This is a genomic window from Vibrio sp. 1078-1, assembly GCF_033340475.1.
Map to the genome: position 1 here is coordinate 1 of NZ_JAWOWM010000020.1, position 54,111 is coordinate 54,111.

At 45.3% G+C, this 54,111-nt stretch carries 53 protein-coding genes and 1 riboswitch; of the genes, 17 read left to right on the forward strand and 36 right to left on the reverse strand.

The window, feature by feature from the left end:
* The first annotated feature begins 513 nt into the window (after positions 1-513).
* The gene (locus R7190_RS22765; protein WP_017636066.1) at positions 514-969 is read left to right on the forward strand and encodes an RNA-binding protein; all 456 of its coding nucleotides are present in this window, start codon (positions 514-516) and stop codon (positions 967-969) included.
* On the opposite strand, the gene murI is transcribed toward R7190_RS22765, so the two are convergent.
* From murI to btuB, 3 genes are read right to left on the reverse strand one after another with little or no spacing between them, the layout of a single operon-like run.
* Positions 932-1,735, reverse strand: a complete 804-nt coding sequence (gene murI / locus R7190_RS22770) for a glutamate racemase (RefSeq protein ID WP_132937310.1) — start codon at positions 1,733-1,735, stop codon at positions 932-934. The genes R7190_RS22765 and murI overlap by 38 nt on opposite strands.
* Positions 1,736-1,766: 31 nt before the next feature.
* Positions 1,767-2,459, reverse strand: coding sequence for an adenine nucleotide alpha hydrolase (locus R7190_RS22775; RefSeq protein WP_132937311.1), 693 nt, complete (start codon positions 2,457-2,459; stop codon positions 1,767-1,769).
* Between the two features lie 59 nt (positions 2,460-2,518).
* The gene (gene btuB / locus R7190_RS22780; protein ID WP_025768175.1) at positions 2,519-4,354 is read right to left on the reverse strand and encodes a TonB-dependent vitamin B12 receptor; all 1,836 of its coding nucleotides are present in this window, start codon (positions 4,352-4,354) and stop codon (positions 2,519-2,521) included.
* A gap of 55 nt (positions 4,355-4,409) precedes the next feature.
* A riboswitch (cobalamin riboswitch) is annotated at positions 4,410-4,610 on the reverse strand.
* A gap of 184 nt (positions 4,611-4,794) precedes the next feature.
* Here btuB and trmA point away from each other — a divergent pair.
* A complete protein-coding gene (gene trmA / locus R7190_RS22785; protein ID WP_186584598.1) occupies positions 4,795-5,904 on the forward strand; it encodes a tRNA (uridine(54)-C5)-methyltransferase TrmA in 1,110 nt (369 codons plus the stop codon).
* Between the two features lie 65 nt (positions 5,905-5,969).
* Here the strand turns inward: trmA and R7190_RS22790 are convergent, their stop codons facing one another.
* Positions 5,970-6,335: a YijD family membrane protein gene (locus R7190_RS22790; protein WP_186584597.1), complete on the reverse strand. Its 366-nt coding sequence runs from the start codon at positions 6,333-6,335 to the stop codon at positions 5,970-5,972.
* Positions 6,335-6,976 (reverse strand): HTH-type transcriptional repressor FabR, encoded by a 642-nt coding sequence (gene fabR, locus R7190_RS22795; protein WP_005378632.1) that lies wholly within the window; start codon positions 6,974-6,976, stop codon positions 6,335-6,337. Before fabR ends, R7190_RS22790 begins: the two co-directional genes overlap by 1 nt.
* Positions 6,977-7,239: 263 nt before the next feature.
* On the opposite strand from fabR, the gene sthA reads away from it, so the two are divergent.
* Positions 7,240-8,670 carry a Si-specific NAD(P)(+) transhydrogenase gene (sthA, locus tag R7190_RS22800; protein WP_186584596.1) on the forward strand — a complete coding sequence of 477 codons (1,431 nt, stop codon included), beginning with the start codon at positions 7,240-7,242 and terminating at the stop codon, positions 8,668-8,670.
* Between the two features lie 57 nt (positions 8,671-8,727).
* On the opposite strand, the gene dinF is transcribed toward sthA, so the two are convergent.
* From dinF to lexA, 3 genes are all read right to left on the reverse strand, one after another.
* Positions 8,728-10,077, reverse strand: coding sequence for an MATE family efflux transporter DinF (gene dinF, locus R7190_RS22805; RefSeq protein WP_186584595.1), 1,350 nt, complete (start codon positions 10,075-10,077; stop codon positions 8,728-8,730).
* Between the two features lie 55 nt (positions 10,078-10,132).
* Positions 10,133-10,927: a class I SAM-dependent methyltransferase gene (locus R7190_RS22810; RefSeq protein WP_025768172.1), complete on the reverse strand. Its 795-nt coding sequence runs from the start codon at positions 10,925-10,927 to the stop codon at positions 10,133-10,135.
* 184 nt (positions 10,928-11,111) lie between these two features.
* A complete protein-coding gene (gene lexA / locus R7190_RS22815) occupies positions 11,112-11,732 on the reverse strand; it encodes a transcriptional repressor LexA (RefSeq protein ID WP_005378682.1) in 621 nt (206 codons plus the stop codon).
* Positions 11,733-12,100: 368 nt separating this feature from the next.
* On the opposite strand from lexA, the gene plsB reads away from it, so the two are divergent.
* On the forward strand, positions 12,101-14,527 hold the full coding sequence (plsB, locus tag R7190_RS22820; protein ID WP_104979835.1) for a glycerol-3-phosphate 1-O-acyltransferase PlsB: 2,427 nt from the start codon (positions 12,101-12,103) through the stop codon (positions 14,525-14,527).
* Positions 14,528-14,591: 64 nt separating this feature from the next.
* Here plsB and ubiA read toward each other — a convergent pair whose 3' ends face one another.
* Positions 14,592-15,446: a 4-hydroxybenzoate octaprenyltransferase gene (gene ubiA / locus R7190_RS22825; RefSeq protein ID WP_005378684.1), complete on the reverse strand. Its 855-nt coding sequence runs from the start codon at positions 15,444-15,446 to the stop codon at positions 14,592-14,594.
* Positions 15,447-15,986, reverse strand: coding sequence for a chorismate lyase (locus tag R7190_RS22830; RefSeq protein WP_005378686.1), 540 nt, complete (start codon positions 15,984-15,986; stop codon positions 15,447-15,449).
* Between the two features lie 161 nt (positions 15,987-16,147).
* Between R7190_RS22830 and R7190_RS22835 the strand changes: the two genes are divergently transcribed.
* The gene (locus tag R7190_RS22835; RefSeq protein ID WP_005378687.1) at positions 16,148-16,558 is read left to right on the forward strand and encodes a flagellar basal body-associated protein FliL; all 411 of its coding nucleotides are present in this window, start codon (positions 16,148-16,150) and stop codon (positions 16,556-16,558) included.
* A gap of 62 nt (positions 16,559-16,620) precedes the next feature.
* On the opposite strand, the gene glpG is transcribed toward R7190_RS22835, so the two are convergent.
* The 6 genes from glpG to ftsY form a co-directional block, all read right to left on the reverse strand.
* A complete protein-coding gene (gene glpG, locus R7190_RS22840; RefSeq protein ID WP_017636076.1) occupies positions 16,621-17,463 on the reverse strand; it encodes a rhomboid family intramembrane serine protease GlpG in 843 nt (280 codons plus the stop codon).
* Positions 17,463-17,783: a thiosulfate sulfurtransferase GlpE gene (glpE, locus tag R7190_RS22845; RefSeq protein WP_005378691.1), complete on the reverse strand. Its 321-nt coding sequence runs from the start codon at positions 17,781-17,783 to the stop codon at positions 17,463-17,465. Before glpE ends, glpG begins: the two co-directional genes overlap by 1 nt.
* A 493-nt stretch (positions 17,784-18,276) precedes the next feature.
* On the reverse strand, positions 18,277-19,134 hold the full coding sequence (gene rpoH / locus R7190_RS22850) for an RNA polymerase sigma factor RpoH (protein WP_005378693.1): 858 nt from the start codon (positions 19,132-19,134) through the stop codon (positions 18,277-18,279).
* Positions 19,135-19,310: 176 nt separating this feature from the next.
* Complete coding sequence (ftsX, locus tag R7190_RS22855; protein ID WP_005378695.1) at positions 19,311-20,279, reverse strand: permease-like cell division protein FtsX; 969 nt, start codon at positions 20,277-20,279, stop codon at positions 19,311-19,313.
* Complete coding sequence (gene ftsE / locus R7190_RS22860; RefSeq protein WP_005378697.1) at positions 20,269-20,943, reverse strand: cell division ATP-binding protein FtsE; 675 nt, start codon at positions 20,941-20,943, stop codon at positions 20,269-20,271. Before ftsE ends, ftsX begins: the two co-directional genes overlap by 11 nt.
* Positions 20,944-20,965: 22 nt before the next feature.
* Complete coding sequence (gene ftsY, locus R7190_RS22865) at positions 20,966-22,192, reverse strand: signal recognition particle-docking protein FtsY (protein WP_005389672.1); 1,227 nt, start codon at positions 22,190-22,192, stop codon at positions 20,966-20,968.
* 230 nt (positions 22,193-22,422) lie between these two features.
* Here ftsY and rsmD point away from each other — a divergent pair, with 230 nt between their 5' ends.
* On the forward strand, positions 22,423-23,022 hold the full coding sequence (gene rsmD / locus R7190_RS22870; protein WP_005378702.1) for a 16S rRNA (guanine(966)-N(2))-methyltransferase RsmD: 600 nt from the start codon (positions 22,423-22,425) through the stop codon (positions 23,020-23,022).
* Between the two features lie 25 nt (positions 23,023-23,047).
* A complete protein-coding gene (locus R7190_RS22875) occupies positions 23,048-23,314 on the forward strand; it encodes a DUF1145 domain-containing protein (RefSeq protein ID WP_005378704.1) in 267 nt (88 codons plus the stop codon).
* 57 nt (positions 23,315-23,371) lie between these two features.
* Here R7190_RS22875 and R7190_RS22880 read toward each other — a convergent pair whose 3' ends face one another.
* From R7190_RS22880 to R7190_RS22895, 4 genes are all read right to left on the reverse strand, one after another.
* Positions 23,372-23,956: a YhgN family NAAT transporter gene (locus R7190_RS22880; protein WP_005389671.1), complete on the reverse strand. Its 585-nt coding sequence runs from the start codon at positions 23,954-23,956 to the stop codon at positions 23,372-23,374.
* A gap of 106 nt (positions 23,957-24,062) precedes the next feature.
* A complete protein-coding gene (locus R7190_RS22885) occupies positions 24,063-24,284 on the reverse strand; it encodes a YecH family metal-binding protein (protein WP_005378711.1) in 222 nt (73 codons plus the stop codon).
* Between the two features lie 69 nt (positions 24,285-24,353).
* On the reverse strand, positions 24,354-24,974 hold the full coding sequence (locus tag R7190_RS22890; RefSeq protein ID WP_005389670.1) for a lysoplasmalogenase: 621 nt from the start codon (positions 24,972-24,974) through the stop codon (positions 24,354-24,356).
* A 1,081-nt stretch (positions 24,975-26,055) separates the two neighbouring features.
* On the reverse strand, positions 26,056-26,424 hold the full coding sequence (locus tag R7190_RS22895) for a hypothetical protein (protein WP_005378717.1): 369 nt from the start codon (positions 26,422-26,424) through the stop codon (positions 26,056-26,058).
* A 328-nt stretch (positions 26,425-26,752) separates the two neighbouring features.
* On the opposite strand from R7190_RS22895, the gene R7190_RS22900 reads away from it, so the two are divergent.
* Positions 26,753-27,082 (forward strand): DUF2500 domain-containing protein, encoded by a 330-nt coding sequence (locus R7190_RS22900; RefSeq protein WP_005378719.1) that lies wholly within the window; start codon positions 26,753-26,755, stop codon positions 27,080-27,082.
* Here R7190_RS22900 and R7190_RS22905 read toward each other — a convergent pair.
* The 7 genes from R7190_RS22905 to rhtB form a co-directional block, all read right to left on the reverse strand.
* Positions 27,079-28,092 (reverse strand): acyltransferase, encoded by a 1,014-nt coding sequence (locus R7190_RS22905; RefSeq protein ID WP_132937315.1) that lies wholly within the window; start codon positions 28,090-28,092, stop codon positions 27,079-27,081. The genes R7190_RS22900 and R7190_RS22905 overlap by 4 nt on opposite strands.
* A gap of 283 nt (positions 28,093-28,375) precedes the next feature.
* Positions 28,376-29,593, reverse strand: coding sequence for an organoarsenical effux MFS transporter ArsJ (arsJ, locus tag R7190_RS22910; RefSeq protein ID WP_054575539.1), 1,218 nt, complete (start codon positions 29,591-29,593; stop codon positions 28,376-28,378).
* Positions 29,594-29,847: 254 nt separating this feature from the next.
* The gene (locus R7190_RS22915) at positions 29,848-30,342 is read right to left on the reverse strand and encodes a cyclin-dependent kinase inhibitor 3 family protein (protein ID WP_186584594.1); all 495 of its coding nucleotides are present in this window, start codon (positions 30,340-30,342) and stop codon (positions 29,848-29,850) included.
* A 12-nt stretch (positions 30,343-30,354) separates the two neighbouring features.
* Positions 30,355-31,356 (reverse strand): ArsJ-associated glyceraldehyde-3-phosphate dehydrogenase, encoded by a 1,002-nt coding sequence (locus R7190_RS22920; RefSeq protein WP_005383630.1) that lies wholly within the window; start codon positions 31,354-31,356, stop codon positions 30,355-30,357.
* 42 nt (positions 31,357-31,398) lie between these two features.
* The gene (locus R7190_RS22925; protein ID WP_005378730.1) at positions 31,399-31,734 is read right to left on the reverse strand and encodes a metalloregulator ArsR/SmtB family transcription factor; all 336 of its coding nucleotides are present in this window, start codon (positions 31,732-31,734) and stop codon (positions 31,399-31,401) included.
* A gap of 154 nt (positions 31,735-31,888) precedes the next feature.
* The gene (locus R7190_RS22930; RefSeq protein WP_017636082.1) at positions 31,889-33,112 is read right to left on the reverse strand and encodes an EAL and HDOD domain-containing protein; all 1,224 of its coding nucleotides are present in this window, start codon (positions 33,110-33,112) and stop codon (positions 31,889-31,891) included.
* 24 nt (positions 33,113-33,136) lie between these two features.
* Positions 33,137-33,754, reverse strand: coding sequence for a homoserine/homoserine lactone efflux protein (gene rhtB, locus R7190_RS22935; protein ID WP_005378732.1), 618 nt, complete (start codon positions 33,752-33,754; stop codon positions 33,137-33,139).
* 65 nt (positions 33,755-33,819) lie between these two features.
* On the opposite strand from rhtB, the gene R7190_RS22940 reads away from it, so the two are divergent.
* Entirely contained in the window at positions 33,820-34,830 is a 1,011-nt protein-coding gene (locus tag R7190_RS22940) for an alpha/beta fold hydrolase (protein ID WP_005378733.1), read from the forward strand.
* Between the two features lie 244 nt (positions 34,831-35,074).
* Positions 35,075-35,899 carry a Cof-type HAD-IIB family hydrolase gene (locus R7190_RS22945; protein ID WP_318137614.1) on the forward strand — a complete coding sequence of 275 codons (825 nt, stop codon included), beginning with the start codon at positions 35,075-35,077 and terminating at the stop codon, positions 35,897-35,899.
* A 50-nt stretch (positions 35,900-35,949) separates the two neighbouring features.
* On the opposite strand, the gene R7190_RS22950 is transcribed toward R7190_RS22945, so the two are convergent.
* A complete protein-coding gene (locus R7190_RS22950; RefSeq protein WP_132937317.1) occupies positions 35,950-36,420 on the reverse strand; it encodes an EVE domain-containing protein in 471 nt (156 codons plus the stop codon).
* 47 nt (positions 36,421-36,467) lie between these two features.
* On the opposite strand from R7190_RS22950, the gene R7190_RS22955 reads away from it, so the two are divergent.
* Complete coding sequence (locus R7190_RS22955; RefSeq protein WP_132937318.1) at positions 36,468-38,018, forward strand: COG3650 family protein; 1,551 nt, start codon at positions 36,468-36,470, stop codon at positions 38,016-38,018.
* Positions 38,018-38,614: a tRNA-uridine aminocarboxypropyltransferase gene (locus R7190_RS22960; protein ID WP_033907272.1), complete on the forward strand. Its 597-nt coding sequence runs from the start codon at positions 38,018-38,020 to the stop codon at positions 38,612-38,614. The genes R7190_RS22955 and R7190_RS22960 overlap by 1 nt, the downstream gene beginning before the upstream one ends.
* 82 nt (positions 38,615-38,696) lie before the next feature.
* Here the strand turns inward: R7190_RS22960 and R7190_RS22965 are convergent, their stop codons facing one another.
* The 7 genes from R7190_RS22965 to lptM all read right to left on the reverse strand — a co-directional run bounded on the left by R7190_RS22965 (position 38,697) and on the right by lptM (position 45,942).
* Positions 38,697-41,183 carry an EAL domain-containing protein gene (locus R7190_RS22965; RefSeq protein ID WP_186584593.1) on the reverse strand — a complete coding sequence of 829 codons (2,487 nt, stop codon included), beginning with the start codon at positions 41,181-41,183 and terminating at the stop codon, positions 38,697-38,699.
* A gap of 138 nt (positions 41,184-41,321) precedes the next feature.
* Entirely contained in the window at positions 41,322-42,038 is a 717-nt protein-coding gene (yigB, locus tag R7190_RS22970; protein ID WP_053350826.1) for a 5-amino-6-(5-phospho-D-ribitylamino)uracil phosphatase YigB, read from the reverse strand.
* Positions 42,039-42,046: 8 nt separating this feature from the next.
* Positions 42,047-42,979 (reverse strand): tyrosine recombinase XerC, encoded by a 933-nt coding sequence (gene xerC, locus R7190_RS22975; protein ID WP_132937319.1) that lies wholly within the window; start codon positions 42,977-42,979, stop codon positions 42,047-42,049.
* Positions 42,945-43,676, reverse strand: a complete 732-nt coding sequence (locus R7190_RS22980) for a DUF484 family protein (protein ID WP_186584592.1) — start codon at positions 43,674-43,676, stop codon at positions 42,945-42,947. The genes xerC and R7190_RS22980 overlap by 35 nt, the downstream gene beginning before the upstream one ends.
* Positions 43,670-44,500: a diaminopimelate epimerase gene (gene dapF / locus R7190_RS22985; protein WP_005378744.1), complete on the reverse strand. Its 831-nt coding sequence runs from the start codon at positions 44,498-44,500 to the stop codon at positions 43,670-43,672. The genes R7190_RS22980 and dapF overlap by 7 nt, the downstream gene beginning before the upstream one ends.
* A 10-nt stretch (positions 44,501-44,510) precedes the next feature.
* Positions 44,511-45,764, reverse strand: a complete 1,254-nt coding sequence (gene lysA / locus R7190_RS22990; RefSeq protein ID WP_005378745.1) for a diaminopimelate decarboxylase — start codon at positions 45,762-45,764, stop codon at positions 44,511-44,513.
* A gap of 61 nt (positions 45,765-45,825) precedes the next feature.
* The gene (lptM, locus tag R7190_RS31375; protein ID WP_005378746.1) at positions 45,826-45,942 is read right to left on the reverse strand and encodes an LPS translocon maturation chaperone LptM; all 117 of its coding nucleotides are present in this window, start codon (positions 45,940-45,942) and stop codon (positions 45,826-45,828) included.
* Between the two features lie 74 nt (positions 45,943-46,016).
* On the opposite strand from lptM, the gene cyaY reads away from it, so the two are divergent.
* Positions 46,017-46,331 carry an iron donor protein CyaY gene (gene cyaY, locus R7190_RS23000; RefSeq protein WP_005378747.1) on the forward strand — a complete coding sequence of 105 codons (315 nt, stop codon included), beginning with the start codon at positions 46,017-46,019 and terminating at the stop codon, positions 46,329-46,331.
* A 69-nt stretch (positions 46,332-46,400) separates the two neighbouring features.
* On the opposite strand, the gene R7190_RS23005 is transcribed toward cyaY, so the two are convergent.
* Entirely contained in the window at positions 46,401-48,929 is a 2,529-nt protein-coding gene (locus tag R7190_RS23005) for a class I adenylate cyclase (RefSeq protein ID WP_053350817.1), read from the reverse strand.
* Positions 48,930-49,275: 346 nt separating this feature from the next.
* Here R7190_RS23005 and hemC point away from each other — a divergent pair, with 346 nt between their 5' ends.
* The 4 genes from hemC to R7190_RS23025 are packed head-to-tail and all read left to right on the forward strand — an operon-like array spanning position 49,276 to position 53,355.
* Complete coding sequence (gene hemC, locus R7190_RS23010; RefSeq protein ID WP_186584591.1) at positions 49,276-50,214, forward strand: hydroxymethylbilane synthase; 939 nt, start codon at positions 49,276-49,278, stop codon at positions 50,212-50,214.
* Between the two features lie 2 nt (positions 50,215-50,216).
* Positions 50,217-50,945 (forward strand): uroporphyrinogen-III synthase, encoded by a 729-nt coding sequence (locus tag R7190_RS23015; RefSeq protein ID WP_186584590.1) that lies wholly within the window; start codon positions 50,217-50,219, stop codon positions 50,943-50,945.
* Between the two features lie 17 nt (positions 50,946-50,962).
* A complete protein-coding gene (locus R7190_RS23020; RefSeq protein ID WP_005378751.1) occupies positions 50,963-52,174 on the forward strand; it encodes a uroporphyrinogen-III C-methyltransferase in 1,212 nt (403 codons plus the stop codon).
* Positions 52,174-53,355 carry a heme biosynthesis protein HemY gene (locus R7190_RS23025; protein WP_053350814.1) on the forward strand — a complete coding sequence of 394 codons (1,182 nt, stop codon included), beginning with the start codon at positions 52,174-52,176 and terminating at the stop codon, positions 53,353-53,355. Before R7190_RS23020 ends, R7190_RS23025 begins: the two co-directional genes overlap by 1 nt.
* Positions 53,356-54,111 lie beyond the last annotated feature (756 nt).

Consider the following 54,111-nt stretch of genomic DNA (forward strand, 5'->3'; position numbering starts at 1 on the left):
GTAATGCTTGAATTGACTGTGCTGAATCCGAAGATTCAATGGTCACTTCGTTTCATTGAAACCTAATTTGATACCGAAGTATCGAATTGGATTATCATCAACGAGTGCCCACACAGATTGATAGGTTCTTATTTTTAAAGAGCTTTTCTAACATTTTCAGCAACTTAGTTGCTCGTCGTTAGGGGTGCGTATCTTACTTCACACCGTGAGAGAGTCAAGCATTTTTTTCAAATTCTTTTTTCTCTCTTCCCGACTCGCTGTGTGACTTTCGTCTCACTCCGTGTCGGTGGATGCGCAGTATAGGGAGTTGAGAAATTAGTACAAGCGTTTTTTGCAAACAAAAAACCAATCGGTCACAAATTAGCCAAAAGTGCGATATTTGCATATTTCTTCGTCACATTTGAGACATATCACAGCAATTGGTTGGAAAAACACCAACCATATACGTAAGATTCATGTGTCTATTCTGTTAATGGACAATCGATCTCTTTATCACTATGTGTAGTAATTAAAATGACGTCTAAAAAAAATCTGATTTTATGTGTTGGGCTGGCCATCGTTGGGGGAATCATCTTCTCTCAATTCATCATCCCACCAGCCTTGAGCTTCCTCATTGGTGTTATCGCTACTGCTTTTCTTTTTTCATTTTCTAGCAAAACACCTGTTCTTCAATCTTCGGATCCTGATCCTTCAACTAAAACGCTGTATGTCGGCAACCTTCCTTATAAGGCCAATGAGAGTCATGTTCGCGATTTGTTTGCTGAATATGGACAGGTCTATGCAGTACGCTTAATGAAAGATAAGCGCACTGGAAAAAGAAGAGGGTTTGGTTTTGTAGTGATGGCTGCGGCAGATGCCAAGCCAGCTATCGCTAAACTTAATGAAAAGGAATATATGGAGAGAACGCTAAAAGTGAGAATTGCGAACGATCCTAAACATCCGGATGGCGGTAAACCTGAACAGGATTAAAACCTAGCTTCTTTAAACAAATGTTCAGTGCATCTTCCTGCCAAGGAGTTGCACTGGCATAAATCGACTTACTTCCCTCTTCTGTATCCTCAATTTCATCACTTAATAGCAATGCTTTTACTCGACGTGCAATCGCTGCGCCTGAATCAATTAAAGTAACGTCCCCACCCAAAGCTTGATGAATCTCCTCTTTGATTAAAGGGAAGTGAGTACAACCGAGCACCGCAACATCGACTTTATCGCGAAGGGGAAGCAGGATATTTGTCAGTTCGTCGAGAGAAACGCTGTTGCCTCGCAACTTCTCTTCGGCCATATCTACCAAGCGAGTTGATCCCACCAGCTCAACTGGTTTGCCTTGCGCAAAGTCCCGTATTAACTCGTGAGTATATTGGCGTGTTACTGTCGCCGGAGTGGCGATCAGCCCTACCCCTTTTGATGCTAAAAGCGATGCGGGTTTAATCGCAGGGACAACACCAACAACGGGAATCGATAAATTTTCGCGTAAGGAAGGAAGCACTATGGTGCTCGCCGTGTTGCAAGCAATGACGACAATGTCGACTTGGTGTTCTTCGACTAAAGAAGATACCAGTTGGTTAACTCGTGAAACGAGTACAGCCTGATCGAGTTCACCATAAGGGTAAGCCTGATTATCGAATAAGTATAAGTAGTCTATCTGGGGCAATAGGCGATGTATCTCTTGGAATACAGAAAGACCACCAACACCAGAGTCAAAAACTAGGACTTTTTTCTTACTTGCTACTCGCACGAGTCTTACCTAAAGAACAGAAACGTTGCGATCATACTGCGTAGATTTGTTTTGGCAATGCTTTAGCATGGTATCTTTGATGGCTGAATCTATCTCCAGATTCTACATTTCGCTTCGTCAACTCGATATGTCCTTGAAAAGATGGCGAAGACGTGACCAATGTGTGAAATTCACCATTTTCCCCACAGGGATCAATTTGACTTGGTAATGACTCTATTAGGGCTTTGTCATACCAGCGACCACACCATTCTGGAGGGAGAACTCTTCCGTCGATGGTGATTAACATCGTTTGAATACCACGCTCTATGATTTCCATCGCTAGTTTCTCGCTGCTCTCCCCTAATAGAGGAAAGACGCATTCCCAGCCAACAGGTTCAATATAGCTGCGTCGGTAATCGGCAATGCCATTACAAAACATATCACCAAATGCGACAGCTTCTATGTTCAGACCACTACTTTGTAATCCATTAACGATGGTCGATTGATAAATGTCGTTACTTGGAAAGATTTCATGTAGCTCGATAGTAATGAGCGGAAGCGCAAGTAAGTCTGCTTGCATTTGTACGACTTCAAGCGGAGTTGCTTGGAAAGGGACTTCTTTCCCTACGTAAGTCGTGTACAAACCGACAACTTGATAATTTGGATTCTCGTTAAGGCGCTCAAGCGTTAATGTCGAATCTTTACCACTGGACCAGCTGATCACAACTCGCTTGGGTTTCTTCATTCGATTTTCCACCACAAAATATTAAAAACCGCCCGAAGGCGGTTTGTGCTCATTCACGATTAGAATTCGTAGCCAACGTTGAGATAGTACGCTCGCTCTGCAGCAGGGTAACCTTTTGCCATCTCATACTCTTCATCAAGTAGATTATCGATACGAGCGCTAATAGAGGTCGACTCATTCGGATAGTAAGTCACCGCCGTATCAACCAACGAGTAAGAAGAAAGCGTAATATCTTGTGAAGGCCAAGTGCTGTAATCCACATCTGGACGCTTACCGACGTACTGATAGCTAACCGACCAATCCACTTTATCGAAGCTCACTAAAGCATTCCACTTATACATTTCTTTAGCGCGGCGCTGCAACTGATGCCCTTTATCGTCTTCAGCATCTTTGTAATCTGCACTCAACTGGTGCTGCACAATCCCTGTATCAAACTCAGCAACAAGCTCCACACCTTGGATATGTGTTTCACCATCGACATTCAAATATTTGTATGTGGTTGGATGGTAATCGATAAGATTCGTGATTATATAGTCATAACCCGTTACGGACCAAAAAACGCCTTGGACATCACCGCTGAATGCTAGCTCCCAAGCATCTGACTCTTCCGGTTTCAGATCTTTCTCACCGTATGTTGGGTCATACTGTTGATATAGGTTTGGAGCCTTAAACGCAGTACCAAAAGAGGCTTTAACCCCAAACTCTGGTACAAACTGGTAACCAGCCGCTAAACTGTAAGTGAACTCACTACCGTATTCTTCGTTATCATCAAGGCGAGCACTGCCCTCGAGCATTGCTTTATCAATACTAGTGGTTGCCATACCAAACAGAGCGCCATTGGTCCGATCAAACGTTTTATTCGCACTCTTGTCTTTATAAGACTCGTTGCGCCAATCAATACCACCAGCAAACGTCGTATTGTTGTTTAGCAAGTAACTGTTGGTCCACTGGACATTTTGCTGCTCAAGTTCATCTTCAGTACCTGAGTGTTTGCCTTTTGCTTGCTCATAGTTCCAAGACTTCTGTTTCTGTGCCGTTACTTGTAGTTCTGACATCACATTATCAGACTGATACTTACCGCCCAGAGTGACAGAAAGATCATCTTTTTCTGCTTCGTAGTAACCGCGACTGCCGTAGCTGCTGTCATATTGATAAACATTTTCGTAAGCACGTAGGTTACCAAATGCAGACCACTGGTCATTGAAGTTATGCACGTAACCTAGCAGACCATTCTTTGTATCAAAGCCATGGCGATCACCGTCATTAACTCCCGGTACAGGACGAACGTTATAACCATCATCACTTTCACTACCAAGCGCGATATTTAGCTGGCCGCTCTCTGTGACTTTAATACCAGATGCCACACTCAATTCTTGATAATCTAAACTACCTAAACCCGCACTTAACTTCGTTCCTTCTTCGTCAGCACGCGCAATGGTGATGATATTGATCACGCCACCAATCGCTTCTGAGCCATAAAGTGACGCACGCGCACCACGCACGTACTCAATACGTTGAACGTAAGTAAGTGGGATTTGGTTAAAGTCCACAGCGCCCTTCGCTGCTCGCGCAAAACGTACGCCATCAACCAGTACTAAAACTTGGTCGGAACTGGTTCCACGAACAAATAAAGACGCTAACTGACCACGACCACCATTTTGTGAAACTTGAATCCCCGTAAGGCGACGCAATACATCTGGTAGGGTTTTCGCTTGAATGCGATCGATGTCTTGTCGAGTAACTACTTCGACATCTGCCAACGTACGGCTTTCGGCTTGCTCAAAACGGTTTGCAGTAACAACGATGGTTTCGTCAGTGGAGGTTTCTTGGGCCTGTAGATAAGAGACAGGTGAAAGCAGCGATGCCAAAGTTATCGCCAGTGCGGATTTTCTCATTGTATTGTCCTAAATCGCGTAATTCCTTCCGAGCCCTGTCATCATGACAGTCCAGTGCTGTGGCTCAGTTGTTGGCAGGTATTCGGACTCAAGAGCACGGGTGTACCGCCTACTTGCTCGACTTCCCACATAAACTAATGCAGTGTCTGATGAGCGTTCGTTCTCTTTTACCGCTGCGCGTCAGTTCTGGATTCACACCAGATTCCCATTTCAGCCATCTAGATTGCTAGATAGCACCAACTTGAGGCAAATATTATTCAGCTATTGATTATTTGTCCAGCCAATATTGCCCTTAGAAGTTGTAACGTTTTGATTGATTTTGCTTTCTACTCTGCCTGTACGCACTATCTTTAAATCAATTCCAGTACAAAACTGGACATCCTATTGAGATTGAATAAAATCTGCGCTCTTAAATTGAATGCACCATAAAAGGTAAGATCATGGCTACTCTTGATGTAAACCCACAACGCTACCAAGAACAACTGGCTGAAAAAGTCGAACGTCTCACGGATATGTTCGCGCCATACAACATGCCAGAACTGGAAGTGTTTGAATCACCAGAGCAGCACTACCGCATGCGTGCTGAGTTCCGTGTTTGGCATGAAGGCGAAGATCTTTACTACATCATGTTCAACCAAGAAACTCGTGAGAAGTACCGTGTTGACCAATTCCCTGCAGCAAGCCGTCTGATCAACGACCTGATGCCGCTATTGGTTGAAGCGATGAAAGACAACGACTCACTACGTCGTAAACTGTTCCAAGTGGATTTCCTATCGACGCTAAGTGGTGAGATTCTGGTTTCACTCCTTTACCATCGCCAACTTGATGAAGAGTGGATTGAAAACACGAAAGCCCTTAAACAGCGTTTGAATGATGAAGGCTTTAACCTAAACATCATTGGTCGCGCTCGTAAGATGAAGATTGTCCTAGACCGAGACTACGTTATCGAGAAGCTCGATGTAAATGGTCAAAGCTACATCTACCAACAAGTAGAGAACAGCTTCACTCAGCCGAACGGCAAAGTCGCAGAGAAGATGCTGGAATGGGCGGTCGACTGTACCCAAGAAAGCACTGGCGACCTACTAGAGCTTTACTGTGGTAACGGTAACTTCTCGCTGGCGTTGGCACAGAATTTCGACCGCGTACTGGCAACTGAGCTAGCGAAGCCATCTGTGGTATCTGCACAGTACAACATCGCCGCCAATAAGATTGATAACGTACAAATCTTACGCCTATCAGCCGAGGAATTTACTCAAGCGATCGAAGGTAAGCGTGAATTCCGTCGTCTACAAGATGCAGGTGTAGATCTGAAGAGCTACAACTGCAACACGATTTTTGTCGACCCACCACGTGCTGGGATGGATGTCGATACTTGTAAGATGGTGCAAGGTTACGAGCGCATCATGTACATCTCTTGTAACCCTGAGACTCTAAAAGAGAACTTGGACATTCTATGCGAAACACACAACGTGACGCGTTTTGCTCTGTTTGACCAATTCCCTTATACCCACCACATGGAAGCTGGCGTGCTATTGGAACGTAAAGCTTAGTCCACCAGCTTCAGACAAAAAAAGCGAGCTCAATGGCTCGCTTTTTTTAATTTGATTCGTTTTACTTATTCCGCAGAAGTCTTCTTGCTGACAAAACCTAGCTTCTTACCAATCCATGCGAGTAAGATCATTGAAACCATGATCGCAAAGAAGTTTGAGCCTGCTTCTGGGTATTGCGCTTTAATAAACGCAGAGTGACCAAACGCACCTACGAAGAAACACGCCAAGCCAACTAATGGGATATCTTCTGATACCGGATTATTTAGGTACTCTTGGTAAAGAGCTTGTACAGCCAGTACGAGTGCAATCAATGGGAAGATTGAAAAAGACACTTCACTCATGGTCAACCATGACAACAAAGCATCACCACACATACCTGCAACCAGTGCCAAAATCAGCGTTTTCTTTTCAGATTGATTTCCATTCGACATTATTCTATCCCGCCTTTTAATCGGTTACGTTCACGTTCTTTGCGATACCAATAGGCCCCTTTGGCTATCATTCGCAATTGCATGATCAATCGCTCGGCGAGTTCATCGCGCTCACGTCGATCTAAATCTAAAGCTTCAGCTCCCGAACTGAAAACCAAAGTCACAGACGCTTCTGCTTGAGTATACGCCTCTTCTCTGGTCACGCCGGTGCTCATTAAATACTCGGTTAATTCTGCCGCAAAATGCTGGATTTCTCGAGCAACAGCGGTACGAAATTCAGCAGAAGTGCCGGAGCGCTCACGCAACAACAAACGAAAAACGTTCGGACTACTTTCAATGAATTCCATAAAGGTTTCGACCGAGGTACGAATTACGCTACCTTCTTTCACAATACGTTGACGCGCCTGACGCATCAGTTGACGTAGTAGCAAACCGCCTTCATCGACCATAGTTAAGCCTAGCTCATCCATATCTTTGAAGTGACGGTAAAAAGAAGTCGGTGCAATCCCTGCCTCTCGGGCGACTTCTCGCAAGCTAAGGCTGGAAAAGCTGCGATCCGCACTTAACTGACTAAATGCCGCATCGATCAATGATCGACGTGTCTTCTCTTTTTGCTGTGCGCGGATTCCCATCGATTTCATTCTTAACTTGCTCTTTTTCTGTAGGGTACAAGAGCCTCAATATAACGCAATTTGCTCCTACGGAGAAAGATATGTTGCTTCGCTCGCTCTGAGCGCCGAGAACGTTACTATTGGCATGCATCTAATTGCAATGTTCTCGATGCAATTTATAGACATACAACATACCAAATCACCCTTTTGGTCGATTCTGCGTGATCACTTCCACTCTCTAACAGGCATTACGTGTACCAATAGAGTAAATGAGTTAAAATCGCGCTAAAGCAATGTTAAGCAAATATAACAAGGAAGGCATCATGGCGCATGTTAATCACTATGACGTGATCGTAATCGGTAGTGGCCCTGGCGGAGAAGGGGCTGCAATGGGATTAACCAAAGCGGGACTGAATGTTGCCATTGTCGAGAAAGAAAGCAGTGTCGGCGGCGGTTGTACTCACTGGGGAACTATTCCATCTAAAGCACTGCGTCATGCCGTTAGCCGCATCATCGAATTTAATAGCAACCCGCTATTTTGTCGAAACAACACCAGCGTTCATGCAACATTTTCTGACATTTTAGGTCATGCTAAATCGGTCATTGATAAGCAAACTCGACTTCGTCAGGGCTTTTATGACCGTAACTCATGCACACTTTTGTTCGGAACCGCGCGATTTATCGATAACTACTCAATTGCAGTGATGCAAAGCGACGGTACAGAAGAAATCTATTCTGCGGATAAGTTTGTCATCGCGACGGGTTCTCGCCCGTATCAGCCTAACGACGTAGATTTCTTGCATGAGCGCATCTACGACAGTGATTCCATTCTGAGCCTGAAACACGACCCTCGCCATATCATCATTTACGGTGCGGGCGTTATCGGTTGTGAATACGCTTCTATCTTCCGCGGCCTTGGAGTGAAAACCGACCTTATCAATACCCGCGACCGCTTGTTGGAGTTTTTGGATAACGAAGTGTCAGATGCGCTGTCTTACCACTTCTGGAACAGCGGTGTGGTAATTCGTAATGATGAGACCTATGAAAAAATCGAAGGCACAGAAGATGGCGTGATTATTCACCTACAATCTGGCAAGAAGATGAAGGCAGACTGCTTGTTGTATGCGAATGGTCGAACAGGTAACACCGATAAGTTGAATTTGGGTGCAGTGGGTCTGGAAGCGGACTCTCGCGGACAACTAAAAGTAAACCGTAACTACCAAACCGATATCGAACACATTTACGCTGTAGGCGATGTCATCGGTTACCCTAGCCTTGCAAGCGCCGCTTATGACCAAGGGCGATTTGTCGCACAAGCCATTACGAAAGGTCAGGCAGAAAACTATCTGATTGATGATATTCCAACGGGTATCTACACCATCCCAGAGATTAGCTCTGTGGGTAAAACCGAGCAAGAGCTAACAGCTGCGAAAGTACCGTATGAAGTAGGACGCTCTTCGTTCAAGCATCTAGCTCGTGCACAGATCGCAGGAAAAGACATCGGTAGCTTGAAGATATTGTTCCATCGTGAAACCAAAGAAATTTTAGGGATTCACTGTTTTGGCGAACGTGCCGCGGAAATTATCCACATCGGTCAAGCCATTATGGAACAAAAAGGCTCAGCGAATAACATCGAGTATTTCGTCAATACCACCTTCAACTATCCAACAATGGCCGAAGCGTATCGTGTCGCTGCGTTGAATGGTTTGAACCGCTTGTTCTAATCTATGCTTCTTGATAGCAGACAGAAAAACAGCAGGCTTGGACCTGCTGTTTTTATATCAACATTGTGCTAGGAAGGTATCCTTGTGCCATTGGTAGAGAAAGATAACCCCTAAACCAATACCCCGCATCAACATAAAGCTCGTCATTGCAAACCACAGCGCGTGATTTTCCCACTCGGCGAACAAGTAAAAGACAACGAAGAAACTGCTGGTCGCGACAAACATACTATTGCGCATGTCTTTGCCTTTGGTTGCACCGACAAAAATGCCATCCAATAGAAAGCACCACATCGACGCAAGTGGCATCACCACCAGCCAAGGTAGATACACCGCTGCTTGCTGTTGTACCGCCTCAATTGAAGTGATCATGGCGATCAACTGCGATCCCGCCAAACCAAAGAGCGCGGTCAGTCCTAAACAAATAACCAAACTCCAAAAGAAAGTGCCGACAAGCGATTCACTCAATTGTTGCCTATCTTTGGCACCAATCGCCTTCCCGACCATGGCCTCCATTGCGTAAGCAAAGCCATCCATGCCATACGAGATAATCATCAGGAAGCTCATCAGAACCGCATTTGCAGCGACAACCTCATCACCAAAGCTCGCACCTTGGAACGTCATAAAGCTAAAAGCCGCTTGCAGACACAAAGAGCGCAAGAAAATATCGCGATTCAATTTCACGAAGCGCCCTAAACCGTGTTGAGTGCTGGTTAGCAACTTTTGAGGTGATGGTAATTGCCTCTCTCGCCAGGTTTTCCAGACACACATGAGACCAAAACCCATGCCTGAGTAGTCAGCAATCACCGATGCCAGCGCAGCGCCTTCTACTTTCCACCCCAAACCAATCACAAACAACAAATCGAGGGCAATATTAGTCACGTTGGTGATGATCACCATCCACATTGGTGCTTTGGAATTTTGCGTCCCGAGCAGCCACCCCAACAACACAAAGTTCATTAGCGCAGCGGGGGCACTCCACACACGGATAGAGAAATATTGCATGCCGTAGTGTTTTACCTCTGCGCTGGCGTCACTCCAGCCAAAGATCAAATCAGCAATCGGGTTATGGGCAATAAGGAAGACTAACGCAAACAGCAGTGCCATGAGTGAGCCTTGCATAAACACCAAGGCAAGTTGCTTTCGGTCTTCACCGCCATAGGACTGCGCCGCCAACCCTGTAGTCGACATACGCAAAAAACCAAGCAGCCAAAACGTCACGCTGATCATGGTGCTGCCCAACGCAACACCGCCCAAATACCAAGCGTGGTCTAGATGACCAATCACCGCAGCATCGACCAAACCGAGCAATGGAACAGTAATATTCGACAGCACCATAGGTATCGCTAAAGCTAAGACTTGGCGATGAACTTTTGGGTTAGATAAAGGAGAGAAGATTGAATTTGTCACAGGCACCTCATCAGTAAGATCGACGAGTGTACCTGAGCGCTTAACGACTAGCCAATTACCACTTGATGTGAACGAGGACTGGCGTGAGGCGATGCTTCAACATTGGAATCTTATTAAGCCAACGCTGCCAAGCTTTCCAACGAGAACAGAATCTATCGAATGGCGAGAAAGCTTTCGCCCATTGTGCCCATGGTAACCATTGCAATATCTGTGCTGCAGGCGCTTCAAAGCCATGAGCATAACGATCAGAGCCAAGCTTTTTCCCCCACTTGGTTTCCGTTAAATCTCCTGCCAGCACCATACACAGTTCAGCAGAAACAAAATGTCGACCCAAGGTTTGAATAAATTTCGCGACTTGACGCTCTGTGCAATCGAGCAGTGCCATTTCACATAAAATGAGTACCGGTGCTTGCTCTGGAATGGCTAACGTCTCTAGCCACGACATTTCATCCACACTGCCACAGCGATGTTCATAACGTTCATTTTTGTGGAACAAACGCTGACGCCATACCAAATTTTCCGTCACATCCAGCTCTATCCAATGGCAGCGTCCATTATCCAAACGATAAAAGCGGGTATCCAACCCCGCTCCAACATTGATTATCCAAGCATCGGGATACTGCTGTAAGAAGTGACTAACCTGCTGGTCACAAAGCTGAGTCAGCGTCACGTGCAGCAATTGCTTCTGCGCAATATCACCACTCAAACAGTCCGGCGCCATCTTACAGCTCAAACACGCTTTAGCAGCTATCGGATCGTACACCAAGCCATTGTCGACCATGCTTTCACGGCTACGCAATAACAGTGGCTTTAATAAATGGTTAGGAACTTGATGTTTAGACTGAGACATGGGCATTTCCTGCGCCAGAGAGAAAACATAGACATTAATAAAGATGATAATGAATATCAATTACATTATCAAGCTTATAAATTGGTCAAAACAAACAAGGTCAAGATGATGAGCAAGCTTTTGGAGGAAGTAGAAAAAGAGAAAAGACAAAACAGCCCAGATGAACTGGGCTGCTTAAATGCACTTACATCCAATCGGTATTACGAATAATACCAACGGCTAAGCCTTCTATCGTAAGGTGCTGAGACGTTAAGTCCACTTGAATTGGGGCAAACTCTTCATTCTCAGCATGCAGTAATATGGTTGAACCTTTGCGCTCCAAACGCTTCACAGTCACATCATCATCAACACGCGCAACGACAACTTGACCGTCTCTCACGTCTTGGGTTTTATGCACCGCGAGCAGATCGCCATCCATAATCCCGATGTCTTTCATACTCTCGCCATTTACACGAAGTAAGAAATCCGCTTGCGGTTTGAACATCGCAGGATCGACTTGGTAGTGCGCCTCTACGTGCTCTTGAGCCAAGATTGGCTCACCCGCTGCGACTTGACCAATCAAAGGCAAACCCTGCTCATCATTGGCTGCGTCTTCAAGCAGGATACGAATCCCACGAGAAGCGCCTGGAATAATTTCAATTGCTTGCTTACGAGCAAGCGCTTTTAGGTGTTCCTCTGCGGCATTCGCAGAGCGGAAGCCAAGCTCACGCGCAATCTCTGCACGAGTTGGTGGCATTCCGGTGTCGTCGATTTTACTTTTAATCAAATCGAAGACTTGTTGTTGGCGTGGCGTTAACGGCTTCATGTCTCACCTGTCTTTTTATACAGTTAACTGTGAGTATATCCAGTAAATGCTCAAATGAAAACCCAATTGGTTGTTTTTTAATTTATTTGTGGGGAGCTTTCAGCTTACCGATTAAGTTCATTCTTTATTCGTTTAAAACACCGACTTTTCAGTTAATCAAGTCAAAGCAATAACTTAGGGGTTCGACTAATTTACAGCCAATAAAATTAAAAGGTTTGACCAGTTTCTGGTATCCTTGCAGCGCTTAAATTTTATCGCCTAGGCTTATTTCTATTGCCCTACTCATCTCTTTTTATAGAGAAGACATGCAAAGCGGAAACTGAAATAAGGTTAGGCCTGTTTGAATACCTATTGAGGCTGTGAACTTTATGTCTTCTGGACAATCATTTTCACGTTCATTACTAAAACTACCTTTATCGGTACTGGTAAAGGGCACCACAATCCCGTCGAACCCGATTGAAGATCTGAACATCGACCTAACTAAACCGATTGTATATGCCCTGCCGTTCCGCTCGAACGTGGATTTGCTGACACTGCAAAAACAAGCCATGAGCCTTGGTCTACCCGACCCGCTCAGCCCGCTGGAAATCAATGGCAAAACGCTGAACCGTTTCGTCTTTATCGCTGCGCGTCCAACTGTGATGAACAACGATAATGATGTCCCAACCGATTCTGTTTCTCTGTTCACTGACTTACTGGAACTGCACAAGCTGGATAGTGAGTTGGATGTTCAAATGATCCCTGCAACCGTGCTTTGGGGTCGTAAGCCAGGTAAAGAAGAGAACCAAAAACCTTACCTTCAACCGATGAATGGTCCGCAAAAAGCCAAAGCAGTAATAGCGGCGGGACGCGACTGCTTAGTTCGCTTTAGTCCCGTGGTATCTCTGCGTTATATGGCAGACTCTCACGGTACCGACAGCGCAATTGCGCACAAACTGGCTCGCGTGGCGCGTATCCACTTCTCACGCCAGAAACTGGCTGCTTCAGGCCCAAACTTGCCACAACGCCAAGTGTTGTTTGCTCGTTTACTAAAATCTCCAGCTATTGAACTGGCGATTGCTGACGAAGCCAAGAGCAAAAACATCTCGATTGATAAGGCACGTAAAGAAGCCCACGACATCATGGATGAAATCGCCGCCGACTTCTCCTACAGTCTGGTGAAAAACGGCGACCGCATCCTGAGTTGGTTATGGACAAAACTATACCAAGGTTTGCACATCAATAACGCCTCGACTGTGCGTCGTTTAGCGCAAGACGGCCACGAAATTGTGTACGTTCCGTGTCACCGTAGTCACATGGACTACCTGCTGTTGTCTTATGTTTTATACCATGAAGGCATGGTGCCTCCGCACATTGCGGCAGGCATTAACTTGAACTTCTTCCCGGCCGGTCCTCTTTTCCGTCGCGGTGGGGCGTTCTTTATTCGTCGTAGTTTTAAAGGCAACAAACTGTACTCAACCATTTTCCGTGAGTATCTAGCTGAGCTGTTTGCCAAAGGCTATTCAGTCGAGTACTTCAGTGAAGGTGGTCGTTCACGTACAGGTCGCTTACTGCAAGCGAAAACGGGTATGCTGGCTATGACCATCCAAGCAATGCTACGTGGTCTAAACCGCCCAGTAACACTAGTACCGGTCTACATCGGTTACGAGCACGTAATGGAAGTAGGCACTTACGCGAAAGAGCTGCGTGGCAAACGCAAAGAGAAAGAAAACGCAGGGCTTGTACTGCGTACTCTGCGTAAACTGCGTAACTTTGGTTTGGGCTATGTGAACTTCGGTGAGCCAATTCAGCTCAACCAATACTTGAACGAGCATGCTCCTGAGTGGACGAAAGACATCGACAGCATGGGTGGTAACAAACCACAATGGATGAATCCTGTGGTCAACGACCTTGCTAATAAGATGATGACGCACATCAATGATGCGGCGGCAGCAAACGCGTTGACCTTGTGTGCAACCGCACTGCTTGCTTCTCGTCAACGTGCACTTTCTCGTGACTCGCTGATCAATCAGATCGAGTGTTACTTAAAGCTACTCAAAAATAATCCGTACTCAAGCACCTCCACTATCCCTACCGAAAGTGCTGAGGAGTTGGTCGATCATGCAATTTCGCTTGATAAGTTCGTGATTGAAACCGATAGCATGGGTGACATCATTTCGCTGGACCGTAGCCAATCGATCCTGATGACTTACTATCGCAACAACATCATTCACTTGTTCGCTCTGCCGTCATTAATTGCCCAAATGCTCATTCGTCAGCGCAACCTTTCGGTAGCCAAGATTCAAGCGAATGTCGCGCAAATCTACCCATTCTTGAAGAAAGAGCTGTTCTTAAGTTACCAGGAAGACGAGTTAGATGAATTGGTCGTTAAAACGCTGCATGAATTTGCCGATCAGAAAATGATTAGTCTTGATGGTGATAAGCTAGAGATCAATCAATCGAACAACCAGCCTTTGGTTCTGCTAGGTCGTACGATAACTGAAACGCTGCAACGCTACTCTATCGCGATGAACTTGCTTGTTGCTTACCCTGAGCTGGGTAAATCGGACCTAGAGCAGAAGAGCCAAGATATTGCTCAGCGCCTAGGGCGTTTGCACGGTATTAATGCGCCAGAATTCTTCGATAAAGGTGTGTTTACCGCGATGTTCAATACGCTCAAACAGCAAAAATACCTCGATAACGATGGTAACTGTGACACGAAGAAAACGCAGCAATTTGCACGGCTACTGTTCACTCTGCTTTATCCAGAAGTGAAACTGACGATCGAAGAGAGTATTCACCAACTTCGGTCGTAACCGTTTTACCTTCGTCCAATAAGAAAAAAGGCATCCAATCGGATGCCTTTTTCTATTTCTTCGCTTACCAAAATGCGACCAGTAACCCTATCGCTATCACCATGCCAACATAATTGTTGTTAAGGAAAGCCTTAAAGCACAACTCACGCTCACGGTGACGAATTAAGTGCTGCTGATAAACAAACAACGACGCTGCAATCAAAAGGGTCCAGTAGTAACTTTGTCCCAATTGGTAGAACTGCCCTAACCAAACCAACATCGCGAGTGTAATCAGTTGCAACACACCAATAATAAGCTTGTCATGACGACCAAACAGAATTGCCGTCGATTTAATGCCAATCTTTAGATCATCATCTCGGTCTACCATCGCATATTGAGTGTCGTACGCAATGGTCCACAAAGCATTAATGAGGAACAAAAACCAAACAATTAATGGTAATTCCCCAGTTTGTGCAGCCCACGCCATTGGAATCGCCCAGCTAAAAGCCAAGCCTAAAAATAGCTGTGGAATATGAGTGTAACGCTTCATAAATGGATAGATGAACGCCAACACAATGCCAGCGAAGGATAGCTGAATCGTCAGCGGGTTCATGGTCAGCACTAACAAAAACGAGCTGATACCCAAAACCAAAAATAATCCAATCGCTTCTTTTGCTGTCACTTTCCCTGATGGCAGTGGACGTTGCTTAGTACGCTTTACATGGCCGTCGACTTTGCGATCTGCAAAATCATTAATCACGCACCCCGCACTACGCATTAGGAAAACACCCAATACAAACACGATGAATACATCCCAACTTGGCATCCCTTGGGCTGAGATAATTAGCGCCCAAATCGTTGGCCACATCAGTAACAGTGAACCAATCGGGCGATCCATGCGCATCAGTTGCCAATATGCTTTGGCTTTTTCTGCGGACATTTACACTGTCTCCTTAGCGTAAACTGGTGAATTAGATAAGAATAACTCGGCGACTAGCATCGGTTTGTGATTCATCCACAACCTTGAGCGTCGTGCTAACAAACGTCCTTCTGGTACGGCTACCCATCCCATTTGCAAAGAGTCCCGCTCAACGTTATCTGCGCTAAACACAGTTAGTCCTAATGGGATATCCCCTTGTTGAGCCAAATCATACTGCTGATCAACTAAGGTTGAACGAGGAATCAATGTCCGCCCAATAACCCAGTTATTATTGTCACCGCACAAAATTACCTCTCTCAGTAAGCAATCTTGTTCGGACAATAACTGGCTTTCGTCCTGTTTTAATGTCGCTGCAGTGACGATCTGATTTTGTAGCAATTCTACCGTTAACGCTTGGCAGTGCTGTTTTAAACGACGTGACAAAGACCCTTGCTCTTCAAGCCAATGCTTGGCAAATTCATTTGGAAATTCGAATTCTTCGGGGTTTTGCCACTCTACTTCCAATAAAGAAGCAAGATAGAGTGATGTTGGCTGATTCATACTAGTATTCAATTGGAGGCTTTATGCGTACAATAAAGCAACAACTTACCGTCCATAGTAATGTATGTAACCGTAAGTTCCGTTATTTGTTATAGACGGCCCATTGTATCAAGACTGAAGCGATTCGAATATCGCGATCCAGAGAAAGAAAAGTTAGAAATATGTACAAACGTTATATAGCCCAAATTATTTTTGCGTTAACCATACTATTCGCCGCACCAAGTTGGGCTGAAACGGAAGAAGCTGGACCTAAGTTGGCATACTTTACCCTAGAGCCTGACCTCACTACTAACTTTTACACCAAAGGCAAAAAGTTAGGTTATGTGCAAGTGCGCATCGACATCATGGTAATGAGTCAACAAGATTTATCAGTTGTTGAGCATCACCAACCTTTGATTCGCGATGCAGTGATTGAATTATTGGGTAAGCAAACAGAAGATACGATTAAGTCCCTGTCTGGCCGAGAAGATCTGCGCAAAACCTTAGTGACGACCCTCAACGAAACGCTTTTGCCTGAAACAGGTAAAACCATCATTGCCGATTTGTTGTTTACAAAATACCTTTATCAATAAACCCAAATCCGTTTTGAACATAAAAAAGACCGCTCTTGAGCGGTCTTTTCATTTCATCTGCTTTAGGCTTGCTGTTGGTATTTCATCTTGCCTGAATCAAACAGCGCAATCGCCATCCCCGACAGTAGCCCAACTAAGTGAGCGGTGTTTGCAATCGCCATAAATGGCTGCACAAAACCAAGAACTAACCATACCAACATAAAGACGATGATTGGCTTGGGTAGCGTAAGGCCTAAATGTGGCAAGCGGTAACCCAATATCCACAAATAACCAAGCAGTGCATAGACCACACCAGACAAGCCGCCGAAGTTAGCCCCTTCAACATAGAACTGGCCTGCCCCTGAAAGCGCTGCCGACACCACAAAGAGTTGCAATAGCTTACCGGAACCGAGACGACGTTCGATGTCGCCCCCCAACTGCCACCACCATAGTAAGTTAAACACGATGTGAGTTACTGAAAAGTGCAGTAACGCATGACTTAGCCATCGCCACACTTGCCATTGTTGCCCCTCAAAAGCCGGGAAGTGCAACAACTTAAACACGCCATTGCCAAAGCCAAACATTTGTAACAAGTAGATGATGATACAGACTGTCATGATCAGCAAAGTCATGGGGCCAGCTTTCGCTTTGACCATGCTCATGATACTCGGGCTGGAATAATGAAATGTGCTCTTACGAGTATCGGCAACGTCCCACGAGGCGGCGCTGTATTTTGAATCAGACGGGTTAGCAAGGAACAGCTTAAGTTCGGCTTCCGCTTCTATTTCATGCTGGCTATCAGTCAGCCACAGCGCAAATTGCCCATCCCCTTCAGGCATCATTTCGATGTCAATTTGGCGAGAGGCCATATAATCAATAAAGGCTTGCGCCATACGTGGATTATTTAACGTTACCAATCTCTTCATTAACTTCTCACTATCGGTAGTTCTGCTCGATGCCAGGCTTCAAAGCCACCATCTACACTGTACACCTGTTCAAAGCCTTGGTTAACTAAATATTGCGCCGCACCTTGGCTACTAATGCCGTGGTAACACATCACCAGAATAGGTTGTTCGAACTCCACTTCATCCATAAACGCAACGATCGTATCGTTAGTTAAATGATACGCAGACTCCGCATGCGCAACGGCAAACGATTGAGGGTCACGGATATCTACAAGCTTCGCATCACCCTGCTCGAGCAGCGCTTGCGCACCTTGTACATCGATATGCTTAAACTGATCCATTTACTTTCTCATTGTCTTATTAATATACCCAAGCAACCTCGAACCTAACGTACTAATCAGCACCCGTGGTACAGCATAAAATCCATATTTGAAGCTGCTTGGGTATACTGCCGCTATTGTAACCTATCCAACGGCAAACTTAGACACATGGATAATCAGGTTTTCCAAAAGTGTACACATTCCAACCATTTGTGGATAAAGCTGTGAATTGCGTTGATAAAGTGTATTTGGATCTTTTGATCCACAATATGTAGTGATGATCCTGATCTAACTGTGTGTATATCTATAACTATCCCCAGATGGAAAAGTGCTTGAATCCCTTATTTTGTCCGGGTTTCGAACAGTTGATAAATAATTACTTCACAGAGTTATACACAGGTAGCACATAAAATCCGGATCGCAAACGCTATCGATTTTCGATCGACAATAAAAAAGCCGAGATCACATGATCTCGGCTTTCTATGAAAATCTTACTTTCAATTAGCAGTGGAAATTAAAATTCACCCACGGCCAATTTTAGTTTCTTCATTGCATTTTTTTCTAGCTGGCGAATACGCTCGGCGGAAACACCGAACTCATCAGCTAAGTCTTGCAATGTTGCTTTCTCATCATCTAACCAACGAGAACGCACGATGCGCTGACTACGCTCATCCAAACTCGCTAATGCATGACCCAAGCGATTGTTGGTATGCATTTCCCAGTTGGCGGCTTCAATGTTGTCGGCCACATCAGACGATTTGTCTTCTAGGTATAGCATCGGCGCTGTGTAAGCGTTTGAACTGTCGTCTTCATCAGTTGGCATATCAAAGGTTGAATCCACCGCCGCTAAGCGTGATTCCATCTCGCGAACTTCAGAAGGCTCAACACCTAACTCGCGCGCAACGGTTTCCACTTCACCGTTGTTAAACCAACCCAAGCGCTTTTTCGACTTACGCAGGTTGAAGAACAATTTACGTTGCGCTTTAGTGGTCGCAATTTTCACGATACGCCAGTTACGTAGCACGTATTCGTGGATCTCTGCTTTGATCCAGTGGACAGCGAAAGAAACCAAGCGAACCCCTACTTCTGGGTTAAAACGCTTAACGGCTTTCATTAGACCGATGTTACCCTCTTGCACAAGATCCGCCATTGGCAAACCGTAGCCAGAGTAACCACGAGCAACGTGAACAACGAATCGTAGGTGCGAAAGAATTAGACCTTTTGCAGCCTCAATCTCACCTTTATAGTGTAATCGTTCTGCCAGCTCACGCTCTTCGTCTGCAGTCAGCATTGGGTAGCTGTTTACTGAGCGAATATAGCTATCAAGGCTATCTTGCGTGACTAGAGCCATCGGATACGCTTCTTTTGTCATTCAATTCCTCATCAATCTCTGATCTGGAGCATTACATTGCAATTTAGCTTCGATATCTTGAACTCAAAATGAACAAGTTTCAAGAAGGGGAAGCAATTATCCATAAACATTTGGTCTAAGCAAGGGTTCAAAATTAGCTAGTGCTAATAAAATCCAAGTAATAAGACCGCCATCACTTAAACTGGTTCAATTTCTTTTAAATGTCGTTGCGCAGAAAAGCGCGCCGCAATACATCCCAAAAGACTCCCAATGATGATTAGTAACAAAGATTCATCCCAACTTAGACCAATCAGGCGGAACTGGCTATCGTACAACGCAGCAAGGTCTTCCACCGCACTATTCATGACAATGGTCACTAAAGCCGTTACCAACCACGCAATAGTGGCACCTAACACGCCAAACCACATACCTGTGTACAAGTAAGGGCGCAGAATGAAACTGTCCGTCGCACCGATCAGTTTCATGGTTTGAATCTCTTCTTTATTCGCCAGCACATTAAATCGCAATGTATTGCCAACGATTAAAAATACCGCACCGAGCATCAGCACTGTCAGGGTAATGACAATAATACTCGCGAGAGTTTTGATTGCATCAAGACGCGCCAGCCAGTCTTCGTCAAGTCTCACGTCGGTCACATCTTGTTGCTCTCGAACGTCTTTGGCTAATGACTGAATATCACTTTTTAGCTCCGAATCTGGCGTAATCACCAACACACCAGGAAGCGCATAGCCACTTAAAAGACTGATAGCTTGGTCGAACCCTGCATATTGGCTTAAATCAGATAGACCTTGTTGCGGTGAAATATATTCTACCTCTTTTACCAAAGGCCAAGTTTCAATTTGATCTTTGAGAACCATCACTCGCGCATCCGGCATGCCTTCAACTAAGTAAGCACTAACTTGTGAAGGAGAAGCGACATCTTCCGCTGCCCCTGCAACGTTTTTCCCCAATAGATACAAACAAGCTGGCATGGCAAGTGCCATGGAGATGACCGCTAGGGTCAGAATGTTGCCTAGTGGTCGTTGCCATAAGGCGCTAAAAGAGGATTTAGCTTGTTTTGCGTGGACAGAGAAAAAACCATCGGTATTCGCACGCTTGGCACTGCGGCCTTTCCCCTTCTTTTGGGAGTGCTTGTTACCTGCCATAGTCTTCTACCTCACTTAGGAAGCCTTGGTTCAATTCAAAATGACGATACTGTGGGCGAGTGTTTACTAACCCCACATCGTGCGTGGCAAGTAAGATTGTCACGCCCGCACGGTTAAATTCTTCGAATAGACGCAACACACGGTTGGATAATTCTGGGTCAAGGTTACCCGTAGGCTCATCAGCCACCAGCAACGTTGGTCGATTAACCACAGCACGGGCAATACCGACGCGCTGTTGCTCACCACCAGAAAGTTGACTAGGTAGACAACGAGCTTTATCGAGTAAGCCCGTTTTATCTAACGCCGCAGAAACACGGCGTTTGATTTCGTTTTCAGAAATCGATTCGATACGCATTGGCAGAGCGACATTGTCGTACACACTGCGATCCATCAATAGGCGATGATCTTGAAAAACAATCCCAATATTGCGGCGCAAAAAAGGGATGTCTTTGCCTGGAATACGCGTGATGTCGTGGCCATTAAAATGGATTTTGCCATCGGTTGGTCGCTCTATCGCGCAGATCAATTTCAGCAAGGTACTTTTACCAGCCCCGGAATGTCCGCCTAAAAACGCCATTTCACCGCGCCTCAGGTGAAAATCGACTTTTTGCAGTGCTTGTCGACCACCTCGGTAAGCTTTGCTTACTTGCTGAAATTTGATCACCGTTGATTTCCTCTAACTCTTTTTATTCTTCACGACTAAACAGTGCGTCAATAAACTCTTGAGTTTCAAATGGACGCAAGTCTTCGATACCTTCACCCACACCAATGTAACGAATTGGAATACCGAACTGATCAGCGATAGCGAAAATTACGCCGCCCTTGGCTGTACCATCCAGCTTAGTCAAAGTAATCCCGGTTAGAGGGGCAACATCACTGAAAAGTTTCGCTTGGCTAATGGCATTTTGTCCTGTACCTGCGTCAAGCGTTAGCATGATCTCATGTGGTGCAGAGTCATCAATTTTCTTCATCACACGTACAATCTTACGCAGCTCTTCCATTAGGTTCGCTTTGTTCTGTAGACGACCTGCTGTATCAGCAATCACCACATCCACACCACGTGCTTTTGCCGCTTCAATCGCATCATAGATAACAGAGGCACTGTCTGCGCCAGTATGTTGAGCAATCACAGGAACATTATTACGTTCACCCCACACTTGTAGCTGCTCAACCGCTGCGGCACGGAAAGTATCTCCCGCTGCAAGCATCACTTTTTTGCCTTGAGTTTGGAACTGCTTGGCAAGCTTACCGATGGTCGTGGTTTTACCCACGCCATTTACACCCACCATCAAGATGACGTAAGGCGTTTTGTTGCTATCGATTTCTAGTGGCTGTTCGACTTTAGAAAGAATCTCAGCCATTTCTTCTTTCAACAAACCATAAAGGGCTTCGCCGTCTTTCAGATCGCCACGTGTGGCTTTTTCTGTCAGGTTGTTGATAATTTTTGTTGTGGTATTCATGCCCACATCAGCAATAAGCAGTTGCTCTTCTAGCTCTTCAAATAAGTCTTCATCGATTTTCTTACCGCTGAACAGACCGAAGAAGCCAGCACCAATATTTGCTTTTGTTCGGCTTAGGCTGCGTTTAAGACGAGCAAAAAAGCTTTCTGTTGGCTTTTCTTGTTCTTGAACACGAGGCGCGGCCGATACGACTTCTGGCTCCTCTGCTTCTGCTTCTGCTTCTGCTTCTGCTTCTGCTTCTGCTTCTGCTGGGGCAGCCTCTGATTGTTTCTCTTCTTCTTCAAGTTCTGGCGTTGCTTCCGCTTGCTCAGCAACCGCTTCGGTTTGCTGCTCTTCAGAAGGCGCTTCCACTGCTTCTTCTTTTACTGTTTCTTCAGTTTTTGGTTTTGGGCTTTGTTCTTCGTCACCAAAACCTAGCCACGAAAGTAATCCGCGCTTCTTTTTTTCCGTCATCTGGGGCTATCCTAGATTGTTCTTTTATCTATTAATGACTCTTTTTTGACAAGATTATTATCTGTCTAAAAAAGGCTAATGACAAAGTTCTGAAAACTTTCCGATTAGGTAATTCTAATCTTATTAGTGTTACACTCTGTCATCTTGAATATTCTGGGCTGTATCCAAGCTCCAAGCTCATTGCTTGGGCGATTAGATATAGTATCACTTTATTAGCGGTCAAAAAATCTATGGTAAGACGTCGCCAGCAAAACTCATCACAAAAAAAGCCAACAACGGGCTTTGTTCGCATTATTAGTGGCTTATGGAGAGGCAGAAAACTTCCTGTACACGATGCTGAAGGCTTACGCCCCACGACCGATCGCGTCAAAGAAACGCTGTTTAACTGGTTAGCTCAAGATGTACCACAGGCAAAATGTCTCGACTTGTTTGCTGGCTCTGGCGGCTTGGGATTTGAGTCAGCTTCGCGCCAAGCAGAGCAAGTGACCATGGTTGAGCTAAACCCACAAGCTTTCCAACAGTTACAAAAGAATGTTGCCTCTCTTAACGCGAACAACATCCAAGTGGTAAATACCGACGCACTGAGTTTTTTGAAGCAACCGGGTTCTGCTCATCATGTGGTGTTTATTGACCCACCGTTTCGCAAAGGCCTATTGGATGAGACCGTGGCTCTGCTAGAACAAAATGGCTGGCTCGCGGAAGATGCGATGATTTATATTGAAACAGAAAAAGAACTCAATATTGCCGACTTACCAGAAAACTGGCAATTACATCGAGAAAAAACAGCAGGCCAAGTGAGCTATCGTCTGTACGAACGTACCTCCGCATAACGCCTCGATTTAAAAGGATACTTAAATGAAAGCACTAATTATGCTGGCCAAAGCGGCTATCGCCTTTGTTTGGTTAGTATTAATCCTAAATATTTTTATGCCCTTCCCCGGCAATGCCGCGATTGCGCTTTACATCATGACCGCTTTTTTGTTCATCATGCACGGTTTACAAATGGCCATCTTCATTGGTGCATTTGGCGACAAAATAAAAATGAGCAGTTGGGAAAAATATTCAATCCTGATTTTTGGTATTTTTGCCCTACTCGATATTCGTCGTAAACACATGATGTAATCGCTCAGATACGAAAAAGCCGCTCTTGTGAGCGGCTTTTTTTCTGCGTTTCGTTCGTCACCCAATGTAACTTTTTACACCATCCAAGAACATTTGAGTGGAGATCATCACCAGTAACAAGCCCATTAAGCGTTCTACCGCCTTCAAGCCACGTTCACCCAACAAGCGATTAAAGAAGCCATAAAACATCAGTATAAAAAATGTTGCGCCCCACGCAATTACGACTGATGCTGACATTTCCAACATTTTCTCTGGATGTTGCGAAGACAGTAAAAGCAAGGCTGCAATCACTGAAGGGCCCGCGATCATAGGAATGGCCATCGGAACAATAAAGGGCTCCTCGCCTGCTGCCAGTCCAGTGATGCTGCCAGCACTCGGGAAAATCATCTTAATCGCAATAATGAAGAGAATAATGCCACCAGAAATGCTGAGCGTTTCTGGCTGGACATGCAAAAAACTTAAGATGCTTTGTCCTGCAAACAGAAATAGCATCAAGATCAGTAAGGCAAACAATAGTTCACGAATCAATACCTTACGACGACGCTTGGGATCGATATGTTTGAGAATAGACAACACAATCGGCAAGTTACCGAGAGGGTCCATGATTAGAAACAGCATGGTCGCTGCAGAAAGAATGTCCATATTCTGGCCTCACCTAAAAAATGGCGGCCAGTGTATAGCAAACTGACAACATGAGTATATGACTGAGGGCGAAAACACCATAGTCACCCTCGATCTTAGCCGCCGTTTAGTGATTGCAAACTCGCGCCATATTGACCACAAACTTACCTTCAAGCTCACGAATTTTGTCGCGCTTGAGCAAAAATGCTAGTAATGCATCTAAGTCTAGATCATTCAGTTTACAGGTGTGAAAGCGAACGCTAGCACCAAAGTGCTGTGTGAGGGCTTCGCGATCCATTGGTGTTTCTCTAAGTAGGTTTAGCAGCTCGTGAGCATGGATTTCACTCATTATTGACTCCAGTTATTAAGAACAATGCGTTCAGTCTACTGAAATCCTCAAGAGCTGCTTTGACTTAAATTAGTAAATGATTGAGGCAACAATGAGGGCATGAGCAAAAAAGTAACTGCCACTCACCCACAAATAGGCGTGTTTCATCGGTTTTCGATAACCGTGTATCGCGTATGCCAGCGCCGAATAGATCAAAACTAAGGTTCCGCTAAAGCCGATAGCATTGGCGTAACTCGGCACTTGTAACCAAACTTCACCGGCTGCCCAAGCAAGTTGAACCAGCATCATCCCCATGATCACAACAGGGAATACCAGAGAGTCGAGTTGAGGCAGCAACAAAAAGAACGCCACGATACTCGCTGCAAGCAGCAGGGCCAACAGCCACCAGACAATCTCACCATTAAGCTGCACCCAAAATGACTTGCTGTAGCATACCTGGGCAACCAGATAAGCCGTAAAATAGATTAGCTTACGAGTTTTAAACGAGTGCAGCGTATCTGCCACCATAGACACAATCAGCCCACCCGCAATCCAGTAGGTATATGTTGCGGATGCACCTTGAGTTAACACCAACACAAGAAGAAGTAGCAGAGTAAAGATTTTAAACACGAGGGATTGTGTCGGGTTAGCTTGCTTTGCTCCCAACACGGAATACACACCTGATAGCCCTATCGCCAGCCAACTCCACATGCAGTATACACCTTTTACTTAAACTCGCCGCTAGTCTAGGTAGACCAGTTTTGATGTAAAGACACAATCTACGAAAGTTGGATCTCGCTAGCGATTCGAAACATTTTGTAACCCTCAGCCTACGTAATAATAAAGCCGATGAGCCTGAATGATGCCACTAAACATTGGGGCCAAGCTTTGCTCATCAGCCGAACCCATCAAATCACACGACACAATAACCAACGCTTTCTAAAACTATTTAACTGAAAAACAGATAAGTGCTCCAGGTAAGCCGCCATTTCACAAACTGACGATTAAACCACCAGGATGTATGTAATGCAGGCAACAAGAATAAATAACAGACACAAAATAGAAAATAGTCTTAGTAGCGCTCTAAGAGAGGAGAAACCACTGATGACTAGGGGTAAAAACTAAGAAAACCGACCTTAATTCAGTAAAAAAAACATCAGACAAGAAAAGTAAGTCAATGATAAATAAAACCATAATTTCAATAACAGATAAAAGTGCGGACTTCATAAACCATAGAATCACTAAACACTTTTGAAGCCCATATTTTCTCATAAGGTAAGAAAATCTCACTCCATGCTTTCGATTTGACGATGCAACCTCATAGCACATTTTTTAATTTTCTCAATTTTTGAGAAATACAGACAAAATAAACACCCAACATACCACTCGAAACAAAAAACAATTACAAAGCCAACATCACAAACCATTTAACATTATAAAATCATACACTTAAAACAAAAAAGGATAGAAATAAAACAATGTGAACACTTTAAATACAGCACAAAAAACATAGTTTCATTAGTCAGAATCACGTAAAACCAGACAAGTTAAGTGTGGTTTTTGAAAAGATTAACGAGCATATGTTGATCAAACCCCAAAAACAGTGCTATATTAAATTCATCGAGTTCATCAAAGATTAAGGGGTAGTGTTATGATTTCATCTTCTCAAAAACAAGGGCTGGTTATGATTGCAGTGGTTGTGGGTTTAATGACACTGCCAATGATGTACTAACCCAATGATTTAAAATAAAAAAGGACGCAAATGCGTCCTTTTTTATTTATCTGTATAGCTCTACTGAATGTGCTTAGACAAAATATCCCAGTGCATATAGTAGAAACCAAGAGCGGCCAGCGTAATCAACGTCATTAGCAAAATTGCTGTACGCCAAATAAAGCGAGAGCTTCTTGGTGTCAGCTCTTTTTCACAAGCATCACATGCCGCCATAAAGCCTTTACGATCATCCAGCTTGTAATCGTCTTCGTGCACCACTTTGTTACGCACGGTTGCGATGAATCGAAGCTTTGCTATCACGTCATGCGGTAAACGTTCTTCACAACTATTAATAAGTTGGTGCAACCCTTTCCCTTCTGCATGGTACTGAGTACGCAAAAGTTTTTCGATCGTTCGGGTACGCATGACTACTTTTTCAATATCTGACATCGTAACCCTCCTTACCAGACCCTTCCTATGTTCATTATTTTTATTCTTCTATAAATTTAGAGCTTTTTCGAGCCGTTAAGTGCAATTTTACTTTCAATTTGTGCCCTTGAGCTCATATAGCCAGACAAGTGAAAGCTGCTTAGTTCAGCTTTAGTGACGTAGCTTACAGATGAAGCAACAATTTCATCGCGTCCCCATTGAGATAAACCGTGAAGTGCGCCGAATAAAATTCATGTCCCTTTCATTAGATTATGAATAAGTTACCTCAACTCATCGTTTCGTCAGCGAGTTCTGTAGAATGGGACCCGATAAAACATTGGAGGTTAATATGCCAATCTCACTTATTTTCGCCCTATTCGCCCTTATTGCCTTGGGCGCGTGGGTGTTTTTCCGTTTTTATAGTAAGCACTATGTGGGCGAAGACGCTCCAGAGCAAAGCGCGCAGGTAACGGTTTTAGATAAACAAGCGATAGACATACCAAACGCACCACCAGGTCAAGACGATCAAGAGTATTGGATTTACGTTCAACGTGGTTCTATCGGTCCAAAGCGTGAATTCCAAATTGGAGTGCATTACTACCATGCACTCAACCCTGGAGATAAGGGAACACTGACCTATCGCGGCAACAAGTTCCTTCACTTCGCTATCAAACGTTAAGGCAGTAACCAACGAGTCTTGGCAGAACGAGAAAAGAGATAGCTCATCGCCAAGGCTCCAGATCCACTTAGAACGATCCAGACTGGAATCACCCAAGCAGGATGTCCTGTGTACCAACCGAACTCTTTCATCGGCCATAAGAAAATAGGGTGAAGTAAGTAAATCCCCAAGCTGTGCTGACTGATCACACTGACCACTTTTTGTACTTTTGGTGATAAGCCTTCACCAAAGTAACGCCCGATCATAAAAATCATCGAAGCCGCTAGAATCACATTCAGTGTTTTATAAGAGAGCCAGCGCCCAACCGTATACTTCTCCGCCTCTAAGCTATTTGTCACAACCATCGTAAAGGTCACTGCCAACGCCACGAGTCCTAGCCCAACAAATAAGGTCACCATAGAGCGATTCAAAGGTACCTTTTGAAATAAAACATACCCCAGTGGAAGGTAACCCATATAAAGCCACATCTGATTACTCCAAGGGCCATCAATCTTGAACAAGAACAGAGTGCTGGTGAAAAGCCAAAATGCGAGATAGGTATACAAGACGTTGTCATCCACGTTGCGTACCATCCATTGAAACAGCGGAATCACAAAATACAGTGGTATAAAGTAATAGAAAAAGCCGAGATGGTAATACGTTGCTTGGAATGGGCTATTGCTTAATACCTCTTTTACGGTTTCAAAATCAAAGCCTTGAGAAGTCCAGCCTGAAAGGTATGCATAAAACATCGACCAAATAAGAAATGGAACTAAAACTTTGCCCAAACGCCTTTTGATATAATACTTACCGTCAAATGGTCGAGTGTCACTGAGCATTAGCGCTCCGGTGATCAAAATAAAAACTGGCACTGCCCAGCGGGTTACGCTATTCACGCCTACCGCTGTCAGCCATTGGTCAAATGGAATCACTCCTAACTCATTTCGATACGGTGCCAAGACGTGAATGGCGATCACTGCTACCGCTGCGAAGCAGCGCAATAAATCAAAAAACAGAACCCTTTCTCTCATACCTTTCCCTACTTTGAGTCGCTTATCGTTTATAGCATAGGGTAAATCTCAACCAGTGAAATAGTTAACAATCTGTTTTTGCTTATTTTTAACTCAACAATGACCTACAACGGGGATTTCATCACCACTCTAATCACTTAACGAGAACCAAAAACCAAGCATCAGTATTCACTCTCCATGCCAAACCGACACAATCTGATTACACCAAACGGCGCATAAGAAACAAAAATGGCTCCGATTTGGAGCCATTTATACCATCTACAGATAGCGATACTGGGGATAGTTACGCAGTAGCAACATCAGCTTTTGGCAACTTAATTGAAATCAGCGTCGTCAGTGCCAAGAAAGCAAAAGAAACCCATAAGCACGCCGCAAGACCAGCCTCTTGGTAGATCCAACCCGATAATACCGTGCCAATCAAACGTCCCATCGCATTGGCCATGTAATAAAAACCGACATCCAACGAGACGCCATCGCCTTTAGCGTAGCTCACTATCAAGTACGAGTGCAGCGAAGAGTTAATGGCAAACACAGCGCCAAAAATCATCAAACCTACCACAATCACCAATTCAGGCTGCCAACCGATTTGCACACCATAAGCAATACCAGCCGTAATTAACGCTAGGACTCCTGCCCACACCAATGCTGCACTACCATCAGGCACACGACCTTGCGCTTTGCCAGTAATACGCGGCGCAATGCCTTGCACAAACCCATAAGCAATGACCCACGCAGCGAGAAAGCTACCAACCCACAAGTGATCCCAGCCAAACACGCTACCAAGATAAATAGGCAGAGCAACGACAAACCACACATCACGAGCACCGAATAAGAACATGCGAGCTGCGGATAAAATGTTTATCGATTCAGACTTGGAGAATATTTGGCGAAACTTAGGTTTACTCTTTGCTTTACCCATGTCCGCTTCTAGCCAGATCATGCTGCAAACAAACACTAATGTAAGTACACCCGCCATAATAAACATCGAGTTTTGAAAACCCACCCAAGACAGCAGCAAGCCGCCAACAAAAAAGCCCGCTCCTTTGAGTGCATTCTTCGAGCCAGTTAAAATCGCTACCCATTTGTAGAGCGCACCTTGCTGCTCGTCTGGTACTAGCGTTTTAATCGCGCTCTTAGCACTCATTTTGTTCAGATCTTTGGCAATCCCCGACAGAGCTTGCGCTGCCATCACCCAAGGAATGGTCAGCCATGCATTTGGTACTGCGAGCATCAGCAACGCAAACACTTGCATCGCTAAACCAATGTTCATGGTTTTATTTAGGCCTAACCTTGCGCCCAACCAACCACCAACCAGGTTTGTCACCACACCAAAAAATTCATAGAAAAGAAACAGTGAGGCAATAGCTAACGTGGAATAACCTAAGTCATGAAAATAGAGCACCACCAGCATACGCAGTGCGCCATCGGTCACCGTAAAGTTCCAATAGTTAAACGTCACTAACATGTACTGACGAATACTTTTGCTTAATTGAGAAATCATATTGACCTCATATGTACAGCGATAGAAGCATTTAGATCATCATGTTCTAAATACTTTCTAACCTGTACAGCAACATTGACCAATATAATGTTGCTGTGATTTTTAAAAAATGCCCCAACATCAATAAAAAGCAAAATACACCTTAAAAACAATGCATTAGTTAATATTAATGGCTTTTTTTGTAAACAGTCGTATCCTGAAGAAGCTCGAATTTAGCTTTTGGATCATAATGAACCAAAAGCTATTTAAGCTGATCAAGCGTCTTGAGCCACGCGTTCGATGTACTCAACTTGCACAGGTTTTGTAAATGCACCAGGGCGCAATGCCTGCACTTCTCGCACGATATCTTCTAACTGCCATTCCTTTTCTAGGAGTAGGTGAGCAGCGAACAAACCTGTGCGCCCCGAACCACCCATACAATGCATCGCAATTTTGCCACCTTGAGCAAGAATCTCGTGCAGTTCCGGACTGGCTTGTTGCCACTTCGTCGCAAATTCTTCATTTGGTGCGCAGTCGTCTTCAATCTCGATCTGGAACCATTTCATACCCAGTTGCTGAGTGGCTTCACCCAATGCAGAGACATTCTCCGCAGCTAATTCACTATCATCTAATGCAGTAACGACCGCTTGAACACCCTGCTCTTTCAACTGTTCTAACGACGCATGCAAATCGACACCTTTCGTTCCTGGGCACGGTGTTAAGATTAAAGCACCGGAGTCCAAATCTAATTGCCATGTAGGATGAGACATTGTGACCCCCTTTTAAGCCAAACCAACGTTACGAACCAGCTCTGCTGTGCGCGTTGCATAACCCATTTCGTTATCGTACCAAGCATAAATCTTAACCATACGAGAACCCACAACCATGGTTGATTGCGCATCAACGATGGTTGAACGTTGGTCGCCTTTATAATCGATAGAAACTAAAGGACGCTCTTCGAAGCCAAGGATGCCTTTCAAATCACCTTCAGATGCTTCTTTTAACAGTGCATTCACTTCTTCTGCTGTGGTATCACGCTTCACATCAAAAATGATGTCTGTTAACGATGCGTTTGCTAGAGGTACGCGAACCGCATGACCATTAATTTTGTCTTTTAATTCTGGGAAAATTTCGACAATCGCCTTCGCGCTACCCGTCGTAGTCGGGATAAGGCTCATGCCGCATGCTCTTGCACGGCGTAGATCTTTGTGTGGCGCATCCAAAATAGTTTGCGTATTCGTCAGGTCGTGAATGGTCGTAAAAGAAGATTGTTCGATACCCAATTTCTCATGAATGACTTTAACCACAGGTGCGATACAGTTAGTCGTACACGAAGCTGCTGTCACGATACGATGTTTTTCAGGGTCGAAAATATGGTCGTTCACGCCCACCACAATGTTCGCGATACCTTCTTCTTTCACAGGTGCGCTTACCACGACACGTTTCACGCCTTGCTCTAGGTATTTGTTTAGGAATGATGTTTTGCGATGTACGCCTGTCGCTTCAATCACAACATCACAATCAGACCAGTTCACCGCATCGATATCGCGTTGTTGAGTCGTGGCGACACGCTTGCCGTTGATGACGAGCTCACTGCCTTCGACCTGAACTCCATGATGCCAACGACCTTGCACTGAATCGAATTCTAATAAGTGACCAAGCGTAGCGGCGTCACCTGCGACATCGTTGATTAACACAAACTCCAATTCTGGCCAATCAAATGCCGCTCGCAGCGCTAAGCGACCAATTCGGCCAAAGCCATTAATTCCTACTTTAATTGTCATAGTTTTACCCTCTAATCTTCTACCTTGAATCTCTATTCGCTGTTAACAGCAAGCCTCACGACTTTTATCGTGTAAGCGTGTGATGTCGTCTTGGTATTCCTGCTTCAAACAGTTTGATGCCACTAAGTCTTCAATTAACTTTCGCATCCAACCTGGCAATTGCTGTGATAACTCGTAATACACCCATTGCCCTTGGCGTTTATCCACCAAGATGCCACTGGACCGTAACTGAGCAAGATGACGAGAAACTTTCGGCTGGCTCTCTTGCAGAGCAAACGCCAAATCACCAACGCAAGTTTCACCTTCACGGGCCACGAGCATTAAACAACGTACGCGTGTTTCATCGGATAACAGCTTAAAAAACTGATGTGGAAGCATAATGAACATACCTATATATGGATATGCGTATATGTTTATTTAATTAAGATATATCGTCAAGAGGAAACCGTCCATCGTCATAAAAGTTTCACATCTAACGAACAGCTTGATTGTAAAGAGAGAGATTCAAAGAGATAAAAGATAAGACACGAAATTATGCAGTCGCGATGCTTTGACTCCAGCGAACCGCTTCACCTAAGGAGAGCTTCACTTCCTCTAAAGGCAACCCCAATTGCATCGTGATTTTTTCAACCCCTGACCAATCGGCACGCTCGTAGCACTCTTCGAGGGAAATAAGTGCACCATAAACCCCTTTGCGATGTAATAGCGCTTGTTGTACTGAATGACTAAGCGGTAACTGCCTAACTAAAGATTCCACCGAAAGATCCAACAGCGCATCTAGAATCGACAGCAAACCAACCATAAAACCTTGTTCGTTGAGGTGAGAGAAGGGCTGATAGCGCGACATCAATTGGCAAAATTGAGCTCGTTGCAATGAAAGGTGATACAGCTCTCGAGGCTTGTTACTGGAGATATACGATGCCACAACCAAAGAGACAAACTGCTTAAGGTTATCCTGGCCAAGATAAATCAATGCCTGACGAAAAGAGCTGATTTCGACAGCCAAATTCGGCGCTTGCGTATTTACAAAACGCAATAATTTATATGACAACGCGACATCTTGCGTAATGATGGACTCGATACGAGTAAAGTCAGGCTCAGGAGCACAAACTTCACGAAACAGTTGCAATGCCAACACTTGCTCAGGACTGACGTATTTAGTCTGCGAGACGAGTGGCTTGCTAAAAAAATAACCTTGGAAAAATTTAAAGCCAGCCGCTTTCGCTTGCTCAAACTCTTCTGCGGTTTCAACACGTTCTGCTAAAAAGTGGTATTTGACGCGTTTGGCAAGGTGTGTTGTGACAAGTTCACAGGCCTTTTCGAGCCCCATCGCCATAATGTCGAGCTTCACAATATGCACATATGGCAAAAAACGGCGCCATTCTGGTGTTAGGGTGAAGTCATCCAAAGCGATCAAGTAACCTTCTCGATAAAACTCACGAATCGCATCAAGAAGCTCATCCGTAGGTTGGCACGTTTCCAACACTTCGATGACAATTTTGTTTTTCGGCAAACTGCGCGGCAAACGTCGCACCAAACTTTGATGAGGAAAGTTAATAAAGCATCTTGAAGAGGCAATCACTGGGTTAGTACCCAGTGATAGGAAGTTTTCGACGATCAGTCGGTATGTCGCTCGATTTGAATCAATATGTGAAGGGTATGCGTTACTCTCCCCGTCTCGAAACAACAATTCATAACCCAGCGTCTGTCTTTTTCGGTTAAAGATCGGCTGGCGAGCGACATACGTTGTATTCATGCTAAAGAAGGACCTATAAATGGCTTATGACTTTGCAGCTGCTAATAATGCACCACAACCCATGAACATTGAACCGAATACTTTGTTTATTTTTCCCATGATTTTATCGGAGCGAATAAAGCGTCCCATTTGTGCTGCCAAGCTCGTGTAACCCAACATTACACACGCATCAATCACGACCGTAGTGACGCCAAGCACCAACAGTTGCGTGATTTGGTCTTTTGCCGGGTCAATAAACTGCGGGAACAACGCCACCAGAAAAACAATCGATTTAGGGTTGGTGAGGTTAATTAACACAGCCTTGTACAACAGCGCCGTGCCTGACATCTCGTTGTGGTTTTCAGCTGCGACTAAGCTTGATGTATCGCGCCATTTCTGAATCCCCAACCAAACCAGATAAGCGGCACCAACCCATTTAATGACAGAAAATGCGGTTGCTGACTGCGCGACAAGCGCACCAATACCCGCCCCCACCAGCGCGATGTGGATAACTAAACCAATTTGTAAGCCAATAATGGCACCCAGTGATTTACGGGTACCGTAACTCAAACCATTACTGATTGAGTTCACCGTGCCAGAGCCCGGAGCCAAACTAAAAACGATTGCTGTTACTACATAAGCTAACCAGACATGGGTATCCATTGCATTTCCTCACTAATTCTTCGATGATACATCGCGTAAACAACGTATCTTCAGGTAATCAACTAATGGCGACTAACCATTCACCTTTGACTTATACTCAAGAGACATTATTTGAGCAAGCAATTGGTGGTCCGATCGCAGCACTTTGGCAAACTCGCCAAGAGGGCTTTGTTAAAGGGACTGAGAAAAAGAACATTTACTGGTGCAAGCTAACCAACCCAGAGCATAAAAAAGCCGTGCTCATCGTAAATGGACGCATTGAGTCTTCCTGGAAATACCAAGAGCTGTTTTACGATCTCTACCGCCAAGGTTTCGATGTCTATTCCTTTGACCACCGCGGACAAGGTTTATCAGATCGTTTATTATCTGACTCAGATATGGGTCACGTCTATGACTTTACTGATTATATTGATGATATGGACATCGTCGTAAAAAAACACGACCTTAGCGAATATCAACAATGCTTCATCATCGCGCACTCTATGGGCGGCGCGATCGCCACACGTTACCTGCAAACTCACCCAGAACACCCTTTTACTGGTTTGATTCTAAGTGCGCCCATGTTTGGCATTAACCTGCCATGGTACCTATCACCAATAGCGATTCCGGTCACACAAATTATGTCAGCGGTATCGACTTTGCCACGCTATGCACCAGGACATCAGGCCTACTTCCCTAAGCCCTTTGAAGATAACCCACTTAGCCAAAGTTACGGCCGCTACCAATGGTTCCGAAACCTATATACGGAAAAACCGGAACTGCAAGTCGGTGGGCCAAGCACTCGCTGGGTTTGGCAAGGGCTCATGGCCGCTAAGCAGTGCTTTTTATTAACTCGCCAAGTCAAAATACCAGTAATCCTAATCCAAGCCGGAAACGATCGGATTGTTAGCAACCTCGCGCAAAAGCGTTTTATTGATAAATTGCGGAAAACCAACCCGCACGCGGAGCTGCTTTCTATCGAAGGCGCACAGCATGAAATCTTGTTCGAAACCGACAAGTATCGTAATCAAGCGCTCGATGCGATTTTCCGCTTTATGAATGACCCTAAATCGCCATCAAACGAACAAGCACAATAAGAACTCTAGGCGACCATTTCACGACTAAGATTAAAGAGGAAATGTCTACACATCGATTTACCCTCTTTTTCATCCTCATTTTGGCGTACACTGCTTGAACTTGGCTACTTTGACACTGTGTTTAACCGCATAGTGCTATGAGCCCAAGTTCCCCCGCATTCGGAGCAGTACGATCTAGTCAGTCTGCTGTACTCCGTTTGCAATTCACCTGTTCCACACTATCCAAACCGTTTACGAGGACTTCATGAGCACATCGCTACCTTGCAAAGAGATCACCAAAATCGTTGCCTCTGATCTGGATGGCACGTTACTCGCACCTAACCATCAGCTCAGTGCTTACTCAAAAGAGACGCTAAAAGCGCTGCATGAAAAGGGTTATACCTTTGTCTTTGCAACCGGCCGTCACCACGTAGACGTTGCGAGCATCCGTCGCCAAGTTGGCATTCCAGCTTATATGATCACGTCGAATGGTGCCCGAGTGCATGACCAGGAAGATCAGCTAATGTACAGCGAGAATGTCCCTGCGGAACTGGTACAAGGCGTGATCGACACGATCAAACATGATCAAGAAATACTTATTCACATGTATCAAAATGATAGCTGGTTGATGAACAAGGATGATGAAACGTTACGTGACTTCCACGATGAATTCACTTACGTCTTATTTGATGAAGACCAAGCCCCAACTGACGGTATTGCGAAAGTTTTCTTCACGCATCCTGGAGAAGACCACGAACGTTTGGTCGTATTTGAAAACAAACTACGTGAGCAGTTTGGTGATAAGCTGAACATCGCATTTTCAACGCCTTGGTGTTTGGAAGTAATGAGCGCTGGCGTGTCTAAAGGTCATGCTCTTGAAGCGGTAGCGAAAAAACTCGACCTCACGTTAGAAAACTGCGTAGCATTTGGTGATGGCATGAATGACGTAGAAATGCTGTCGATGGCAGGTAAAGGGCTAGTTATGGGTACATCACACGAAAAAGTGATGAAAGCTCTACCAAATAATGAAGTAATTGGCAGCAATGCAGAAGATGCGGTTGTACACTACCTACAAGAACACTTGCTGTAAGCTTCAATACTCCAAATTATGAAGGGCTGCACATTCGCAGCCCTTTTCTTTTATCGCTGACTTGGCAGCTTCTCTTTGCCAAGAATCGCGTCCCATTCTTCTTCTATCACGGGCATAATCGACAAGCGATTTCCACGTTTCACCAACGGCATGTTCTCAAGTTCTGGCATCGCTTTCATCACCGACAACGGAATCACTCGCGCCGTTTTACGTACAAACTCTACATCCACCATAATCCAACGCGGGTTGTCTGGGTCTGACTTTGGATCGTAATAATCGCTTTCGGGATCGAATTGGAAATGATCGGGATAGGCTTCTCTCACAACTTTAGCAATACCTGCCACGCCAACATGTTTACAAGAAGAGTGGTAAATCAGGACTAAATCGCCCACCTTCACTTGGTCACGCATCATATTGCGCGCCTGATAATTACGAACTCCCTCCCAACATGAAACCTTTTGAGTTCGAAGCGTGTCAATAGAAAAGGTATCTGGTTCAGTTTTAAATAACCAATATGCCATAATGCCATCCGATGCCGATTGAGTAACAATAATGAGGAAGATATAACATGAAGGCTTTGAAAAACCCAGTGGCGCTTGCCACCCTGCTGGTTCTGCAAGCATGTAGTTCACAGCCGCCACAATCTGGTGCTGCTGACCCAACCTCTCCACCAGCAACCTTAGATAAGCCTGAAACCATTCAACCTCAAACTTTTATGCTACGCGGAAAAGTGATCGTCGGTCACGAGAGCCAATACATCATGCCTTGTGGCAGCGACAAGCAATATTGGTTGCAACTATCACCACAGCAAATGCAACGAGCAATTCAGTTAAATAACGAGCCTTACCAGACTATGTATGGCGAGGTTATCGGCCACCTCAACCCACCGGGCATCGATGGGTTTTCTGCTGATTTCGATGCTAACTTTGTAGTGGAACAAGTGAACTTCCTCACAACGGAAAACCCAAACCGTTGTCAGCAACCAAACAAACCAACTCGCGTGTTTGGTAATGAGCCTTCTTGGTCGGCAAGCTTTGAGGCTAATGGACTAACATTCCAGAAAATCGGCAAACAAACCACAAAATTAGCGATTAACAGCAGTCAGCTTCAACCTCGCCAGCGCACTTATCAACTGCAAGGTGGTGAGCTTCGCTTAACAGAAAACCTCTGCTCAGACACAATGAGCGATTCTTTATATGGCTGGAAAGCAACACTAAAACATGATGGCGAGACGTATCAAGGTTGTGGTATGGCTGCAAACGTCGATGCAACGCTTGGCTGGGCTAATACCTATGTCGCGACCTCAACCCAATCACAAGGCTTTGAAGTACAAATGACCTTAAACCCAGACCACAGCGCCACAACAAAATACCGTTACGCCAATGGACAAGCACCATTAATCGAGCGTGGTTACTGGCAACAGTTAAGTCCGTCTCAGGTTCAAGTTGTCATGACGCATCATCAACAGCAAAGGCTAATGTTAGAGCGACTGTTTACTCGAGAAGGCAATCAGCTCAAAGCGACCAAAGAAAAAGTCGGTAACTTGGTATACCCAATCGCCGATGGTGGTTTAGTCCTTTATCCTGCCACCGTTCGTGATGAAGGCATCATGCAACCAGCCGAAAAACGCACCAACAACCCCATCGGTAGTGCTGACGTACCTTCTAGTGCAGAGTTTGATTCAAAAGTAGATGCCGCGGTGCGCAACTACTTCTTTATCCATCAAACCAACCCCAACAATAACCAATACCGTTGGCTAACTTACGACCTCAACAGCGATGGTAACGAAGAGCTATTGGTACAGTTGGATTGGTGTGGTTCCGGTGGCTGTACATTGCTAATATTTGAACATCACGAAAAGGAATGGCGCTTTAATAGCCGCATTACACTAGTGCAAAGCCCGATTATGCTCGGCCAACAAACCTCTCATGGTTGGCGAGATCTGATTTTTAATGTCAGCGGTGGCGGAGCTAAAGCGGCTCAACATGTGATGCAATACACTGGGGTTAGCTACCCACTCAACCCAAGCATGGCGCCAACGGCAACGCCGAACCAAGTCAGTGGCGTGCGTCTGTTCTCTGATGGGATAAGCCCGGTGCGAGAAGGAGTTCGTCTGTAATGTCACAACCGTGTCCAACCTGCGGTTTTCAATTCAATTGTATGTGCTCGCTAATGCCGAAACTTAACAGTGAGCACAACATCCTGCTGTTAATGCATCCGAATGAACTGAAGCGTGATACTAATACCGGCCAGCTACTAGAGCAGTGCCAACTCAACATTGAGCGAGTAATCTGGGATCGCAAACAGCCACCAGCAGAATTGCTCACTCTATTAGCTGATCCGTCGCGGTATCCGGTGTTGCTCTTCCCCTGTGAAGAAAGTATCACACTCGAACATGTGGTACTCCAAAGCCAGCAACAAACCAAAACTCCGCTGTTTATTATTTTGGATGCCACCTGGCAAGAGGCGCGCAAGATGATCAATAAGAGCCGTTGGTTAGAAGGTATCCCTACTATGGGATTGTCTGCGTCGGCGGACTCACAATATCAGCTGCGACGCAACCAACAACAAGGTAATTTGTGTACGTTTGAAGTCGCTGCACATTTGCTCGGGCAACTTGGAGAACAAAACAACCAACAACAAATGCAGCGCTTTTTTGCCCATTACCTCGCTCTGTTCCAAGCTGAAAAGAGTGGACACGCTCTTAAGCGTTAACCATTAAGCTCAGTAGAAGAACCAAACAAAAAACGCAGCCTACGCTGCGTTTTTACGACAAGAAGTTTCACGTGAAACATCATTAAAACAGTCGAGTCGGCTCGCCAAGATAGTAACCCTGCAAATAATCCACCCCCATGTCTTGTGCAATGGTACACACCTCCTGATTGTGGACGAACTCCGCCACCGTCTCCGCGTTAAACACCTGGCACAAACGCACCAACTGGGAAGCGATCTTGCGCTGTTTTAAGTCTTTATCAATATCACGAATCAAGCTGCCATCGAGCTTTATGACTTCTGGCTCCAACTTTAGGATTTCATCGATATTCGAATAACCGGACCCAAAGTCATCAACAATGATACGCGCCCCTAAGCTTCTAAAATGACTGCACACTTCTATCATTCGGCCGTAGTCTTTGATCTGCTCAGATTCCAGCACTTCTAAACCAATTCGCCTTGGGTCATTTAGCTGGCTAATTTCATGCTCTAAAAGCATTAAAGTTTTATCACTGAGCAAATCTTGCGGCGATAAGTTTATAGAAAAGTCACCTTGCTTATCTCGCATATAATGCAACGTAGAATGAATCATGTGCCGACTTAGTCGAGTGTAAAGATGCGTATCAGAGATAATTGGCAGAAAACGCCCTGGCGCAATCACCGTTCCATCGGCTTCCAGAATACGAACCAAACATTCTTGGCTTGCCAGTTTGTGGCTACCCGCATGCACAATAGGTTGGCTATAAGTGATGATATTCTGTTTAAGAATGGCTCTACTGACGCAACTTAGCCATCCAAGTTGCTCTTTACGCACATCCTCACTGACTTCAATATCTTTCGCATTACAGATATGGGTATTACTGCGTACACCGGAGCGCCTCGCTTCGATGCCTTTGAGTAAGAGCTCATCTACTGAAGCGGATGGAAAGTCTCGACGACTCACTAAGCCGCCGCATAGCGAGATAGAAAGATAATCTATTTCACGTAGGCCAATTGGCTCAAAATTAGTTTGTTCTACCGCGTCAGCAAAACGCGTAAAGTGCTGTTTGATGGTCTCGCTGCTTTGATCAGCTTTAAATATGAACGCCCACTCACCAACCCCAATACTATAAAGCTGCAAAGCCGTTGGCATGCCGAAACGCTTTCGTAGTCGATTCGTAAAGTGCATTGAGAGATCTTTGAGTAATTGATCTCCCACTCGGTAGCCGTATTTTTCGTTGATATGACTAAAGTTAAGTAGCTTTAGAGTCAACAAATGCTCATCCAAATCGATGTTACTCAGCCGCTCTTGCAATGCGACCCGGTTTTGTAACCCCGTACGACTGTCGCGTCGATAGCTTTCTTGTAACTTGCGCGTTTGGCGATCGAGTTGATATCCCATATGCGCGTTCATATGGTTGAGATCGCCGATCGCATTTCGAATCAAGCTAAACAACGGTGAAATAGAGGAGCTAACGGGCGACTTAGGCAAGTTCAATGTTTGCACTTCGTCTCCCTCTCGCATCGCTAAATACGTCAGGCTGTGATGAAGAATTTCGGGCTGACCAATACCACCATGCAGTTCCCCCATACAGTAACTACCAAACGTCGTCGCAATATCTTTGAAGGCTTGGACTTCGTCGCTGCTGTCAATAAAGTCTAACCGTGACGCGCAGTTAAAAATCATAACGACTTCAGGTTGGTGCATGGCTAACTCAACCACACCATGCCGCACTTGCTCGAGCGTTAACGAGGGATGGTTATAGCAAAATTGCACTTCGTCACCAAGACACCAGGGCCTGTCGAAGCTCATACTGCCATCAGCGTGTAGCTCCGTTACCGTACAAACTTCCTTTCGCCCTAAGCTTTCTCGATACAAAGGAAAGCTGAGCAGTTGACTCAGCGTCACGTCATGGCCATCCGCCAAGTAACGCTTGTATACGTCCAGCGCTTTCTTCTCACCTAAACAATACAAGCGCGTTCCTTTTGCATGAGTGACTTTGTGTGGCATGCCAATCGGGTTCCACTCCGAATACGCATCAGTCCATAGCTTCAAAGTATCACTGTGCAAAGCTACGGCAACCACAGCGTTATCGTAAACTCGGTTTTGATATAGCACCCAGCAGCCATCGTCAATACTCTGCGCCAACCCTCCAGAAATCACTACTTCTTCACTGGCGAAGGTTTGAAACAAGGGATAGTCACGTCGTTCAATTTGCACAGCAAAGCTGAGGATCACCTGTGAATTATGCTGCATTAGAAGAGAGCGCTTGAGCTCCCCGCCATCAATGTCAGGGGAGTAAGAGTATGTTTGTACCGCAGAAGTCAGCGTGGTTTGCTCAAATTCAATCACACTCACTAGGCAACCAGAGGTAAATATCTCCCCTTCCAGAATTACATTACGCGTACTATGCCCCATAACATGAGCATTCGGCAGCGACGACAAAACGGCGTCTGCAAGTGTGGTCGTAAATTCGCGCGATTGCGTCGACAATATTTGTACTAAATATTGTTTATCTGAGGAAGTCGGAAAAGTGACTAAAAAGTCATTCAGTTGACTGACATCGTGAACCAGTTTTGAAAAAGCTCGCATGGACCTACCACTGCCGTAACACTATCTTCACCACGACGTGTGGCGTTACTATTTTTATTTAATAGAGAATAATTTACGTGGCTTTGCGCTGCTTTTCTAGACACAAAATGAGATTAGAATGGATTAATGCGAAAGCAATTAAAAAAGTGTGAGTAACGGCTGCAAACTATTGATTTCAATATCAGGTAAAGTACGTGTTTTTGAATGGTTAATGACATTTTTATTCATATCATTAAACCAACAGGCTGCAAAACCAGCCAACTTTGCACCATGCACATCCGTGGTTAGGTGATCACCGACATGCAGAATATTCTCCGCAGGGATATCCAAGAATCGCTTCGCTTTAGTAAACATATCGGTTGCGGGTTTCGCCAATCCATCTGGTCCTGCTTTAAGTACCTGTTGGAAATAAGGCGTAAGACCGATGCGGTCTAAATCCACATTACCGTTGGTGATTGCCACCAACGGGATGTGCTGCGCGAGTTCCTCCAGTACATCGAGGCTTTGCTGCGGCACTTCAAAACGGTTACGCCAGTCCAACGCAACGTCTACTGCGGCTTTCGCAGCGGCATGTGCTGCGTCTTCGTCGTAGCCTACTTGGGAGAAGGCTTGCTGAAGTTGCACTAAACGCCATAAAGTGACATCGCTCTTCAGCTCGGGTTGTTGCTGCACAACACGCTGTTTGAGAGCAAACCAATCCGCTTTGTTCATATGAGCAACCGCTGGATGATGGTGCTTGAGCCAAGATAGCAACTCACGCTCCATGCGAACGATCACAGGATAGTTGTCATAGAGGGTATCATCTAGGTCAAAGGTCATTGCCTTAATAGGCTCGATACGGCGATAAAATTTCATACTTCGGCTCACTCCCCGTTCTTTTTACGTGCGCGTGGGTGGGCTTGGTCGTAGGCTTGCGCCAAATGTTGGAAATCCAAGTGCGTGTAGATTTGGGTCGTCGAAATGTTCTCGTGCCCTAAAAGCTCCTGTACCGCACGTAAGTTATTGCTTGATTCGAGCATATGTGTCGCAAATGAGTGACGCAGTTTATGCGGACTAATATGGCTTGCGACAGACTGTTTCTGCCCCCATTCAGCCATGCGCTTTTGCACGCTACGATGCGAAATACGCGTTCCGAGCTTAGATACAAACAAGGCGGGCTCACCTGGAGCGGCTAAATCACCACGAACGCGTAACCACTTCCCGACCCACTCGGTTGCCATCCCAGAGAACGGCACTTTACGTTCTTTATCGCCTTTACCAATAACACGAAGCTCACCACTACGCAGTTGTACATCACGTACATCCACACCCACCAACTCAGCCAAACGTAAGCCGGCACCGTACATCAGCTCCATCATGGCGCGATCGCGCACAGCCAGCGGATCGTCCTCGTTGACTTCAAGTAATTGGCTCACTTCGTCAACATCGAGGTTTTTGGGCAACGGGCGTTTTTTGCGAGGTGCTGAAACCCCTTTGGCTGGGTTAGCAGACATCTCGCCACGCAGAATAAGGAAATCGAAAAAGCTACGCAGTGATGAGAGTCGCGTTGCCAAACTGCTGGCTTTCATGCCTTCTCGCATGCCCTTACCTGCTAATTGGCGCACCCAACCAGCATCCACTTGAGACCAATCTTTGAGCCCCATTTCAGCTAAGTGCTGCGCCATAGTTTCTAGCTGCTGTTTGTAATTGCGCTGAGTATGTAGGCTAAGCCCCTTTTCGCTTCGTAAGAATTCATAGAAGCGCTCAAGAGGCTTTTGCAGACTATTTGGCAGAGGATTGTTGGGAGTTGTCGTCATCGTAACTTTGCCATACCAGTGTTTGAGCGAGATGTGCCACTACTAATGATAGGTGACGCAAAAACAAGGTATCCATATCTGGCTGAAAATGGCCGCCATCTTCACTAGAAAAAGCAAGCACGCCCAGTGTTTGCTGTTTCACGAGCGGCAGTACCACATAGGAACCCATTTCCGGCACTTCCATGTTGCCAAACAAAGCTTCACGATCCACTTTGCGAAGACGTCCTAAGTACGCATCTTTGCCATTTAAGTGAGTGGTCGCAAAGCGTTGATAACTTTCCTTACTCAATTGAATCGATGCGTCGCATTGACTAAACAATCGAACAAACGCACGTAAGCCCAATGCTTTGGCTTTATCTTCGATAGAATGAATGACTTGTTTAAAGTCACCACACTTTAGAATCTGCCCCTGCAAATCCATAAATTCGTAAAAGGTGCGATCATTGTTCGCCGCAAGCGATATTAGTGTAGTGATCTCTTCCTCTAACTCTTCAATGCGCTGACGTTGACGATTCATTTGGATGTGCACCAAAGATACCGCGCCTAAGTCTGAGTGTGGGAAAGATAAACGATCCACAAGCTCCGGACGTTGCACAAAAAAGTCTGGATGATCTTTGAGGTACTCGGCCACTACTTCAGCCGTTAAGGCATCTGCTTCTACTTGAGACAAACCGTTTCCTTTTTCTTCAACTAGCAAGATAATTGACCATCAAATACATGCGTTGTAGGTCCGGTCATAAACAACGGCTTGCCAGGACCTTGCCATGCAATTCGCAATTCACCACCAGGTAGAGAAACCTTAACGTTTTCATCCAACAAGCCCTGCAGAATCCCAACCGCGACTGCCGCGCATGCACCACTACCACAAGCTTGTGTCTCTCCTGCGCCTCGCTCATAAACTCGAAGACGAATATGGTCACGACTCATCACCTGCATAAAGCCAGCGTTGACGCGCTCTGGGAAACGCTCATGCGACTCAAGCAGCGGACCGAGAGTTTCCACTTCTGCCGTATCCACATCGTCGACCACGGTCACTACGTGCGGGTTACCCATGCTCACAGCACCACAAAACAAGGTATTGTCGCCTGCTCGCATGATGTAAGTTTTCTCTTTTTGCTTCGCTTTGAAAGGAATTTTGTTCGGTTCAAACTCTGGCACGCCCATGTTGACCGTCACTTCCCCATCATCTTCGATGTTGAGAATCATCTTTCCTTTCTTGGTGCTCACGCTGATGCTGTATTTATTGGTCAGCCCCTTCAAGCGAACAAAGCGGGCAAAACAGCGTGCACCGTTACCACACTGTTCAACTTCACTACCATCGGCATTAAAAATCCGATAATGGAAGTCGGTTTCAGGGTCGTAAGGGGCCTCTACCACAAGCAATTGGTCAAAACCAACGCCAGTATGACGATCCGCCAAGCGGCGGATCAGGTCTTGCGAGAAAAACACGTTCTGGGTAATACAGTCGACGACCATGAAGTCGTTGCCCAAACCGTGCATTTTGGAAAAGTGGAAATGCATTTGTTGTGTGTTACTCCGGTAGAATCTGTTCCAGCTGCCACAAACTGGTCAGCTCCTCACGCTGGCGAACTAAGTGGCTTTGTTTACCGTCCACCATCACTTCTGCCGCTCGGGTACGAGTATTGTAGTTCGAAGACATCACAAAACCATAGGCACCTGCTGAACGAACCGCGAGTAGATCACCTTCTTGCAAAACGAGTGCGCGATCTTTACCCAAGAAGTCGCCGGTTTCACAAATAGGACCAACCAAGTCGTAAGTCTGAGCTTCACCCTTTCGCGGTGAAACTGGCACAATATCTTGCCATGCTTGGTATAGCGCAGGACGCATCAAGTCGTTCATTGCAGCGTCGATAATCGCAAAGTTTTTATGCTCAGTATGTTTTAAAAACTCAACACGCGTTAGCAATATACCTGCGTTCGCAGCAATTGCACGGCCTGGCTCAAAGATCAGCTCCAAGTCTTGGTGATTTTCAAGACGGCCTAGTAACGCTTTGGCGTAATCAGAAGGCTGAGGTGGTAATTCATCACGATAGACCACACCCAAACCACCGCCGACGTCAAGGTGACGAATGTTAATGCCTTGCGCTTTTAAATCATCAATCAGGGCTAATAAACGGTCTGTCGCGTCGATAAATGGGTCTATATTGGTCAGCTGAGAACCAATGTGGCAGTCGATACCTTGCACATTCAAGTTCGGCAGGCTTTGCGCGAATTTATAAACATCTGGCGCACGATCAAACGCAATGCCGAATTTATTGTCGCGAAGACCAGTCGAAATGTAAGGGTGTGTTTTCGCGTCGACATCTGGATTGATACGCAGAGAAATTGGCGCAATCACACCAAGCTCACCCGCAACCTTGTTCAAACGTTCTAGCTCTGGCTCAGATTCAACGTTGAAACATTTGATACCTAGCTCAAGAGCGCGCTTCATCTCTGCCGGTGTTTTCCCAACACCAGAGAAGACGACTTTCTTCGGATCACCGCCTGCGGCAATCACACGCTCAAGTTCACCACCCGACACGATGTCAAAACCCGATCCCAAACGCGCTAGCGTGTTCAATACGCCTAAGTTTGAGTTGGCTTTCACCGCGTAGCAAACCAGGTGAGGATGCTGACCCACAGCACTATCAAACGCCTTCCAATGGCGCTCTAGCGTGGCTCGAGAATATACATAAAGAGGAGTGCCATATTGCTCTGCAAGAGCTTGAAGTGGGACGTCTTCGGCCCAAAGCTGGCCATCATCCTGATAGTTGAAGTAATCCAAAATTCGCTTCCCTTATTTTATTCGACTGCTGAACCCTAATTTCACCCTAAGGTGCGGTTATTTATTGTGATTGCTCATTCTGTTGAGTGTCATCTGGAATGTATAGTGAGCCAGACTGACCACACCCCGCTAAGGTCGCGGCAACCATCACAAACAACACAGTAACTAATTTTTTCATTTCGCATATCGTGATTATTGAATCAATGCCCCCTATAATCGCACCACACTCAGGAAAAGCAATAGGATAGACGGATGAACGATACTGAATTTCATCAACTGGTGGATGCGCAGATGCAAATCATCGAAGAATCCATCGATGATTCAGGCGCAGACATTGATTACGAAGTCACTGGCAACGTAATGACATTGGAATTTGAAGACCGAAGCCAAATCATCATTAATCGCCAAGAGCCGATGCATGAGATCTGGCTAGCGTCCAAATCTGGTGGTTTCCACTTCAAGCTTATTGAAGGTAAATGGACCTGCTCAAAAACGGGTATGGAGCTATTTGAAATGGTGAAGAAAGAGTGTGAAAAGCACGCAGGCGAAGCCATTGATTGGGCATAATTCTGGTCAATCGTCACCAAAACAAAAAGAGCACCGAAGTGCTCTTTTTGTTTATTGATACGGGTTTAATTACGCGTTCACAGTTTTGGTCGGGCGACTCGGTGAACAACCGTCATTACGGTAAGGAATGATATACGCATTCCCCTCTTCAGGGTGAATAATTTGATAGTACTGAGGCAGGTTAAAATTAATAAACTTCGACGCGACGCGACTATCGTCTTTTACCGACGTGTAGAAACTGTTTACAGACGAAATCATTTCATCTTTGGAGCCACTAAATTGGTGATACACTTCTACTTGATTTGACTCATCCAACACATAAATATTGAAGCCATCTTCGTTATCTTCAAAGAAGAACTGCACCAGACCTTCACTGGCAAACCCATCCACCGCTTCCGGCATTTGATATTCTTGCTCACGATCGAGCATTAACAGCGGCGAGCCTTTGAGTTTGTTAGTGGAAATGCTGCGGTAGAAATCGATGGAATTTTCTAGCTTCTGCACCGACACACCACGACGTTCAAAGAACAACCCATAAGTCTGGTTACCAAGACGCATCGCTTTAAAGCGGCGACGTTTCTCTTGCTCTACTGGTTTCAAGCGTAAGTCGATACATTCAGCTAAAAGCTGGTAAACCATATTACGCATCACACCACGCATGTTCTTCGCATAGCAGAACACATCCACTGATTCTGGTGGCAACGCATCTTGGTGCATTTTGCCCAAAATGGTTTTCAGTGCATCCAGCATCGCCGTTTCCCCTTTGAAATGCAGCGTACGCACTTCATGCCAAGAATTACGGTAAACAAGGTCAACACTGCCGACTAAATTTTTATGTTCTGGACCAAAGCTAAAAATATCGGTGTTCTTAACATCCACTTTCAACGAACGACCAGAAAGTTCAGACGTCGGATCATTTTCAAAGTTGATGAACATCGCAAGCTGGCTTATTTCACAAGGACTCGCTAGCGCCTGCATAGATGGACGACGCTTACGCAACGCAAAAGTATTTCGTAAGTCACTCACCATTTGGTAAAACTTATCAATATCTAGCTGCGCTTCACGTACCACGGCATGTAAACGAGTCGATTCAGTAATCAAGCCATTGAAGAATGCCCAAGCAACCAACTTACTCAAGTATTCATGATGCTCTAGATATGGTTGCCCCAAAATGCGGTGCGCAATAAGTGGTTGTTTATAGAGGTACCAACCAGACTTGTTCACTCCCCCTTTTTTCACTTCGATAAAGCTCAAGTCAGGCTCGTGCAGATCAGGTGAAATCTGTGGGTTTAGTAACGTTACTTTGCCCGGCAATACTTCAAAAGCTGCGTAAAGTTTACGGGCCAAAATACTGATGTCTTGCGGACTGATAGCAGAAGTGATGTCGTTACGACGCGCAAATTGAATCAAGTTACGGTAGCTTTGCATCAACGCATCCAGCAATGCATGATGTACCACCTTTACTTGTTCAACCTTCCAATTACGGCGGTCATCGAGCTCTGCAACGACACTGGCATCCCAATTCCATTTTGCAATCATATCGCTCAGCGCTTCACGACGCCAAGCTACTGAGCCAACATTCGGCTCACGAGATAATTTTTCATGGGTTTTGAGATAGAAACAGCGACGCACTAAATCCAAACGTGTATCGTCTTGAATTCGCTCTAAGTAACGGGTTACTTTTTCCAACATTAAGTAGTACGCATCCATGCCATAGAGATCAGGCTCATGGGCAAAGAAACGACGTTTAGTGTCGATGCTTAACAATTGAGTATGCGGGTATTCCCACGAGTAAGCTTCTAGCAAGATGGCTTTTAATACCGATTTGTAGGGAGAGTCGATGCTTTTGTATAACTGCCACAAGTTCGAGCCGAAGTATTCTTCAGCAGGAATGCAGTTCAATTTACCAAAGTCGATCCATTCACTACAGTCGATGTAACCATCACTGCACAGTTGAGAAACGTACTCGTCGTAACACTCTTCCATTTCTGGCGGCACGATTTGCCATAACAAACGCTGTCCGGCAATACGCACCGCACTACGATAGAATTCATCTAGCAAAAGTAAGTGCTGAGATGAACCACAGTTATCACCTGTCATCTCCTCAGAATGATTGCTTCTAAAGCGCTCTTTATCCATTAAGAAAAAGTTCGCTTCCACGCCTTTGCTTTGTGCCCAATCCGTGATGAGTAAGCATTTATTGGTCAATAACTCGCGTTCGTCACAATCCATCTCTGGTGAGATACACACCCAAATATCCAAATCACTGGAAGTACTTTGACCAATCGAGGAGGTACTGCCCATGGTGTACAAACCCAATATAGCGGGCTTTTCTACCGTCTTGAGCGGCTGACCAATGGCAAGTTGAATATCATCTATGAATTGTTGCTGAATGCTATTTAGTTCAAGCCCATGCACACCAAAAGGGACATCGGCATCATAATAGCCAGGAATTACAGGATGGTTGTAGTTCAACAAGGCAGGAATCAAATGGAAGACTTGCTGGCTTTGCGAATCCATAAGCGCCAGCGCGCGATCAACTCGCTGCTGATTCAAATTATCTAGTCGCTGGATGATTTTTTGGGTGTAAGCCTGCAAGGGGAATTCCTTGGTTGAACAATCACGAAAATCTGCTGACGTTTTAAACCAAAATGGCTTAAAAACGTGATCAATTTAACACTTTTATTGGTGCGGGTAAAGCTTCACGCCCGCGTATCACTCTGGATACAAAACCATACTTTAGTCACAAAATTAATCGCGCGGTAGTGTCGCTCTTATTACCTATTACTAATAATAGTCCTTAGTCTAATTGAGAATCCAGTCACACTATTTTCATAACGTCATGTAATTCCATTCATAGCCTTCAGAGATAACGAACTAACAGTAAGCATTTCTTGATGAGAATGGTAGGATAAACCCAAATCCAAACAGCATTGAGAAGATCATGACACAATCCACACCGATTCGCATTGCAACTCGAAAAAGCCCTCTTGCTTTATGGCAAGCTTACTTTGTTAAAGACGCCCTTCAAGCCGCTCACCCTGGCTTGGAAGTCGAGTTAGTAACCATGGTGACCAAAGGTGACGTGATTTTAGATACACCACTAGCAAAAGTTGGCGGCAAAGGCTTGTTCGTAAAAGAGCTTGAAGTCGCGATGCTAGAAGGACGCGCAGACCTCGCCGTTCACTCAATGAAAGACGTACCCGTCGATTTCCCAGAAGGCCTTGGCCTCGTGACCATTTGTGAGCGTGAAGATCCTCGTGATGCCTTCATCTCTAATACCTATAGCCACATTGATGAGCTCCCTCAAGGTGCCGTGGTTGGTACTTGCAGTTTGCGCCGTCAATGCCAACTGAAAGAATATCGTCCGGACATCATCATCAAAGAGCTTCGCGGTAATGTGGGCACTCGCCTTGGTAAGTTAGATGCGGGTGAGTATGATGCAATCATTCTTGCTGCGGCTGGCCTCAAACGATTGAAGCTTGAAGAACGCATTCGTAGCTTTATCGAACCAGAGCAATCACTACCAGCGGTAGGCCAAGGTGCTGTCGGTATTGAGTGCCGCCTTGACGATGAAAGACTGCTTAAGCTGCTTGAGCCACTTAACCACCAAGACACCGTAGACCGCGTTTTGTGTGAGCGCGCAATGAATCTGACCCTAGAAGGCGGCTGTCAGGTACCAATCGGCAGCTATGCCCTGCTAGACGGCGACAACATTTGGCTACGCGCATTAGTTGGCGAACCAGATGGCAGCGAAATTGTGCGTGGTGAAATTCGTGGCCATCGTAAAGACGGCGAAGGATTAGGAGTGCAGCTAGCCAATGAGCTGTTAGATAACGGCGCTCGTGAAATCCTAACTAAGCTGTACGCAGATCACGAATAATCATGGCAGTGTTGGTCACTCGGCCGGGAGAGCAAGGCAGCGCGCTTTGCTCTCTGCTCGAAAGGCACGGCATTTCCGCATATCACCATCCTCTGATCGACATTGTCGCCGATCTCACGGACACGCACCTCTCTAAACACCTGCATCAAGCTCAAATTGTTATCGCTGTTAGTCGACATGCCGTGCAATGTGCACAGCAAATCATAGCCAGCAACGAGACATCATGGCCGAAACAAGCCATTTACCTTGCCGTTGGTCAAAAAACAGCACACTATTTAAGCAAATGTACCCAACAGAAAGTACACTATCCCCAAGTCAGTGATAGTGAACATTTATTGCGACTGCCAGAGCTCAACAATGTGGCACAACAACAAGTTCTTATCCTTCGTGGTAACGGCGGAAGAGAGCTGATCAAAGATGCATTGGTGAGGCGTGGCGCAAAAGTTCACTATAGTGAGACTTACAAGAGAGAATTCATCCCATTCGATCCAGTAAGCTGTATCTCACTATGGAAAAACCTACAAATTAACCAGATTATTGTCACCAGTGGTGAACAACTGGATTATTTGTGCAGCCAATTGACCTCGGAGCAATTGACTTGGCTTAATCAACAAGAGTTGTATATCCCCAGTCAGCGTATCGCTGACATCGCAATTCAAAGGGGGTTCACTCGCGTGAGATGCACGGGAAGCGCATCCAACCAAGAATTACTGGCGGCTCTCCAGCCCTAGCTACACAGGATATAGGCATGACAAGTAAAAATAACGACCAAAAAAATAACGATAAAAACCTTTCCGAAGAAACCTCATCGGCACCGCTAGTCGAAAAAACCACATCGCAGCAGGATGCGGACCTTAAAAAAGAGCAACCACAAGCGGCCGAGCCCCCAAAAACAGCAGAGCCAACCAAAGTCGAGTTTGAAGAAAAACAAGGTAAACGCGGTGTCAAACTAGGCACGGTCGCTATCATCTTATCGATTATTTTTGGCGGTGGCCTCGCGTACAAGCTGCATCAACAGCAAGCCGATTACCAAGCGCAGATCGCCCAACTAAAAAGTCAGCTAGAAAGCACTCAAGCTTCCATGAAGCAAGAGCTCAGCCGGGTACAAGAAGAAACCATCGAGAAAGCAACAACCGTGACACACAAAGCGGAAGTGGTACTTGGACAGCAACAGAAGAGCATTGAAAGCTTACAGCTCGCCGTTGCCGATGTGAAAGGTCGTCGACCAAACGACTGGCTATTGGCGGAAGCCGATTACCTCGTCAAATTAGCCGGCCGTAAATTGTTCTTAGAGCACGATGTAGAAAGCGCGACTCAACTGATGGAAAGTGCAGACCAACGCATTGCAGCGCTGAATGACCCTAGTCTCGTCAAACTACGTAAAGCAATGGCAAACGATATCACCAAACTTCGCACTATCCCGCTAATTGACCGTGATGGATTGGTATTACGCTTAACTGCCCTGCAACAGCAAGTAGACAAGCTCCCTCTCGCCAATGCACTGCTACCTGAAGCTGAAGCCGTAGAAAACACTGAAGTGTCTGAAGATATCGCAAACTGGCAAGATAACTTAATGACCTCTTTGAAGGACTTTTCGGAAAACTTCATTACCTTCCGCACGCGCGATGGTAACGTCATTCCACTGCTTTCTCCTGAGCAACACTTTTACCTGAAAGAAAACATCAAAGCCAAATTGGAAACGGCAATAAAAGCGGTGTACCAAGAACAAGGTGAAATTTACACCACATCTCTAAAAACAGCCGACAAATGGGCATTAGCTTTCTTCAACCAAGACGATAATTCCGTTAAAGAGTTCAACAAAACGGTTAACCTGCTAAGTCAGCAAAATATTCAAGTGGAATACCCAACAAAACTGCAAAGTCAGTCTCAACTATCAGATGTCATCCGTGAACGCCTACGTCGTGAAGTCACAACGATGACAGGCATGGAGGATAAGTAATGTTTCGTCTTATTTTCCTATTTGTTGTACTAGGCGCAGGACTATTTGTTGGCACCCAGTTTTCTGGTCAGCAAGGCTATGTACTCATCTCCATTGCCGAGAAAACGATCGAGATGAGCGTAACGACATTAGTGGTTTTCGTTATCGCTGCACTCGCAGGTCTTTTTCTGCTTGAGTACCTGATTAAGAAGTTAGTTTATGCTAGTTCTACAACATGGAACTACTTCAGTGTTCGCAAAATGCGCCATTCCCGCCGATACACCAATGAAGGCATTATTAAACTGCTAGAAGGTGACTGGAAAGGTGCTGAGAAGAAAGTAACTCGCTGGGCAAATCATCACGATATGCCGCTGCTTTGCTACTTGGTTGCGTCTGAAGCCGCACAAGGCCAAGGTGATAAAGCAAAACGAGATCACTATCTAGAGCTAGCGAGCCAACAAGAGAACGCCCATCTCGCAGTAGAACTGACTCGAGCGAAACAATTTATCCGCGACAACGAGTTCGAGTCCGCTTTCGATACCTTGCAATCGTTAAAAAGTCAGTATGCGAGTAACTCTATTGTATTGAACTTGCTGAAAACAACGTACATGCAGCTAAAGTTGTGGCAACCTCTTATTGACCTCTTGCCACAACTAACCAAAGCAAAACTCATCACGGAAGAAGAACATGCAGAGCTGATTCAAAAGGCGCAGTGCGGCTTACTCCATGAAGTAGCGCAACAACAAGGTAGCGAAGGGCTTATCTCTCATTGGAATAGTCTCTCACGTAAAGTGAAACAAGACACACACCTCGTTGCCTGTTTTGCTCGAGAACTCATCACACGAAAAGCTGATGCAGAAGCCTTTACCCTGCTAAAAGAAGCATTAAAAAAACAACCTGCCCCAGAGCTTTATCAACTACTGCCAGATCTAAATCTGCCAGATACCCACCCTGTCGTGGTCTTCTTAGAGGGAGTAGTGAAGAAAGAACCGGATAACGCCGCTGCCCATAGCGCATTAGCACACTTCTATTTCCGTCAAGAGAAGTGGCAAGAAGCCCAGGATCACTTTGAGATCGCCTTAAAGCTTCGCTCTGACGTCTCTGACTATGCATTCCTAGCAGACACACTAGAGAAGCAAAATCTAACCAAAGCTGCTCACGAAGTCTCTCGTAAAGCTCTCACGCTCGTCCAGAATGACTAACTTAAGATGACCTAACTAAGCCGACAGCTTACCTGTCGGCTTTTTTATTGCCTGCTATTAACCCTTTAGTCCTTACATCAATATGTTTATCAAATTCATTGGTTCCCAAGTAATTTCCAACTTCCTAGCAACTCACTATCGTTTCACTTTCACTCTTCTCTTTTGACTACTCTGATCCTGTCATTCCAGCAGAATCCAAAACAATTTTAAAAGATACAGGAATACGTAACTTTAGCCTGTTGATGTATGGTTTTAAGACGTAGCTAGATTTAGGCAATAGAGCACACGCATCGCTAGACTGAGCAAAACAAAAAGATACATCAGTGAAACAGTGGCTATTTGAGTATGCTTATTTGTTCGGTCTATCCAGTAAAAGGGGCTAGAGAAGCAATGGTAGTGCTTTAAGAGAACGATAAGGCAATAGATGGTTCAACACCTTAACAAAGCATCTCCAACAACCTTATCGGGACAGCATGCAGTGATGAGGATGAACAGCTTTAGAGGCAACTGCACTTCTTAGCAAAAATCAAAACATCACAACCAATACCGATACCGATACCAATATTACTTTGTCGAAAAGTAGATCGCATATGGAATTGATTTTTGGCAAGCACAGATAGAGTAATAAAGATGTACGGAAATGAAAAAAGCCTCGCTATTTCTAGCGAGGCTTCTTAATAGTGGCGGAGAGATAGGGATTTGAACCCTAGATACGCTATTAACGTATGCCGGTTTTCAAGACCGGTGCTTTCAACC

Coding starts and splice junctions, on each gene's coding strand:
- R7190_RS22765 (WP_017636066.1), top strand. CDS start 514: ATGACGTCTAAAAAAAATCTGATTTTATGTGTTGGGCTGGCCATCGTT.
- R7190_RS22775 (WP_132937311.1), bottom strand. CDS start 2,459: ATGAAGAAACCCAAGCGAGTTGTGATCAGCTGGTCCAGTGGTAAAGAT.
- btuB (WP_025768175.1), bottom strand. CDS start 4,354: ATGAGAAAATCCGCACTGGCGATAACTTTGGCATCGCTGCTTTCACCT.
- trmA (WP_186584598.1), top strand. CDS start 4,795: ATGGCTACTCTTGATGTAAACCCACAACGCTACCAAGAACAACTGGCT.
- R7190_RS22790 (WP_186584597.1), bottom strand. CDS start 6,335: ATGTCGAATGGAAATCAATCTGAAAAGAAAACGCTGATTTTGGCACTG.
- fabR (WP_005378632.1), bottom strand. CDS start 6,976: ATGAAATCGATGGGAATCCGCGCACAGCAAAAAGAGAAGACACGTCGA.
- sthA (WP_186584596.1), top strand. CDS start 7,240: ATGTTAAGCAAATATAACAAGGAAGGCATCATGGCGCATGTTAATCAC.
- R7190_RS22810 (WP_025768172.1), bottom strand. CDS start 10,927: ATGTCTCAGTCTAAACATCAAGTTCCTAACCATTTATTAAAGCCACTG.
- lexA (WP_005378682.1), bottom strand. CDS start 11,732: ATGAAGCCGTTAACGCCACGCCAACAACAAGTCTTCGATTTGATTAAA.
- plsB (WP_104979835.1), top strand. CDS start 12,101: ATGTCTTCTGGACAATCATTTTCACGTTCATTACTAAAACTACCTTTA.
- ubiA (WP_005378684.1), bottom strand. CDS start 15,446: ATGTCCGCAGAAAAAGCCAAAGCATATTGGCAACTGATGCGCATGGAT.
- R7190_RS22830 (WP_005378686.1), bottom strand. CDS start 15,986: ATGAATCAGCCAACATCACTCTATCTTGCTTCTTTATTGGAAGTAGAG.
- R7190_RS22835 (WP_005378687.1), top strand. CDS start 16,148: ATGTACAAACGTTATATAGCCCAAATTATTTTTGCGTTAACCATACTA.
- glpG (WP_017636076.1), bottom strand. CDS start 17,463: ATGAAGAGATTGGTAACGTTAAATAATCCACGTATGGCGCAAGCCTTT.
- glpE (WP_005378691.1), bottom strand. CDS start 17,783: ATGGATCAGTTTAAGCATATCGATGTACAAGGTGCGCAAGCGCTGCTC.
- rpoH (WP_005378693.1), bottom strand. CDS start 19,134: ATGACAAAAGAAGCGTATCCGATGGCTCTAGTCACGCAAGATAGCCTT.
- ftsX (WP_005378695.1), bottom strand. CDS start 20,279: ATGGCAGGTAACAAGCACTCCCAAAAGAAGGGGAAAGGCCGCAGTGCC.
- ftsY (WP_005389672.1), bottom strand. CDS start 22,192: ATGACGGAAAAAAAGAAGCGCGGATTACTTTCGTGGCTAGGTTTTGGT.
- rsmD (WP_005378702.1), top strand. CDS start 22,423: ATGGTAAGACGTCGCCAGCAAAACTCATCACAAAAAAAGCCAACAACG.
- R7190_RS22875 (WP_005378704.1), top strand. CDS start 23,048: ATGAAAGCACTAATTATGCTGGCCAAAGCGGCTATCGCCTTTGTTTGG.
- R7190_RS22880 (WP_005389671.1), bottom strand. CDS start 23,956: ATGGACATTCTTTCTGCAGCGACCATGCTGTTTCTAATCATGGACCCT.
- R7190_RS22885 (WP_005378711.1), bottom strand. CDS start 24,284: ATGAGTGAAATCCATGCTCACGAGCTGCTAAACCTACTTAGAGAAACA.
- R7190_RS22890 (WP_005389670.1), bottom strand. CDS start 24,974: ATGTGGAGTTGGCTGGCGATAGGGCTATCAGGTGTGTATTCCGTGTTG.
- R7190_RS22895 (WP_005378717.1), bottom strand. CDS start 26,424: ATGTCAGATATTGAAAAAGTAGTCATGCGTACCCGAACGATCGAAAAA.
- R7190_RS22900 (WP_005378719.1), top strand. CDS start 26,753: ATGCCAATCTCACTTATTTTCGCCCTATTCGCCCTTATTGCCTTGGGC.
- R7190_RS22905 (WP_132937315.1), bottom strand. CDS start 28,092: ATGAGAGAAAGGGTTCTGTTTTTTGATTTATTGCGCTGCTTCGCAGCG.
- arsJ (WP_054575539.1), bottom strand. CDS start 29,593: ATGATTTCTCAATTAAGCAAAAGTATTCGTCAGTACATGTTAGTGACG.
- R7190_RS22915 (WP_186584594.1), bottom strand. CDS start 30,342: ATGTCTCATCCTACATGGCAATTAGATTTGGACTCCGGTGCTTTAATC.
- R7190_RS22920 (WP_005383630.1), bottom strand. CDS start 31,356: ATGACAATTAAAGTAGGAATTAATGGCTTTGGCCGAATTGGTCGCTTA.
- R7190_RS22925 (WP_005378730.1), bottom strand. CDS start 31,734: ATGCTTCCACATCAGTTTTTTAAGCTGTTATCCGATGAAACACGCGTA.
- R7190_RS22930 (WP_017636082.1), bottom strand. CDS start 33,112: ATGAATACAACGTATGTCGCTCGCCAGCCGATCTTTAACCGAAAAAGA.
- rhtB (WP_005378732.1), bottom strand. CDS start 33,754: ATGGATACCCATGTCTGGTTAGCTTATGTAGTAACAGCAATCGTTTTT.
- R7190_RS22940 (WP_005378733.1), top strand. CDS start 33,820: ATGGCGACTAACCATTCACCTTTGACTTATACTCAAGAGACATTATTT.
- R7190_RS22945 (WP_318137614.1), top strand. CDS start 35,075: ATGAGCACATCGCTACCTTGCAAAGAGATCACCAAAATCGTTGCCTCT.
- R7190_RS22950 (WP_132937317.1), bottom strand. CDS start 36,420: ATGGCATATTGGTTATTTAAAACTGAACCAGATACCTTTTCTATTGAC.
- R7190_RS22955 (WP_132937318.1), top strand. CDS start 36,468: ATGAAGGCTTTGAAAAACCCAGTGGCGCTTGCCACCCTGCTGGTTCTG.
- R7190_RS22960 (WP_033907272.1), top strand. CDS start 38,018: ATGTCACAACCGTGTCCAACCTGCGGTTTTCAATTCAATTGTATGTGC.
- R7190_RS22965 (WP_186584593.1), bottom strand. CDS start 41,183: ATGCGAGCTTTTTCAAAACTGGTTCACGATGTCAGTCAACTGAATGAC.
- yigB (WP_053350826.1), bottom strand. CDS start 42,038: ATGAAATTTTATCGCCGTATCGAGCCTATTAAGGCAATGACCTTTGAC.
- xerC (WP_132937319.1), bottom strand. CDS start 42,979: ATGACGACAACTCCCAACAATCCTCTGCCAAATAGTCTGCAAAAGCCT.
- dapF (WP_005378744.1), bottom strand. CDS start 44,500: ATGCATTTCCACTTTTCCAAAATGCACGGTTTGGGCAACGACTTCATG.
- lptM (WP_005378746.1), bottom strand. CDS start 45,942: ATGAAAAAATTAGTTACTGTGTTGTTTGTGATGGTTGCCGCGACCTTA.
- cyaY (WP_005378747.1), top strand. CDS start 46,017: ATGAACGATACTGAATTTCATCAACTGGTGGATGCGCAGATGCAAATC.
- hemC (WP_186584591.1), top strand. CDS start 49,276: ATGACACAATCCACACCGATTCGCATTGCAACTCGAAAAAGCCCTCTT.
- R7190_RS23015 (WP_186584590.1), top strand. CDS start 50,217: ATGGCAGTGTTGGTCACTCGGCCGGGAGAGCAAGGCAGCGCGCTTTGC.
- R7190_RS23020 (WP_005378751.1), top strand. CDS start 50,963: ATGACAAGTAAAAATAACGACCAAAAAAATAACGATAAAAACCTTTCC.
- R7190_RS23025 (WP_053350814.1), top strand. CDS start 52,174: ATGTTTCGTCTTATTTTCCTATTTGTTGTACTAGGCGCAGGACTATTT.